Origin of the sequence: Mesorhizobium sp. M0292 (genome assembly GCF_040321695.1) — a bacterium.
Classification (GTDB): Bacteria; Pseudomonadota; Alphaproteobacteria; order Rhizobiales; family Rhizobiaceae; genus Mesorhizobium.
Map to the genome: position 1 here is coordinate 57672 of NZ_JAMYSB010000020.1, position 53741 is coordinate 111412.

At 63.0% G+C, this 53741-nt stretch carries 53 protein-coding genes (1 of these 53 only partly in view); 24 read left to right on the top strand and 29 right to left on the bottom strand.

Features of this window, described 5'->3' with window-relative positions:
• Positions 1-508, top strand: partial view of an ABC transporter ATP-binding protein gene (locus NKI96_RS24890; protein WP_023692023.1) — the 3' end only. The gene continues 596 nt to the left of window position 1, outside the view; only the last 508 of its 1104 coding nucleotides appear in the window; the start codon falls outside the window, past its left edge; its stop codon occupies positions 506-508.
• Positions 508-1593 carry an ABC transporter ATP-binding protein gene (locus tag NKI96_RS24895; protein WP_023669844.1) on the top strand — a complete coding sequence of 362 codons (1086 nt, stop codon included), beginning with the start codon at positions 508-510 and terminating at the stop codon, positions 1591-1593. The genes NKI96_RS24890 and NKI96_RS24895 overlap by 1 nt, the downstream gene beginning before the upstream one ends.
• A 38-nt stretch (positions 1594-1631) precedes the next feature.
• Here NKI96_RS24895 and NKI96_RS24900 read toward each other — a convergent pair whose 3' ends face one another.
• Complete coding sequence (locus NKI96_RS24900; RefSeq protein WP_023692022.1) at positions 1632-2210, bottom strand: TetR/AcrR family transcriptional regulator; 579 nt, start codon at positions 2208-2210, stop codon at positions 1632-1634.
• 95 nt (positions 2211-2305) lie between these two features.
• Here NKI96_RS24900 and NKI96_RS24905 point away from each other — a divergent pair, with 95 nt between their 5' ends.
• Entirely contained in the window at positions 2306-3214 is a 909-nt protein-coding gene (locus NKI96_RS24905; protein ID WP_023804584.1) for an SDR family oxidoreductase, read from the top strand.
• 2 nt (positions 3215-3216) lie between these two features.
• Here NKI96_RS24905 and NKI96_RS24910 read toward each other — a convergent pair whose 3' ends face one another.
• Complete coding sequence (locus NKI96_RS24910) at positions 3217-3564, bottom strand: GFA family protein (RefSeq protein WP_023692020.1); 348 nt, start codon at positions 3562-3564, stop codon at positions 3217-3219.
• 116 nt (positions 3565-3680) lie between these two features.
• Between NKI96_RS24910 and NKI96_RS24915 the strand changes: the two genes are divergently transcribed.
• Positions 3681-4976, top strand: a complete 1296-nt coding sequence (locus NKI96_RS24915) for an amidase (protein WP_352806774.1) — start codon at positions 3681-3683, stop codon at positions 4974-4976.
• Positions 4977-4998: 22 nt separating this feature from the next.
• On the opposite strand, the gene NKI96_RS24920 is transcribed toward NKI96_RS24915, so the two are convergent.
• The 5 genes from NKI96_RS24920 to NKI96_RS24940 all read right to left on the bottom strand — a co-directional run bounded on the left by NKI96_RS24920 (position 4999) and on the right by NKI96_RS24940 (position 9231).
• Complete coding sequence (locus NKI96_RS24920) at positions 4999-5376, bottom strand: hypothetical protein (protein WP_023692018.1); 378 nt, start codon at positions 5374-5376, stop codon at positions 4999-5001.
• A 3-nt stretch (positions 5377-5379) separates the two neighbouring features.
• A complete protein-coding gene (locus NKI96_RS24925; protein WP_023686626.1) occupies positions 5380-6360 on the bottom strand; it encodes an NAD(P)-dependent oxidoreductase in 981 nt (326 codons plus the stop codon).
• A gap of 85 nt (positions 6361-6445) precedes the next feature.
• On the bottom strand, positions 6446-7162 hold the full coding sequence (locus tag NKI96_RS24930) for a FadR/GntR family transcriptional regulator (protein WP_023686625.1): 717 nt from the start codon (positions 7160-7162) through the stop codon (positions 6446-6448).
• 2 nt (positions 7163-7164) lie between these two features.
• Positions 7165-8334 carry a mandelate racemase/muconate lactonizing enzyme family protein gene (locus NKI96_RS24935; protein ID WP_023683009.1) on the bottom strand — a complete coding sequence of 390 codons (1170 nt, stop codon included), beginning with the start codon at positions 8332-8334 and terminating at the stop codon, positions 7165-7167.
• A 9-nt stretch (positions 8335-8343) separates the two neighbouring features.
• On the bottom strand, positions 8344-9231 hold the full coding sequence (locus tag NKI96_RS24940) for a sugar phosphate isomerase/epimerase family protein (protein ID WP_023669836.1): 888 nt from the start codon (positions 9229-9231) through the stop codon (positions 8344-8346).
• Between the two features lie 399 nt (positions 9232-9630).
• On the opposite strand from NKI96_RS24940, the gene NKI96_RS24945 reads away from it, so the two are divergent.
• From NKI96_RS24945 to NKI96_RS24955, 3 genes are all read left to right on the top strand, one after another.
• Positions 9631-10686: a sugar phosphate isomerase/epimerase family protein gene (locus NKI96_RS24945; protein WP_023726430.1), complete on the top strand. Its 1056-nt coding sequence runs from the start codon at positions 9631-9633 to the stop codon at positions 10684-10686.
• An 18-nt stretch (positions 10687-10704) separates the two neighbouring features.
• Positions 10705-11892, top strand: coding sequence for a Gfo/Idh/MocA family protein (locus NKI96_RS24950; RefSeq protein ID WP_352806751.1), 1188 nt, complete (start codon positions 10705-10707; stop codon positions 11890-11892).
• A gap of 125 nt (positions 11893-12017) precedes the next feature.
• On the top strand, positions 12018-12869 hold the full coding sequence (locus NKI96_RS24955; protein ID WP_023737513.1) for a sugar phosphate isomerase/epimerase family protein: 852 nt from the start codon (positions 12018-12020) through the stop codon (positions 12867-12869).
• Positions 12870-12949: 80 nt separating this feature from the next.
• Here the strand turns inward: NKI96_RS24955 and phnE (NKI96_RS24960) are convergent, their stop codons facing one another.
• From phnE (NKI96_RS24960) to NKI96_RS24995, 8 genes are all read right to left on the bottom strand, one after another.
• Complete coding sequence (phnE, locus tag NKI96_RS24960; protein ID WP_352806753.1) at positions 12950-14314, bottom strand: phosphonate ABC transporter, permease protein PhnE; 1365 nt, start codon at positions 14312-14314, stop codon at positions 12950-12952.
• Entirely contained in the window at positions 14315-15271 is a 957-nt protein-coding gene (gene phnE, locus NKI96_RS24965) for a phosphonate ABC transporter, permease protein PhnE (protein WP_023669831.1), read from the bottom strand. It lies immediately after the preceding gene.
• Positions 15272-15327: 56 nt separating this feature from the next.
• The gene (gene phnD / locus NKI96_RS24970) at positions 15328-16236 is read right to left on the bottom strand and encodes a phosphonate ABC transporter substrate-binding protein (protein WP_023669830.1); all 909 of its coding nucleotides are present in this window, start codon (positions 16234-16236) and stop codon (positions 15328-15330) included.
• Between the two features lie 148 nt (positions 16237-16384).
• The gene (gene phnC / locus NKI96_RS24975; RefSeq protein ID WP_023669829.1) at positions 16385-17242 is read right to left on the bottom strand and encodes a phosphonate ABC transporter ATP-binding protein; all 858 of its coding nucleotides are present in this window, start codon (positions 17240-17242) and stop codon (positions 16385-16387) included.
• 129 nt (positions 17243-17371) lie between these two features.
• The gene (locus NKI96_RS24980) at positions 17372-17989 is read right to left on the bottom strand and encodes a DapH/DapD/GlmU-related protein (protein WP_023669828.1); all 618 of its coding nucleotides are present in this window, start codon (positions 17987-17989) and stop codon (positions 17372-17374) included.
• Complete coding sequence (gene phnL / locus NKI96_RS24985; RefSeq protein ID WP_352597407.1) at positions 17986-18693, bottom strand: phosphonate C-P lyase system protein PhnL; 708 nt, start codon at positions 18691-18693, stop codon at positions 17986-17988. The genes NKI96_RS24980 and phnL overlap by 4 nt, the downstream gene beginning before the upstream one ends.
• A gap of 208 nt (positions 18694-18901) precedes the next feature.
• Positions 18902-19678 carry a phosphonate C-P lyase system protein PhnK gene (gene phnK / locus NKI96_RS24990; protein ID WP_023669826.1) on the bottom strand — a complete coding sequence of 259 codons (777 nt, stop codon included), beginning with the start codon at positions 19676-19678 and terminating at the stop codon, positions 18902-18904.
• Positions 19675-20574: an alpha-D-ribose 1-methylphosphonate 5-phosphate C-P-lyase PhnJ gene (locus NKI96_RS24995; protein WP_023726432.1), complete on the bottom strand. Its 900-nt coding sequence runs from the start codon at positions 20572-20574 to the stop codon at positions 19675-19677. Before NKI96_RS24995 ends, phnK begins: the two co-directional genes overlap by 4 nt.
• A gap of 65 nt (positions 20575-20639) precedes the next feature.
• On the opposite strand from NKI96_RS24995, the gene NKI96_RS25000 reads away from it, so the two are divergent.
• Complete coding sequence (locus tag NKI96_RS25000; RefSeq protein ID WP_023699000.1) at positions 20640-20858, top strand: hypothetical protein; 219 nt, start codon at positions 20640-20642, stop codon at positions 20856-20858.
• A 2-nt stretch (positions 20859-20860) separates the two neighbouring features.
• Here NKI96_RS25000 and NKI96_RS25005 read toward each other — a convergent pair whose 3' ends face one another.
• The 3 genes from NKI96_RS25005 to phnG are packed head-to-tail and all read right to left on the bottom strand — an operon-like array spanning position 20861 to position 23046.
• Complete coding sequence (locus NKI96_RS25005; protein WP_023669823.1) at positions 20861-21973, bottom strand: carbon-phosphorus lyase complex subunit; 1113 nt, start codon at positions 21971-21973, stop codon at positions 20861-20863.
• Positions 21974-22585 (bottom strand): phosphonate C-P lyase system protein PhnH, encoded by a 612-nt coding sequence (gene phnH / locus NKI96_RS25010; protein ID WP_352543190.1) that lies wholly within the window; start codon positions 22583-22585, stop codon positions 21974-21976. It abuts the gene before it with no gap.
• Positions 22585-23046, bottom strand: coding sequence for a phosphonate C-P lyase system protein PhnG (gene phnG, locus NKI96_RS25015; protein ID WP_023700148.1), 462 nt, complete (start codon positions 23044-23046; stop codon positions 22585-22587). Before phnG ends, phnH begins: the two co-directional genes overlap by 1 nt.
• 118 nt (positions 23047-23164) lie before the next feature.
• Here phnG and phnF point away from each other — a divergent pair, with 118 nt between their 5' ends.
• Positions 23165-23914, top strand: a complete 750-nt coding sequence (gene phnF / locus NKI96_RS25020; RefSeq protein WP_352463288.1) for a phosphonate metabolism transcriptional regulator PhnF — start codon at positions 23165-23167, stop codon at positions 23912-23914.
• A gap of 98 nt (positions 23915-24012) precedes the next feature.
• Here the strand turns inward: phnF and NKI96_RS25025 are convergent, their stop codons facing one another.
• The 7 genes from NKI96_RS25025 to NKI96_RS25055 form a co-directional block, all read right to left on the bottom strand.
• Positions 24013-25032, bottom strand: a complete 1020-nt coding sequence (locus NKI96_RS25025) for a zinc-binding alcohol dehydrogenase family protein (protein ID WP_352806758.1) — start codon at positions 25030-25032, stop codon at positions 24013-24015.
• Positions 25033-25106: 74 nt separating this feature from the next.
• A complete protein-coding gene (locus NKI96_RS25030; RefSeq protein ID WP_023683015.1) occupies positions 25107-26072 on the bottom strand; it encodes an ABC transporter permease in 966 nt (321 codons plus the stop codon).
• Between the two features lie 23 nt (positions 26073-26095).
• Positions 26096-27619 (bottom strand): sugar ABC transporter ATP-binding protein, encoded by a 1524-nt coding sequence (locus NKI96_RS25035; protein ID WP_031197627.1) that lies wholly within the window; start codon positions 27617-27619, stop codon positions 26096-26098.
• A gap of 147 nt (positions 27620-27766) precedes the next feature.
• Complete coding sequence (locus tag NKI96_RS25040) at positions 27767-28759, bottom strand: ABC transporter substrate-binding protein (protein WP_023669816.1); 993 nt, start codon at positions 28757-28759, stop codon at positions 27767-27769.
• A 12-nt stretch (positions 28760-28771) separates the two neighbouring features.
• A complete protein-coding gene (locus NKI96_RS25045) occupies positions 28772-28987 on the bottom strand; it encodes a hypothetical protein (protein WP_023669815.1) in 216 nt (71 codons plus the stop codon).
• 73 nt (positions 28988-29060) lie between these two features.
• Positions 29061-30059 (bottom strand): aldo/keto reductase, encoded by a 999-nt coding sequence (locus tag NKI96_RS25050; RefSeq protein WP_352806760.1) that lies wholly within the window; start codon positions 30057-30059, stop codon positions 29061-29063.
• A gap of 52 nt (positions 30060-30111) precedes the next feature.
• Positions 30112-31617: a UxaA family hydrolase gene (locus NKI96_RS25055; RefSeq protein WP_023820503.1), complete on the bottom strand. Its 1506-nt coding sequence runs from the start codon at positions 31615-31617 to the stop codon at positions 30112-30114.
• Positions 31618-31874: 257 nt separating this feature from the next.
• Here NKI96_RS25055 and NKI96_RS25060 point away from each other — a divergent pair, with 257 nt between their 5' ends.
• The 5 genes from NKI96_RS25060 (at position 31875) to NKI96_RS25080 (ending at position 36225) form a co-directional block, all read left to right on the top strand.
• Positions 31875-32777 (top strand): GntR family transcriptional regulator, encoded by a 903-nt coding sequence (locus tag NKI96_RS25060; protein ID WP_023700141.1) that lies wholly within the window; start codon positions 31875-31877, stop codon positions 32775-32777.
• Positions 32778-32987: 210 nt separating this feature from the next.
• Entirely contained in the window at positions 32988-33344 is a 357-nt protein-coding gene (locus tag NKI96_RS25065) for a DUF2946 family protein (RefSeq protein ID WP_023728562.1), read from the top strand.
• Positions 33345-33448: 104 nt separating this feature from the next.
• Entirely contained in the window at positions 33449-33988 is a 540-nt protein-coding gene (locus tag NKI96_RS25070; protein ID WP_023704234.1) for a copper chaperone PCu(A)C, read from the top strand.
• A 39-nt stretch (positions 33989-34027) separates the two neighbouring features.
• Positions 34028-34546 (top strand): YcnI family copper-binding membrane protein, encoded by a 519-nt coding sequence (locus tag NKI96_RS25075; protein WP_023700138.1) that lies wholly within the window; start codon positions 34028-34030, stop codon positions 34544-34546.
• A 53-nt stretch (positions 34547-34599) separates the two neighbouring features.
• The gene (locus tag NKI96_RS25080) at positions 34600-36225 is read left to right on the top strand and encodes a copper resistance CopC/CopD family protein (protein ID WP_352806763.1); all 1626 of its coding nucleotides are present in this window, start codon (positions 34600-34602) and stop codon (positions 36223-36225) included.
• A gap of 25 nt (positions 36226-36250) precedes the next feature.
• Here NKI96_RS25080 and NKI96_RS25085 read toward each other — a convergent pair whose 3' ends face one another.
• Positions 36251-36688 (bottom strand): VOC family protein, encoded by a 438-nt coding sequence (locus NKI96_RS25085; RefSeq protein WP_023692002.1) that lies wholly within the window; start codon positions 36686-36688, stop codon positions 36251-36253.
• A 206-nt stretch (positions 36689-36894) separates the two neighbouring features.
• On the opposite strand from NKI96_RS25085, the gene gnd reads away from it, so the two are divergent.
• On the top strand, positions 36895-38322 hold the full coding sequence (gene gnd, locus NKI96_RS25090; RefSeq protein ID WP_352806766.1) for an NADP-dependent phosphogluconate dehydrogenase: 1428 nt from the start codon (positions 36895-36897) through the stop codon (positions 38320-38322).
• 34 nt (positions 38323-38356) lie between these two features.
• Here the strand turns inward: gnd and NKI96_RS25095 are convergent, their stop codons facing one another.
• Positions 38357-39400 carry a LacI family transcriptional regulator gene (locus NKI96_RS25095; protein WP_023824641.1) on the bottom strand — a complete coding sequence of 348 codons (1044 nt, stop codon included), beginning with the start codon at positions 39398-39400 and terminating at the stop codon, positions 38357-38359.
• Between the two features lie 392 nt (positions 39401-39792).
• Between NKI96_RS25095 and NKI96_RS25100 the strand changes: the two genes are divergently transcribed.
• The 7 genes from NKI96_RS25100 to mgrA all read left to right on the top strand — a co-directional run bounded on the left by NKI96_RS25100 (position 39793) and on the right by mgrA (position 47162).
• A complete protein-coding gene (locus tag NKI96_RS25100) occupies positions 39793-41031 on the top strand; it encodes an ABC transporter substrate-binding protein (RefSeq protein WP_023835023.1) in 1239 nt (412 codons plus the stop codon).
• Positions 41032-41112: 81 nt separating this feature from the next.
• Positions 41113-42006 carry a carbohydrate ABC transporter permease gene (locus NKI96_RS25105; protein WP_023683029.1) on the top strand — a complete coding sequence of 298 codons (894 nt, stop codon included), beginning with the start codon at positions 41113-41115 and terminating at the stop codon, positions 42004-42006.
• On the top strand, positions 41999-42934 hold the full coding sequence (locus NKI96_RS25110) for a carbohydrate ABC transporter permease (RefSeq protein ID WP_023669802.1): 936 nt from the start codon (positions 41999-42001) through the stop codon (positions 42932-42934). Before NKI96_RS25105 ends, NKI96_RS25110 begins: the two co-directional genes overlap by 8 nt.
• Positions 42935-42939: 5 nt before the next feature.
• Positions 42940-44040, top strand: coding sequence for an ABC transporter ATP-binding protein (locus NKI96_RS25115; RefSeq protein ID WP_023713446.1), 1101 nt, complete (start codon positions 42940-42942; stop codon positions 44038-44040).
• 117 nt (positions 44041-44157) lie between these two features.
• A complete protein-coding gene (locus NKI96_RS25120; RefSeq protein ID WP_023714133.1) occupies positions 44158-44904 on the top strand; it encodes a sugar phosphate isomerase/epimerase family protein in 747 nt (248 codons plus the stop codon).
• Positions 44905-44915: 11 nt separating this feature from the next.
• Positions 44916-46058 carry a Gfo/Idh/MocA family protein gene (locus NKI96_RS25125; protein WP_352510260.1) on the top strand — a complete coding sequence of 381 codons (1143 nt, stop codon included), beginning with the start codon at positions 44916-44918 and terminating at the stop codon, positions 46056-46058.
• Between the two features lie 57 nt (positions 46059-46115).
• Positions 46116-47162 (top strand): L-glyceraldehyde 3-phosphate reductase, encoded by a 1047-nt coding sequence (mgrA, locus tag NKI96_RS25130; protein WP_023691995.1) that lies wholly within the window; start codon positions 46116-46118, stop codon positions 47160-47162.
• Positions 47163-47242: 80 nt separating this feature from the next.
• On the opposite strand, the gene NKI96_RS25135 is transcribed toward mgrA, so the two are convergent.
• On the bottom strand, positions 47243-48334 hold the full coding sequence (locus NKI96_RS25135) for a S1 family serine peptidase (protein ID WP_352806770.1): 1092 nt from the start codon (positions 48332-48334) through the stop codon (positions 47243-47245).
• Between the two features lie 402 nt (positions 48335-48736).
• On the opposite strand from NKI96_RS25135, the gene NKI96_RS25140 reads away from it, so the two are divergent.
• Positions 48737-49816: a trypsin-like serine peptidase gene (locus NKI96_RS25140; protein ID WP_023733608.1), complete on the top strand. Its 1080-nt coding sequence runs from the start codon at positions 48737-48739 to the stop codon at positions 49814-49816.
• 188 nt (positions 49817-50004) lie between these two features.
• On the top strand, positions 50005-51807 hold the full coding sequence (locus NKI96_RS25145) for an MORN repeat-containing protein (RefSeq protein ID WP_245260787.1): 1803 nt from the start codon (positions 50005-50007) through the stop codon (positions 51805-51807).
• A 29-nt stretch (positions 51808-51836) separates the two neighbouring features.
• Here the strand turns inward: NKI96_RS25145 and amrB are convergent, their stop codons facing one another.
• The gene (gene amrB, locus NKI96_RS25150) at positions 51837-53555 is read right to left on the bottom strand and encodes an AmmeMemoRadiSam system protein B (protein WP_023750077.1); all 1719 of its coding nucleotides are present in this window, start codon (positions 53553-53555) and stop codon (positions 51837-51839) included.
• Positions 53556-53741 lie beyond the last annotated feature (186 nt).

Here is a 53741-nt window from a genome sequence, read left to right on the forward strand (position 1 = left end):
CCTCGCCGACCGCATCGTGATCATGCATGAGGGCGTGCTGCAGCAGGTCGGTTCGCCCGACGAGGTCTATTCGCATCCGGCCAATCTGTTCGTGGCGCAGTTCGTCGGCAGCCCGGTGATGAACGTCGCCGACGCGGCGATCGCCGAGACCGCTTCGGCGGCCTCGGTCACCCTCGGTGGCGCTGCCGCCGGCTTCGAATTCCCGCGCACGCTTTTGTCCAAGCTCAACGGCCATGCCGGCGGCCAGCTTGCGCTCGGCATCCGGCCGGAAGGCGTGCTGGTGCGCCATGAAGCGGCGGAGGGTTTCGTGCCGGTCGAGACACAGATCGTCGAGCCGCTCGGCTCGTTTGACATTGTCGATCTCAAGGTCGGCTCCAAGATGCTGCGCGCGCGCACCAAGAGCGGCTTCGTCGGCGGCCCGGGCGAAAAGGTTTTCGCCAGGATCGATCCGGCGCAGGCACATTTCTTCGACACGGCAAGCGGCAAGTCGCTTGAGGTGAGGCTCTGATGGCTCATATCCAGCTCAAGAATATTTCCAAGAGCTTCGGCAACCACACCGCACTGACCGGGCTCGATCTCGAGATCGCCGATGGCGAGTTCTTCGTGCTGCTCGGCGAGACCGGCGCCGGCAAGACGACGACGCTGCGCATGATCGCGGGTCTGGAAAAGCCGACCGAGGGTCAGGTGTTCATCGACGGCGTCGACGTCGCCGACTGGGGTGCGGCCGAGCGCGACGTGGCGCTGGTGCTTCAGCAATATTCGCTCTATCCGCGCTATACGGTCCGCGAAAATCTCGAATTCCCGCTGAAGCCGAAGATACGTCGGCTGCCGGATGCCGAGATCAAGGACCGTGTTGCACGAGCGGCCAAGACACTGCGGATCGAGCATCTGCTCGACCGCAAGACCGACCGCCTTTCAGGCGGCGAAATGCAGCGCGTCTCTATCGGGCGCGCCATCGTGCGCAAGCCGCGCGTGTTCCTGATGGACGAACCGCTGTCGGCGCTCGACGCCAAACTGCGCGAGGCGCTGCGCACGGAACTGAAGAACCTGCAGATCCAGCTTGGCGCCACCTTTCTGTTCGTCACCCACGACCAGATCGAGGCGATGTCGATGGGCGACAAAGTGGGCGTGCTCAACCATGGCCGCATCATCCAGACCGGCACGCCGCACGAGATCTATAACAATCCGCGCGATACCTATGTGGCGAGCTTCGTCGGCTCGCCGCCGATGAACCTGATCGATGGCAAGCTGGTCAACGGCCGCGCGGTGATGGCGCCGCTGAATTTCGAACTGCCTTTCTCTGGGGGTGCCAAGGCGGGCGGTGCGACCGACGGTCGCCCGCTCGTCTTCGGTATTCGACCTGAGGATGTGTATCTTGAAAGCGGTGCGCCGGTCGAGGCACGCGTCCACGATGTTGAGAACCATGGCGTGGAAAAGATCCTGACTCTGCGGGTCGGCGACACGACGCTACGCGCCACGGTGCCGGCCAGAACCGATGTCCAGATCGAGCAGCCGGTGCGCTTTGCCTGGAATCAGGACAAGGTGGTGCTGTTCGACAAGGGCAGCGGCGTGAGCTTGCGGCACGCCAGCTAATTTAGACTACATCCACTCCCAGCTTGCGCAGCGGCCCATCACGGTTTTCGGGCCGCTGTTTTGGTGATGGCTGCAACGAAGCACTTGAGGCTTTCCTCGACATAGGTGGCCACCTCGATCGTCGGGTCAAAACTCCACCACAGCAGTGAGCCCTGCCAATGCGATGCCATCAGCAGGCCGATGTCGCGCGGGGTGTCGGGCGTTCCGGCCAAGCAAGCCGCAAGGGCCTCGCTCAGGAACGCTTTCCAGGCGGCGCCTCGCGCCCTGAGCACGGGGTCGCGCAGATCCTCGCGCAGGACGAGCAGGCCCTCGGCGTAGGCTTCGATGCCGCCGTAGCCCTGCGACAGCCCCACCAGCAATTCGATCGCGCCGGCCGGCGTTTTGGGAACGGTGGCTGCGAGTTCCCTCGTCTTGGCATCGAGGCCATCCCACGCTTGCAGCAAGGTGCGCTGCTTCAGCTGCGCCTTGTTGCCGAAACGCTGCACCAGTGTTGCGCCAGAGAGGCCGCACGCCTTTGCCAGCCGCTCGAAGGTGAGCGCCTCGGGTCCATGTTCGTGAATCAATCCCAACGCGGCTTCCAGCACCTGCTCGTCGGATTTGGTTTTTGGTCGCGTCACCTTGACATCTCAATATAACCGAATAATCATTTATATATAATGCGAGCGGCGTAAGCCAGATCGGTTTGGTCGATAGATTCGGTTGGGAGACTACCATGACGTTGCAAGGAAAGGTCGCCCTGGTCGCCGGCGCCACGCGTGGTGCCGGGCGGGGGATCGCGGTTGAACTCGGCGCCGCCGGCGCCACCGTCTATGTCACCGGGCGCACCACACGCAGCCAGCAATCCGACTATGCCCGGCCCGAAACCATCGAGGAGACGGCGGAGCTGGTTTGTTCGCATGGCGGCAAGGGCATTGCCGTGCAAGTCGATCATATGGTGACTGATGATGTGCGCAGTCTGGTCGAGCGCATCCGGGCCGAACAGGGTCGGCTCGACATTCTGGTCAACGATATCTGGGGCGGCGAAAAGCTGTTCGAGTGGAATAAGCCGGTCTGGGACCACAATCTGGAAAACGGCCTGCGCCTGTTGCGGCTCGGCATCGACACGCATCTGATCACCGCGCATCATGCGCTGCCGCTGATGATCGAGCGGCCGGGCGGGCTGCTGGTCGAGGTCACTGACGGCACCGCCGAGTACAATGCCGATCACTATCGGCTGTCGCCGTTCTACGATCTCGCCAAGGTCGCGGTGAACCGCATGGCATGGGCACACGCCAAAGATCTTGCTGCGCATGGCGCCACCTCGGTGTCGCTGACGCCCGGATGGCTGCGTTCCGAAATGATGCTGGAGGCGTTTGGCGTCACCGAAGACAATTGGCGCGACGCCACCGCCAACGTGCCGCATTTCGTCATTTCCGAAACGCCGCGCTTTGTCGGCCGCGCGGTCGCGTCGCTTGCGGCGGATCCGGATCGTGCGCGCTGGAACGGCCAGTCGCTGTCCAGCGGTGGGTTGGCGCAGATTTATGGTTTTACCGATCTCGACGGCTCACGCCCGGACGCCTGGCGCTATGTTCCGGAGGTACAGGACGCCGGCAAACCTGCCGATGCCGCGGGTTACCGGTAAGCTTAGACCGAGCGGCCATCGAAGTCGAAAATCGACAGACCGACAGCATCAATATCCGCAACGCAGTTAAGGTTGACGTAGGCGCTGCGTTCGTTGCCCTGACTGACATCCTCGGCGAAGGGATGGATGCCGCAGGTCCGGCAGAAGCGATGCGCCAATACGTGATTGTTGAACGTATAGGTGCCGAGATCATCGCCCCATGCGAGCACCTTCAGGCTGTCATGCGGGATGGCGCATAACAGCACGCCCTTGCGCCTGCACATCGAACAATTGCACCGCACGGCGCCGGTCAGTTCGGCTTTGAATTCGAACGCTACCTTGCCGCAGTGGCAGCTGCCTTTGTACAGCATCAGTCTCTTCCTATCGCTGGCAGGTGCAAAGGCACGCTGTCCGGGTTATTCCTTCCGCTGACTTAGCGGCCCATATGCCTTAAAGACGCTCCACCTTGACGGAATCCGACATCGACATGCAATCAATCCGCGATCGTCTCGAGATCATCCTGTCACGTCTTGCCAATTGCGCGGCAGGCGAGAAGGTGTTCACCAAACTCTATGCCGAGGCGGCGCGCGCAGCGGCCGAGGCCACCGATGCGCGCAAGAAGGCCGGCGTATCGCTCGGGCCGCTCGACGGCGCCATCATCTCGATCAAGGATCTGTTCGATGTCGCCGGTGAATCGACCACGGCCGGTTCGCTGATGTTGAGGGACACCGCGCCCCGTCGGCACGACGCTGCGGTCGTCAACCGTCTGCGCCAGGCCGGCGCCGTCATCATCGGCAAGACCAACATGACCGAATTCGCCTTCACCGCCATCGGCGACAACATGCACTACGGCACACCGGGCAATGCCGCCGACACCAGCCGCATTCCGGGCGGTTCGTCGTCGGGCGCCGCCGTGTCCGTTGGCGAGGGGACGAGCGACATTTCCATCGGCTCCGACACCGGCGGTTCGGTGCGCATCCCGGCATCGCTGAACGGCGTCGTCGGTTTCAAGCCGACGGCGCGGCGCGTGCCGCTGACTGGTGCCTATCCCCTTTCTGCGACGCTGGATTCGATCGGGCCGCTGGCGCTGAGTGTTGCTGCGTGTGCCCTGGCTGACGCCGCGATGACGGGCGAGCAGATGCCGCAACTGCACCTGCCGTTAGCGCTTGCCGGGCTTCGTGTCGGCATTCCGCGCGGCCTGCTTTTCGAAGACACGGAAACGGAGATTGCCGCCGCGTTCGATCGCAGCCTTGCCGGGATCGAGCAGGCAGGCGCGTGGCTCACGGACATTTCGATCGACGACCTCATTGCCGATCTGCGCCTGGCCACCAAACGCGGCTCGATCGCGGCAATGGAAGGTGCTGAAATCCATGCCGACTGGCTGGCGACGGGCGCATCGGTGCCGGTCGATCCCCATGTCAGCGGGCCGCTGTCGCGGGCGGCGGCCATACCGACGCCGGTTTATATCAGGGCAATGCGTCGTCGCGCGGCACTGTGCATAGCCATGGACGAGCGGTTGGGTTCGGTCGATGTGCTGGCTCTGCCGACCACGCCGGTGACAGCGCCGACTATCGTTTCGATGGCCGAGGATACGGCTCTGCGTGAACGCACCGAAGGTCTGCTGCTGCGCAATACCCAGGTCGCCAACCAGTTCGACCTCTGCGCGATCTCGCTGCCGATGCCCGGCATGACGCTGCCGGCCGGACTGATGCTGGTGGCGCGCAATGGCCACGACCACCATCTGCTGCGCATCGCGGCTGAAGTCGAGCGGCTGCTCCGATAGGCAGCGAGCCGTAGGTCGGCAGTCAACGTGCCGCGCAGCGCTTGCGCTCGCTTTTCTTGGAGGAGCGTTCGATTTTGGTAACGACCAGCATCGGCGGATCGTTGGGCTGGCCGCGATGCTGGATCGATCCTCGGACGACGAGTTTTCCAGCATAAAGCTTGTCGGAGAGGTCAGGTGCCGATCTGTCCAGCGGCGGCAATTCCGTAGTGTTGAGCTCCACGCCTTTAACGACATTGCCGGTGGTCAGATCCAGCGCATTGCCTGACGGGCAGGGCGCCATCATGCAGACGATCCCATTGCTGCAATAGACATAATCGCTGCTTTGTGCCGCCGCGAGCGAAGGTAAGGCCACGATCGACGACACTGCGAGAACCAGAGATGCGAAGCGAAAACCGGACATGGTTCACGCGTCCGCCGGGAACCGTCTGCGGTAATGCTCGACCACGTCGGGATTGCGCAGATTGACAGGCAGCCGGTTGGCCAGCACCAGCAAGGTCTCGCCGGCCGCGCCCACGCCCATGCGCATCATCGATTGCTCGGTAATCCCCGCCATATGCGGGGTGACGATAACATTGTCGAAACCGAAATAGGGATGGTTTGCCGGCAGCGGCTGCGTGGCAAAGACGTCGAGTGCGGCGCCGCCGATCCGGTCTTGGCGCAAGGCCTCGATCAGCGCCTCGTCGTCGATCACCGGTCCGCGCGAAATGTTGATCAAAAGCGCGTCCGGCTTCATGCGGGCAATGCGTTCGCGGCTGATCAGGCCGCGCGTTTCCGGCGTCAGCGGGCAGCAGAGCACGATGATGTCGCTCTGTTCGATCAGCGCATCGATCGACAGGAAGCCGATCCTGTCGGGTGCCGGCTGCATGCTGCGGGTCGTCGCCACGACGTCGAGGCCGAAGCCGTGCGCGGCGATATGGGCGACCGCCTGACCGATGGCGCCGAAGCCGATGATGCCGATGGTCTTGCCGGCAAGCTCGCTGGCATGGCTGGCGTGGTCGCGGCCGGCATTCCAGCCCTTGGCGCGCAAGTCGCGGTCGACCGAACGGAAGCGCCGAAGCAGGGCAAGGGCCGCGAACATCACATATTCGGCGACCGAACGCGCATTGACCGCCGGCACGTTGGCGACCAGCACGCCGGCCGCGGCCGCGGCCTCCATGGGCACCATGTCGAGCCCGGCACCGTGGCGGACCGCTGCTCTGAGTTTCGTGGCGTTTTCGAACAGCGACGGCGGCAGCGGTGCGCGAACGATGATGACGTCGGCATGCTTCGCCTCGGCGGTCAGCGTTGCCGCATCGAGCGCTGAGGCGACGACGAGTTCGCCGGCGCCCGCCAGCATGGCGGAGGCACGCGGGTGCAGCGTGTGCGTCGACAGGATTCTGGGCATGGGGCTCTCGCTAGTCGCAATTCTCAAAGGAAAGCGCCGCGCGCTTTTCCCAGAAAAACCGTTTCACACCTTTCCTGGAATTGCACTAGACCTTCTCAAGTGCCAGGCTTTGCGCTTGCGCCTCCCGGCCCTCGATGATCCCCTTCCAGTAGCTTTCCGCGCCTTGCAGATGGGCGCTCATCAGCGCCTGGGCGAGATTGCCGTCGCGACGCAGCAGCGCCTCGTAGATCTGGATATGCTCGGCATGCGAGCGCACTGAGCGCTCGGGATCGTTGAAGTAGATCGGCAGCCGCTGCTCGCCCATCAGGTAATAGACGCTGCAGATATTGTGGAAGACGCCGTTCTTGGTCGCCCGCACGATTTCGAGGTGGAATTCGCGGTCTTCCTTGGCGAGGCCTTCGCCGGCGGCGATGCACTCCTCCGAGGCTTTCAGGATCTCCCGCAGGCGTTCGAAATTCTCTTCGGTGGCACGCGAACAGGCAAGTTCGGCGGCCTTGATCTCGTGGATCTTGCGCAGTTCGACGGTCTCGTAGATCTGCACCGGATCGAGCGGCAGGCCCGCGCGGGCGAAAAGAGCCAAGGCTTCTACACTGGCCTGCCTGGTGTCGACATAGATGCCGGATTTGGCGCGGCGCTCGACGATGCGCATGGCCTCCAGAATGGCCAGCGCTTCGCGGATCTGGCCGCGGCTGACGACGAAATGCTCCGCCAGTTCGCGCTCCGAAGGCGTGCGGCCGGTCTCCTTGTCCGAATGGGCGAAGAGATAGGCGGCGAGCTCGGCGAGAAGGTTCTTTTCTTTCATCGTCAACCGCGTTGCGCGTGCGCCTCCAGGAACCGCTCCGAAATGGTGAATCCCAGACCCGGCTTTTCAGGGATCGCTATCATACCGTCCCTTGCTTCGACAGTCTCTTCGATAAGATCGTGGATCATCGGGTTGGCGCCGAGCGAATATTCGACGGTAAAACTGGCAGGCGAGGCCGCACAAACATGCAGGCCGGCGAAGAAGCATGGCGCGCCGGCCCACAGATGCGGGGCAAAGCGCAGATTGAAGGCACTGGCGATGGTGCCGATCTTCATCGCCTCGCTGATACCGCCGCAAAAGGCCGGATCCGGCTGGAAGATGTCGGCGGATTTCAGCACCGCGAGATCGCGGAAGGCGTAGCGCGTCGCTTCGCTTTCGCCGGTGGCGATCGGGATCGAACCCGAGGCGCGCACCTCGGCCATACCAGCCTTGTCGTCGGCGATAACAGGCTCCTCGAACCAGGCGAGGTCGAGATCGCTGGCCAGGCTGATGAAGCGCTTGGCCTCGGCCACCGTATAGGTGCCGTGCGCGTCGACCATCAACTCGACGTCAGGACCGAGCGCCTGCCGTGCGGCGCGGACGCGGGCGGCGGAAATGTGCGGGGCGCCGTCCATGGCGCCGACGCGCATCTTCAGCGCCTTGAAGCCGCCTTTGGCGATGTAGGATTTGAGCTGCTCGCCGATAGCGTCGGCGGCAGCCCAGCCGCCGGAGGCGTAGGCCGGCATGCGGTCGAGCTTGCGGCCGCCGATGAGCCGCCACACCGGCTGTCCCAACGACTTGCCCAGAATATCCCAGAGCGCGATATCGACGGCGCTGATTGCCGCAATGCTCATGCCGCGCCGCGCCAGCTGCGGCATGGCATGGCCGGCGCGCGCGGCACTGTCATGGCGCACGCCGTTGTAGAGCATCTCCCAGATCATGCCGATGTCGGCGGGGTCGCGGCCGATCAGCTGCGGCCCGACCTCGTGATTCAGCATGTAGACCAGCGCACCATAGCTGCCGGCGCTGCCGGCGGCGTTCTTGCCCTCGCCCCAGCCGATCAGCCCGTCGTCAGTCTCAATGCGCAGGATGGCGGCGTCGAACGTCGTCACCTGGCCAAAGTCGCTGCGATGCTGCTTCGCGGCCTCAATCGGCACGCGGACCCACCACGCCTGGACCGTTTTGATGCGCATCCCGATCGGCTACTTGATCAGCGGCAGCAGCGTTTCGGCCGTGATGCGCATCTGGTCGGTGTAGAATTTCTCCGTCAGCACGCTGGAGCCGTGATCCTGGATGAACTTCAGCTGTTCGGGAGAAATGTCGACCGGATTCCGGTCGACCATGTCGGGATAGGGCGCGGCGGGTGTGCGGTCGACGGGCGCGACGAATTCGTTGGTCAGCGCGCCGTCATAGCCGACTTCCTTCAGCGTCTGCACGATCCGTGGCCAATCGATCTGGCCAAGGCCGGCGGCAAAGCGGTTGTTGTCGGCGACGTGGAAGTCGAACAGCCGTTTGCCGACCTGACGGATCGCGTCATGGACGTTAAATTCTTCCATATGGATGTGATAGGCGTCGAGGCAGACGCCGCATTCGGGGCTGACCGCATCGGCCAGGGCCAACGCCTGCGCGCCGCGGTTGAACAGATAGGTCTCGAAGCGGTTGAGCGGCTCGACCGCGATCTTGACGCCGACCTTCTTGGCATGGGTGAAGCATTCGCGGGTGGCGTCGACCACCCACTTCCATTCCTCTTCCTCGGTGCCGTCCGGCACCACTTTGCCGACGGTCGCGGGCACCAGCGTTATGATCTCGCCATCAAGTTCGCTGACCATGGTCAGCACGTCCTTGACGTACTGCACCGAGCGTTCGCGCTGGCCCTGGTCCCTGGCGGCAAGGTTGCGTTCGCCCAGCATCAGCGTCACCGACCCCCAGCAGCGGATGCCGTATTCTTTCAGCAGCGCGCGGGTCTCCTTGGTCTTGTATTGCTCGGGCTCGCCGGAAATCTCGATCGACTCGTAGCCGAATTTCTTGATGCGCTTCAGCGTCACCTCCAACGGTTCCGCGCGCATCCAGTTGTGCGTCGAAAGATGCATGGTCTATCCTTCCCAGAATTCGTCTGTGCCAGTTCGCCTGCGACGCGCCCCACAAGGCGCGTCGCGTGTTTCCTCCCCAAGGCGCTCCAGCGTTTTTGCGCAACTGGTTCGACCAATTGGGCCCTAATGGAGGTCTACAGCAATTTTTGTCGCGCGGCAAGAACCGCCGCCATGCGATATCGACATCTGTGTACCGTATTGATTATGCTGGTATATATCGCCAAAAATGGAATGCCCTGGCAGCTTTGCGCGTGAGTCAAATGGCTTGACCCATTTTCGGTATTTGGTAATACCAGAATGCCGATACGAGAATGCACATCACGAGAGACCAAAGAGGCTGGCCCTGCTTTCATCAGACGCTATGCTTGGTCCTTGGAAAAATGAATTGGGAGGATGCCGATGCCGTCGACAATGAAGGGTCCGGGGCTGTTTCTGGCGCAGTTCGCGGGGGATACCGCGCCGTTCAATTCGCTGGCCTCGATCACCAAATGGGCGGCCGGTCTCGGTTACAAGGGCGTGCAGATCCCGACCTGGGATGCACGCCTGTTCGACCTCAAAAAGGCGGCATCTTCCAAGACCTATTGCGACGAGGTGAAAGGCATCTGCGCGGATGCCGGCGTCGAGATCACCGAACTGTCGACGCATCTTCAAGGGCAGCTGGTGGCGGTGCACCCGGCCTATGATGCCCAGTTCGACGGCTTTGCACCGCCTGCGGTGCACAACAACCCCAAGGCCAGGCAGAAATGGGCGGTCGAACAGATGGAGTTCGGCGCCAAGGCCTCGAAGAATCTTGGCCTGAAAGCCTCGGTGACGTTTTCCGGCGCCCTAGCTTTCCCGTACCTCTATCCCTGGCCACAGCGGCCGGCCGGGCTGATCGAGGAGGCCTTCGCCGAGCTCGGCACACGCTGGAAGCCGATCCTGGACGTCTATGACGAAAACGGCGTCGATGTCGGCTACGAGATCCATCCTGGCGAGGACATCTTCGACGGCGCAACCTTCGAGATGTTCCTAGATGCGGTTGGCGGTCACAAGCGCTGCAACATCAACTACGACCCGTCGCATTTCCTTTTGCAGCAGCTCGACTATCTCGAATTCATCGACATCTATCACGAGCGGATCAAGGCCTTCCATGCCAAGGATGCCGAGTTCAATCCGACGGGGCGGCAAGGCGTCTATTCCGGCTATCAGAGCTGGACCAATCGCGCGGGGCGATTCCGCTCGCTTGGCGACGGGCAGGTCGATTTCGGCGGCATCTTCTCCAAGCTTACCCAGTATGGCTACGATTCCTGGGCGGTGCTGGAGTGGGAGTGTTGCCTCAAGCATCCGGAGGACGGCGCGGCCGAAGGCGCGCCCTTCATCCAGCACCACATTATCCGGGTGACGGAAAAGGCCTTTGATGATTTCGCCGGCGGCACCACCGACAAGAAGATGCTGCGCGCCATGATGGGTATTTGACACAAGCAGGAGAAAGACATGGTCGGCGCATCGAAGTCGGAAGCGGGGGGCGGCCCGATCCGCTATGGTATGGTCGGCGGCGGCCAAGGCGCCTTCATCGGCGCGGTGCACCGGATCGCGGCGCGCATGGACAATGACTTCGTGCTGGTGGCCGGCGCCCTGTCGGCCAATCCCGAGCGCGCCAAGGCTTCCGCCGCCGAACTCGGTCTCGACCCGGCGCGCAGCTACGCCTCCTATGCCGAGATGGCCAAGGCCGAGGCCAAGCGCCCGGACGGCATCGAGGCGGTGGCGATCGTCACCCCCAACAATGTGCACGTGCCGGCGGCCAAGGTCTTCCTCGAGGCGGGCATCCACGTCATCTGCGACAAGCCGCTGGCGACGACTTTGGCCGAGGCCAAGAAGCTCGCGGCCGTGGTTGAAAAGACCGGCAAGGTGTTCGTGCTGACGCACAATTACACTGCCTATCCGATGATCCGGCAGGCGCGCGAGATGGTGGCCAAGGGGCAGCTTGGCGACATCCGCATCGTTCAGTCCGAGTACCCGCAGGACTGGCTGACCGAGGATCTTGCCGCCACCGGCCAGAAGCAGGCGGCGTGGCGCTCCGACCCCAAGCAGGCGGGCGCGGGCGGCGCGCTCGGCGACATCGGCACGCATGCCTACAATCTGGCGCGCTTCGTCTCGGGTCTGGAGCTCGATTCCCTGTCGGCCGATCTCGACGCTTTCGTGCCGGGGCGACTGCTCGACGACAATGTCAATGTCATGCTGCGCTTCAAGCCGGTCGGCAAGGTGCATCCGGCCAAGGGCATGATCTGGGCAAGCCAGGTGGCGCCCGGCCACGAGAACGGGCTGAAGCTGCGCATCTATGGCTCGAAAGGCGGGCTGGAATGGGTTCAGGCCGATCCGAACTATCTCTGGTACACGCCGTTCGGCCAGCCCAAGCAGCTGCTCACCCGCAACGGCGCCGGCGCGCTGCCAGTTGCGGGACGCGTCAGCCGCGTTCCGTCTGGCCATCCGGAAGGCTATCTCGAAGGCTTCGCCAACATCTACCAGGAGGCGGCGCGGGCGATCCGCGCGGCATGCAAGAAGGGCGGCAGACCGGGCAAGGACGTGGTGTTCCCGACCATCCAGGACGGCGTCGAAGGTATGGCGTTCATCGAGGCCTGCGTGAAGTCATCGAAGAAGAACGGGGCGTGGACGAAACTTTAGGGAACGCCGGCGCCAAGTCTCTTCTCCCTTCGGGGAGAAGGTGGCCGCGAAGCGGCCGAATGAGGGCGCATGGTGCGAGGTGCGAAAGAAACCAGCGCGCGCCGTCAAATGGGGAGGGGCTGTCGATGAAAATCGGCATGTGCATGTTTTTGTGGACGACTTCCGTGTCTAAGAAACACGAGCCGTTGCTGCGCGACATCAAGGCGACCGGCTTCGACGGCGTCGAGATACCGATCTTCTCAGGCACGCCAGAGGACTACAAGAAGCTTGGCGATTTGCTCGACCGCATCGGGTTGGAGCGCACGGCTGTTACGGCGATGGGCGACCCGGCGATGAATCTGATTTCGCCGGATGCCGCGACCCGCAAGGCCGGCATCGGCTACATGAAATGGGCGATCGATTGCGCCCAGGCGCTCGGCGCGAGTACGCTGAGCGGGCCGCTGCATTCGACGCTCGGCGCCTTCTCCGGCAGCGGGCCGACCGCTGCCGAGAAGAAGCGCTCGATCGCCTCGCAGCGCGCCATTGGCGATCATGCCGGCAAGCGGAACGTTACCATCGGGTTGGAGGCGCTCAACCGTTTCGAGTGCTATCTGCTGAACACGATGGCCGATCTGTCCGAGCACGTCGATGCCATCGACCGGCCGCACATCAAGGCGATGTACGACACCTTCCACGCCAATATCGAGGAAGCCGACCCGATCGGCGCCTATACGAAGCACCGCAGGAATGTCGTGCACATCCACATTTCGGAGAACGATCGCGGCGTGCCGGGACGCGGGAACATTCCGTGGAAAGAGACTTTCGCGGCCATCCGCAAGAGCGGCTATGACGACTGGCTGACGATCGAGGCGTTTGGCAGGTCGCTGAAGGATCTGGCGGCGGCGACCAAGGTGTGGCGGGATTTTTCCGAGACGCCGGAAGCGGTTTATCGCGAGGGATACAGGCATATCAGGGATGGGTGGAAGCGGGCGGCTTAGCCGCGCCGCCCAAGGAGTGCTGCGTTCCTTCACACCCCCCACTGTCCGGCAGGACAGAGGGGGGTGCTGTCCCTCGCACGTCACCCCTCCTCGGCCTGCATCCTGTTGTAATCATGGATGGTCCGGCTGAGCCGGCGCCTCAGGAAATTCGAGATGTTGTCGAACACAAACACGACGAGCAGGATCAGCAGCACCATGTAGAAGACGTTGGCCCAGTTGGAATTGGTGCGCATGGCTTCCCAGAGTTTCAGGCCGATGCCGCCAGCGCCGACGGCGCCGATGATGGTGGCGCCTCTTGTGTTGGATTCCCACTGGTAGAGCGTCTGGCTGATGAAGACCGGGATCACTTCCGGCATGACCCCATAGCGCTGCACCAGCAGGCCGTTGGCGCCGGTCGACTTGATGCCCTCGCGCGGTTTGTCGTCGATGTTTTCCAGGCTTTCCGAATAGATTTTGCCGAGCGTGCCTATTTCGGTGAAGAAGATCGCGGCGCTGCCGGCGAGCGGTCCCGGGCCGAAGGCGCGGGTGAAGAACAGCGCCCAGATCAGCATGTCGACCGATCGCATGAAATCGAAGAAGCGCTTGAGCACCTGGCCGAACAATCCGCTCGGCGTGATGTTGCGGGCGGCGAAGAAGGCGAGCGGGAAGGCGACGAGGCCGCCGAGCAACGTGCCGAGAAAGGCCATGACGATGGTCTGCAGCAGTTTCGTCCAGACGTCGCCATGCTGCCACTGCGCATTGTTCCAGATGTTGTCGCCGGCGAGCGCGAGGTTCGAGGTGCCAGGCTTAAGTTCCGGTCCGGACCAGATCAGCGAGATCACTTCACTGGCCGATTTGCCGAAGAAGGGCGAGCGCGTGTCGAAGACGAAATTTGCCCAGCCGAGGAAGCGCTTGCGGACCTTGACGCGATCGACGGTGACGCGCACTTCGCCGACAAAGCCCATCCTGGCGACGATCTCGTCGTCATGCGCGGTGATCCAGCCAGGCACCGGACCTGTAATTACCGGCTTACCGCTGGTCAGCGCCACCGGCACCATCTCGCCATTGGCGACGATCGTCGCTTTGGTCTTGTCGAAGGTGACGGACCTGGCCGCGCCATCGATCAGGACGGTGAAGGTGCCATCCGGGTTCTTGACAACCCAGTCGGGATCTGGGTTCTCGCCGAGTGCTGAAAACCGCGGGTATTTCGGCGTGATTTCAGGCTGGTCGAGGCGGAATTCAGGCTGCAGATCGTAGCTGATCCATTGCGTCAGGAAGAGCGGCAGGCGCTCCCAATGCGAGTCGCGCACCTGCGGCAGGTTGAAAAACCACAAGGCGTAAACGAGGTAGAGCAGGATGCCGCCGAACAGGAACAGCGGCGCGAATCGCTTGTAGGCCGGCCGCCGAAAGATTTGCGGATAGCGTTCCTCGATCGACTGGACCTGATCAGTGGTCAAAGCGGTCATTTAAGCGCTCATCAGAAAAGCTTGCTCGCCGACCAGCTTGCGGCGCAGCCAGGCGGAGAACTGGTCGACGATGAAGATCGTCGTGAACAACAGCAGCACCAACGCCACCGTCTTGGCGCCGAAACCGCGCGATATCGAGAGCTTCAGTTCCTCGCCGATACCGCCGCCGCCGACGGCGCCGATAATGGTCGAGGCCCGCACGTTGATCTCGACGCGCAGCAATGTGTAGGACATGAAATTGGGCAGCACCTGCGGCAGGTCGGCGAAGCGCACGCGCTCGAACCAGTTGCCGCCGACCGCTCTCAGGCCCTCTTCGGCGCGCATGTCGATGTTCTCGTTGATTTCATAGAACAGCTTGCCGAGCGCGCCGATCGAATGCAGGCCGATGGCGATGATGGCTGCGATCGGCCCGGTCGAGACAATGGCGGCGAACAGGCCGGCAATGACGATTTCGGGAAAGGCGCGCAGCAATTCCATGAAGCGCTTGACGACGAGCCGCAGCGCCGGATGCGGCGTCAGGTTGCGCGCGGCGATGAAGGAAAACGGCACGGCGAAGATGAAACCGATGAAAGTCGAGACCAGCGCCACGTTGAGTGTGGTCAGCATCAGCTCGAAATATTCGGGGATGTAGAAGCCGCCCCAGACATAGACGCGGCCGAGCGGGAAGTTGAACTCCTGGGTGCCGGTGTCATGCGGCGAGGCGATGTCGAACAGCGCCCGCCAGACGTCGTTCCAGTCCTTCGGGATCAGCCAGCTGAGGAAGTCGAATATATGCGGCAGCCGGTCCCAGAAGTGACCGGCATTGGCCTCGTCGGCGAACCACATGCTCGACAGCGTCGCCGCCAGCAGCAGGCCGATGCCGAGGATGGTATAAAGCCGCCGCAACGATATCTGGCGCTGCCAGGCGTTGGCTACCTGCAGGGTCGCGTTGGAGCGGGCTGTTGCTGAGATGGTCATGATCGGGACATGCAAAAAAGGCGGCGTTTTTCACGTCGCCCTTTCTGATTTTGCCGTCAGCCGCCGATGGCTGCCTTACGGGCTTCGACGATGACGTTGTAGAAGTCAGGCTTGACCGGGACGTAACCGGTGAAGTCGCCGCCTTCGACGCCTTCGAAACAGGCCTTGTCCTTCTTCGGCAGGTCGGTGAAGAAGGCGGCAAGCTTGGCGGTCATGTCGTCGCCGAGCGCGGTGCGCACGACCAGCGGGCCGTTCGGGATCAGGCCCGAGCGCCAGACTTCGACGAAGTCGTTGGGGTCGACGGCGCCCTTGGCGGTGACTTTGTGGAAGGTGCCGGAGGTGTAGCCGTTCTTGAAGTCGCCGATGCCGGAGGAATCGTCAACCGCAACGTCGACCTTGCCGTCGCGAACGGCGAGGATGTTGTTTTCATGGCCGCCATTGAACTGGGTCGAGGCGAAGTAGGCGTCGTTCGAGGCGCCGGTGTCCTTCGGGATCTGGGTCAGCGGGATCAGGTAGCCCGAGGTCGAGTCCGGATCGGCGTAGCCGAGCTTCTTGCCCTTGGCCGACTTGATGTCGGTAATGCCCGAAGACTTCAGCGCCAGGCCGATGGAATAATAGCCGGTGGCGCCGTCGGTCTGCTGGGTGGTGAGGATCGGGGTGACCGCCTTCGGGTCCTTGATGTAGACGCTGGCGTAGCCGGAAGCGCCGAGTTCGGCGAAGTCGAGCGTGCCGCCGAGCAGGCCCTGGATGACGCCGTCATAGTCGGCGGCGGGGAACAGCGAGACCTTTTCGAAGCCGAATTCGGTCTTCAGGTGATCGGCCAGGCACTGATAGTTGCGCAGGCGGTCGGTTTCGTTCTCTCCGCCGAGGATGCCGACGCGGAATTCCTTGAGGTCGGCCGCATGCGCGGCGCTGGTTGCCATGGCGAGCGCCGAAACGGCGCCGAATACCATCTTCCTGAACATTTGATGTCTCTCCTGTAAGTTCCGGCCCCGCGCCGGCAGCGTTCTTGATTTTTGCAAGTGCCCTTGACGCGGGCGGTCGATCCAGTGCGGCTCAGTTTTGGTCCATGATCTTTTCCGAAAACCGGTATCCACTTTTCGGGATCATGGATCAGTACCCGGGGAATGCGGGCTCGAGCGGGCTGGCGGATGCGGCGATCTTTTGCTTGTAGGCGATGCTGGTCGAGGTGATGGCCTCGGAGATATCGACGCCGTTGCCGTCGGCGCCATAGACCAGGCGCACGGCCTCGCGGTTGAGCGCTTCCGGCGGACCGTCGAAGACGATCTTGCCGGCAGCCATGCCGATGATGCGGTTGCAATAGGTGCGGGCGGTGTCCAGCGTGTGCAGATTGGTGACGACGGTGATGCCTTCGCGCAGGTTGATGTCCTGCAGCGAGTCCATCACCACCTTGGCGTTGAGCGGGTCGAGCGAAGCGATCGGCTCATCGGCGAGCAGCACCTTGGGCTGCTGCATCATGGCGCGGGCAATGGCGACGCGCTGCTGCTGGCCGCCAGACAGCGTGCCGGCTGGCTGCAGTGCGGTGCGGGCGATGTCGAGGCGCTCGAGTGCTGCAATCGCCTCAGCGCATTCGGCGCGGGTAAACATGCCGAGCAGGTTGGAAAAGGTCGAGCGATGATTGAGACGGCCGAGCAGCACATTGGTCAGCACATCGAGGCGCGGCACCAGGTTGAACTGCTGGAAGATCATGGCGCAGTCGCGCTGCCAGCGTCGCAGCGGCGAGCCACGCAGCCGCGAGACCTCGGCACCGTCAAAAAAAATCGATCCCTGGCTGGGGTCGATGAGACGGTTGATCATGCGAAGGAGGGTGGATTTGCCGGCGCCGGAACGACCGATGATGCCGACCATCTGGCCCTGCGGGATCGACAGGTCGATGGCGCTGACGGCGGTGTTCTTGCCAAATCGGCGCGAGACGCCGCGGATTTCGAGCGTGGCAGGGGTCGATAACATCGAAGAGTTCCAGACCTGAATTGATCGTCTGGTTCTCGCCTAGCGCAGCGACATGAACCTGCCATGTCATCACGATGTCAGTTTTGTTACGCTCCACAGCCGTGCGGCAAGTGGGGTGATCGCACCCGATCAGGCGCCGTATTTCTCGAGGAACGCGTCTGCCTCGAGTACGCGAAAATCGTCGAGCGCGGCGCGCAGCCTGGCGTGGTCCCAGTCCCACCAGGCGAGCGCCTGGTAGCGTTCGGCCGTGCGGCGATCGAAACGCTCGCGGATCGGCTTGGCTGGCACCCCGCCAACGATGGTGTAGGGCGCGACATCCTTCGACACCACAGCGCCGGCGCCTACGGCAGCACCATCGCCGACGGTGACGCCGGGCAGGATGGTCGAGCCGTGGCCGAGCCAGGTGTCGTGGCCGATGGAGACGCGTTTGGCGCGGCGCTGGGCGAAGAATTCTGTTTCGTGCTCGGCGTCGTCCCAATAGTCGGAGGCGCGATAGGTGAAGTGATGCAGCGTCGGCCGCCAGGTCGGGTGGTTTGTGGCGTTGATGCGCACGGCGGCGGCTATGTTGGAGAACTTGCCGATGGTCGCGCACCAGACGACGCAGTCCTGCATGATGTAGGAATAGTCGCCGAGGATGCTTTCGGACACGCGGCTGCGGTCGGCGATCTCTGTCCAGCGCCCCAATGTCGAGTTCTCGACCTGCGCCGTGGCGTGGACCAACGGCGCTTCCGATAGTTTCCTGCTCATGCAGCGATTTTTCCGGCGGCGAAAGAGGTCACGTCGATGATGCGATCGGCGACGGCGTCACGCACATCCGGGTCATGGAAGATGCCGAGCAAGGCGACACCGCCTGCCTTCTTGGCGGCGATCAACGCAACCACAACGTCGCGGTTTTTCGAATCGAGCGAAGCTGTCGGCTCGTCGAGCAGCAAGACCGGATGCTCGGTGATGAAGCCGCGCGCGATATTGACGCGCTGCTGCTCACCGCCCGAGAAAGTCGCCGGCGGCAGCGCCCAGAGCTTTTCCGGCAAATTGAGCTGCCCCAGCAAGGTGCGTGCTTTTTTCCGCGCGCTCTCGCGGTCCTCGCCGCGTTCGACCAGCGGCTCGGCGACCACGTCGAGCGCGGAGACGCGCGGCACGGTGCGCAGGAACTGGCTGACATAGCCGATCGTCTGGCGGCGCACGGAAAGCACCGTGCGCGGGCTGGCGATGGCGAGATCGATCAGGCCGCCCTCATGCTGAAGGATGATCTGGCCTTCATCGACGGCATAATTGCCATAGAGCATTTTCAGCATCGAGCTTTTGCCGGCGCCGGAAGGTCCGCCGAGCACGGCGCATTCACCGGCCCGGATCGAGAATGAGACGCCGGCGACAACCGGCAATCTGATGCCGTCGCGCAGATGCATGGTGAAGCTTTTGGCGACGCCGGAAACAACGAGGGGCGTCGGCATCAGAAGGTTCTCCAATCGTTGTTCGTCCGCGGGCCAACACCCCCCTCTGCCTTGCCAGGCATCTCCCCCTCAAGGGGGGAGATTGGCTGTCGCGTTCGACTTCGCCATTCTTCTGCATCGTAGAAGGGGCGGGACATAAAAGCTGCTGATCTCCCCCCTTGAGGGGGAGATGGCCGGCAGGCCAGAGGGGGGTGCCTTGGCGCCATCTTCACACCTGTAGAATCGAGGAAACAAGCAATTGCGTGTAAGGCGCGCGGGGATCGTCGAGCACGCGATCCGTCAGGCCGCTTTCGACGACACGGCCGTCTTTCATCACCATCATACGCTGCGACAGAAGCCGGGCGACGGCGAGATCGTGGGTGACGACGATGGCCGCCAGGCCGAGATCGGTGACCAACCCGCGCAGCAAATCGAGCAGGCGCGCCTGCACCGAGACGTCGAGGCCGCCGGTCGGCTCGTCCATGAACACCAGCCTCGGTCCGGTGACGAGGTTGCGGGCGATTTGCAGGCGCTGGCGCATGCCGCCGGAAAAGGCGCGCGGCTCGTCGTCGATGCGGTCCTCGTCGATCTCGACGCGCGACAGCCAGTCGACGGCAGTGGCGCGGATCTTGCCGTAATGGCGGTCACCGACCGCCATTAGCCGCTCGCCGACATTGGCGCCGGCAGACACCGTCATGCGCAAGCCGTCGGCGGGGTTCTGATGAACAAAGCCCCAGTCGGTGCGCATCAGGAAGCGGCACTCGGCCTCGCTCATACGGTAGAGTTCGCGGAACTGGCCGTCGCGCATGCGGTAGCTGGCGGTGCCAGAAGATGGTAGCAGCCGCGTCGACAGGCAGTTGAGCAGCGTCGTCTTGCCGGAGCCGGATTCGCCGACGACGGCCAGAACCTCACCCGGCCACAGGTCGAAGGTGACATTCTCGCAGCCGACGCGCGAGCCGTAGAATTTGGACAGTTCGGAGACGCGCAGCAGTGGGTCGCCGGTCATTCTGCTGGCCTCATCTTTCCTGCGGTAACATGGCTTTCAGCCGCAAGGTGGCCGCGATGTCCTTCGGCGCGCCGCTTCTCGCAATGGTCGGTGTCGGAGCAGACGAACATGTGGTCGCCATGGTCGTCGAGGATGACCTCGTCGAGATAGACATTTTCCGCCGCGCACAGCGCACAGGGCAGGTCGAAGGTCTGGACCTCGAAGGGATGATCCTCGAAGTCGAGGCTGACGACATCGGTGAAGGGCGGCACGGCATAGATGCGCTTTTCGCGCCCGGCTCCGAACAGCTGCAGGGCCGGCGAACGGTGCATTTTGGGGTTGTCGAATTTCGGCGTCGGCGAGGGGTCCATGACATAGCGGCCCTCGACCTTGACCGGATAGGCATAGGTGGTGGCGATGCGGCCGTGTTTGGCAATGTCCTCGTAGAGCTTCACATGCATCAGGCCGTATTCCTCGAGCGCATGCATTTTGCGCGTTTCGGTTTCGCGCGGCTCGAGGAAGCGCAACGGCTCGGGTATCGGCACTTGGTAGACTAGAACTTGGCCGGCGCTCAGCGGGTGTTCCGGGACGCGGTGGCGGGTCTGGATGATGGTGGCGCTGGCGGTATCGGTCGTCACCGCGACGTTGGCTACCTTCTTGAAGAAGGCGCGGATCGAGACGGCATTGGTGGTGTCGTCGGCGCCCTGGTCGATGACTTTCAGCACATCGTCCGGCCCGATAATCGAGGCGGTGACCTGCACGCCGCCAGTGCCCCAGCCATAGGGCATCGGCATTTCGCGCGAAGCGAAGGGAACCTGATAGCCAGGGATGGCGATGCCCTTGAGGATCGCCCGGCGGATCATCCTTTTGGTCTGCTCGTCGAGATAGGCGAAGTTGTAGGTGGCGATGTCGGTCATGGCGATCAAATCCACTCCCTGCTATTGCATTGACGCCCAGAAAACGGAAATAAAGGCGAAGTCGAATGACTCAGACCGGTTGGATCCAGATTGCAATTCTGCTTCTGGCGTTTGTCTGCGTGGTCGGTTTTGTACCTCGGCGCTTGTTTCTGCCTGCTTCCAGAGATGGCGCGCATGTCACAGGCGGAAACGGCAGCTACGTCGGCGGGCATAGCAGCCATTCCCATGACGGCGGCAACGGGGATGGCGGCAACGGGGGTGGCGGCAATGGCGGGGGCGATTAGGCTCATTCGGCAGCCTCCCGCTTCTCTTCCACCTTTGCAGGGTTCTCTCGAGCTTCGTATTCGGCGCGCATGCGGCGCACCAAATCGAGCTCGGCCTGGAAGTCGACATAGTGCGGCAGCTTCAAATGCTCCACGAAGCCGGTCGCCTGAACATTGTCGGAGTGCGAGATGACGAACTCCTCGTCCTGCGCGGCGGCGACGACATCTTCGCCGAGTTCCGTTGCGCGCAGCGCGCGGTCGCACAGCGCCATGGCCATCGCCTTGCGCTCGCTTTGGCCGAAGACCAGTCCGTAGCCGCGGGTGAATTGCGGCGGCGCCTTGGCCGAGCCCTTGAACTGGTTGACCATCTGGCATTCGGTGACGCGGACCTTGCCGAGCAGCACGGCGAAGGGCAGTTCCGGCACGTCGAGTTCCAGCTCGACCTCGCCGATACGCACCTCGCCGACAAAGGGGTGGTTGCGGGCATAGCCGCGCTGGGTGGAATAGCCGAGCGCCAGCAGAAACCCTTCATCGCCGCGTGACAGCGCCTGCAGGCGGATGTCGCGCGCCATCGGAAACTCAAGCGGCTCGCGGGTGATGTCGCCGGGGACATGGTCCTGCGGCATGTCGCCATCCGGCTCAATCAGCCCTTCGCGGGCGAGGATCGTCGAAACGCGCGGCATGGCCTGCGTTTCCGTCTCGCGCTGGAGCGGTTCGGCGACATCGGCGCCGGCGGCGAGTTCCGGGTCGAGCAGGCGGTGGGTGTAGTCGAAGGTAGGCCCAAGCAGCTGGCCGCCGGGCAAATCCTTGTAGGTCGCCGACACGCGCCGCTCGACCAGCATGGCGCCGGTGTCGATGGCGTTGGTGTAGCCGAAGCGCGGCAGTGTGGTGCGGTAGGCGCGCACCAGGAAGATCGCCTCGATCATGTCGCCGCGCGCCTGGACTATGGCGAGCGCCGCCAGTTCCCGGTCGTAGAGCGATCCTTCGCTCATCACCCGGTCGACGCCGAGCGCCAGCTGTTCCACGATCTGGTCGAGGCGCAGCGCCGGCACCGAACGGTCGCCGCGACGGCGGTCCGCAAGCAGGCTGTGGGCATTGGCGATTGCGACTTCGCCGCCTTTTACCGCGACATACATTTATGCCTCCATCGTATTGATGCGCGTCGTGCGCGGCAGGCAGGCGATACCGTTGGGCGCCGCCAGGAGGATGTCGACGCCGCGCGGAAAGCGCTGGCTGTTCTGCTTCCACTGTTCGACGAAATGACGCGGCATCTGTGCCGGCGCGATCGCGGCAGAGACTTCGATGCCAGGACCTTCGAGCAACAGCGGCGCGCCCGAGACGAGATTGCTGACCTGCAGGATCAGTGTCGTCGAGCGGTCGGGATAGTCCTGCGTGCCTTGCGAAAAGCCGTCGAGAGCAGCCATCTCGGCCGGGTTGGCGATCAAGGCGAAATGCGCATCGGCCGGCGTGTTGGCAAGTGGCGCGCCGGTGTGGAAACCGAGCCAGGATTTGACTGCCGCGGACGCCTGCAAGGCAGGGTCGAGCCAGAGCGGGGTGTCGTTGTCGCATAGCGAAAGCGCGATGGCGCCGGCGGTTGCCGACAGCGGCGCCGGCGGCCGGGCGAAGGCCGGCAGAGGCTGCACGCTGCCCGGCCGCGCCATGGCGTCCATGATTGCGCGGAAGACGGTCTGGGCGTTGAACACCGGATCGGCGAAACCGCCGTCGATCGATTGAGCTGCGATGTCCATCAGTCTTCTCCGCGCACCATGGTGAAGAAATCCACTTTCGTTGCCGCCGTCTCGGCGCGGCGCTTTTCGCGCGCTTCGCCTTGGGCGGCACGCAGCGGCGCCACCAGCGCGGTTTCGACCGTCCTCCGCTGCGCCGGGTCCTGCCAGAGCGCGTCGGCGATTGCGGCCAGCCTGGCCTTCTTCCTGTCGCGGCCAAGCATGTAGCTGTGGCCGACCTGTCCGGAAGGGAGCCGAACTGTGGCGCGGGTGACCGTCGCTTCACCGACATTGAAGGGTGCGCCGCCGCCGCCGATGCGACCACGCACGGTGACCAGACCGGTTTCCGGGCCACGCAGAAGCTCGGCCTCGGAGGTCAGGCCGGCCTCGTTCCAGAGCCGGGCGATGTCGTCGCCGTTAGCCTGCGCCAGCGTTGCCATGACGTCTTTGCGCTCGGCCTGTTCCCGCGCTTCCTGTCCTCGCATTGGGTTACTCCCTGACCAAATAAAATTTGTCTAGTGATATAGACAACTATACAAATTATACCTATTATCTAACCCGTGTCCATGACGGGTGGATGACAGGGGGTGGAGCGGGGGGGAAATGGTGGCTCAAAAGAGCGCGAGCAGCATTGAACGCCGCAGTGGCGTCTCGCTCTGGCGGCAGATCGCCGACCAGATCCTGCATTCGATTGCGTCCGGCGATTTCGCCGAGAATGCCGCGCTGCCGCCGGAGATGGCGCTGGCCGAACGCTACGGCGTCAACCGCCACACGGTGCGCAGCGCCATATCGGCCCTGGTACAGGACGGTGTGCTGCGGGCCGAGCAGGGACGCGGCACTTTCGTGTTGTCGCGCAAGCGGCTGTCCTATCCGATCGGCGCGCGCACGCGTTTTTCGACGGGCCTGCAGGGACAGACTTCGGAACGGCATATCGTGCTGCTCACGTCCGTAGTTGAATCGGCCAGCCAGCGCGTCGCCGACGGCCTCGGCCTTGCCAGGGGCACCGAGGTGATCCGGCTGGAGACGCGCGGCGAAGCCGATGGACGGCCGGTGTCCCGCGCCGCCAGCTGGTACGAAGCAAAGCGCTTCGCCGGCATCGATGCCGTGATGGCGGAGACCGGTTCGATAACCGCCTCGCTCCGGCGTTTCGGCATCGACGATTATCTCCGGCAATCGACGGTTCTGTCGGCGCGTCACGCCGACGCCGCCGACCTTGCCGATCTCGATTTGCAGCCCGGCGCCATCGTGCTGGTCGCGGTCGCCGTCAACGTCACACCGGACGGCCAGCCGATCCAGTTCGCCGAAACACGGTTTCCGGCGGAGCGGGTGGAGCTGAAACTGTCGGCGCTGTAGCGGGGCGCGCCTATTTTTCACCGGCCTGGCGTTTTGAGGACGGAGTGGGAGTCAACCTGCGCGGGTCGTCATCATTCGGGCCGGGACCACCTGCGATGTTATGCCCCAACCTCGATCACAGCCTTGATCAGCCCCGATTTCTCATGCGCCCAGCGCGCGAGATCACGCGGTGTGCCGGTTAGCGTGGTGCGGTGGGTGACGAGTTTTGCCAGCGGCACGGCGCCGTTGCGGATCGAGGCGGCGACGTGGTCGAAATCGACTTTCAGCGCGTTGCGGCTGCCGATCAATGTCATTTCGCGCTTGTGGAATTCCGGGTCGGAAAAGACGATGTCATCCTTGACGACGCTGACCAGCACGAGCGTGCCGCCATGCGCGACATGGGCGAAGGCCGACTGCACCGAGGCGGTGTTGCCGGTGGCGTCGAAGACGATGTCGAACCCTTCGCCGCCGGTTGCCTCGCGCACCAGTTCGGCTGCCGCTTTTTGTGAGCCGTCGAGCGTGGCGAAGCCGAGTTCGCCTTTTGCAAAATCCAGCCGCTCCGTGCTCATGTCGAGCAGGCTGACATCGAGCCCGGCGATGCGCGCAAACAGCGCTGCGCCAAGGCCGATCGGCCCGGCGCCGATGACCAGCGTGCGGGCGCCTGGTTCGGCGCGAGCGCGCCGCACGCCATGCGCGCCGATGGCGAGGAATTCCACCGCCGCCGCATCGGCCAGCGACAAGCCGTTTGCCGGATAAAGATTCTGCGCCGGCACCAGGATCTGCTCGGCCATGGCGCCGTCGCGATGGACGCCAAGCACTTCGATCCTGACGCAGCAATTCGGCTTGCCGTGCCGGCAGGCGATGCATTTTCCGCAAGCGAGATAGGGATTGATGATGACGGGCTCGCCCACGGCAAGGTCGACATCTTCGCCGGTCTCGACGACGGTGCCCGACACTTCATGGCCCATGATGCGGGGATAGGCAAGGAACGGGTGCTTGCCTTCGAAGATGTGGTAGTCGGTGCCGCAGATGCCGACATGGCTGACGGCGACCAGCGCCCAGCCGGCAGGCGGCGCTCCTGGCGCCGGCCGGTCTTCCAGGACAAGCTCGCCGGGCGAGCGGCAGACAACAGCTTTCATTCGGCAATTCCAGTGTTTCTCAAAAAAGGCGCCGGTCCGTTGTTAAGCAGGCCGGCGCAGAAGGTCAGGGAGAATTACTTGCCGCGACGGCGCAGCCCGTCGAAATAGACGATGATTATGATCAGCGCGCCGGTGATGATGCGCTGCCAGAACGAGTTGACGTTGAGCAGATTGGCGCCGTTGTTGATGGTGGCCAGGATGAAGGCGCCGAGCAGTGGGCCATGCACCGAGCCGACGGCGCCGAACAGCGAGGTGCCGCCGATCACCGATGAGGCGATCGCCTGCAACTCCCAACCTTCGGCCTGGGTCGGGTTGCCGATGCCGATGCGCGCCGCCAGCAGCACGCCGACGAAGGCCGCGCATAGGCCCGACAGCGTGTAGGCCATGTAGATGGTGCGCTGGACATTGACGCCCGAGAGGCGCGAGGCCTCGGCATTGGATCCCACAGAGAAGAGATAGCGGCCCCAGCGGCTGTGGTGCAGGAAGATGTAGGCCGGGATACCGACCAGGATCACCATCCAGAACAGATTGGGGATGCCGACAAAGGAACTGCGCGAGAACGCGGTGAAGCTGTCGCTGTTGATGTTGATCGAGTTGCCGTTGGTCATCAACAGGCCGATGCCGCGCAACGAGGTCAGCGTCGCCAGCGTGATGATGAAGGGCGGCAGGCCCATCTTGACGATGCCGAAGCCATGGAACAGGCCGATGGCAACACCGACCAGCAGCGTCACCAGAATGGCGACCCAGATCGGGAAGCCGGCATTAATCATCATGGCGACAATGACGGTGGCGAAGCCGACCACGGCGCCGACCGAGAGGTCAATGCCGCCGGTGATGATGACGAAGGTCTGGCCGACCGCCATGATGGCGATCATCGAGCCCTGCCGCAAAAGATTGGCGATGTTGTTGGAGGAGGCGAAGCTCGGCGTCGCCACCGACAGCACGATCCAGAGCAGAACCAGCAACGCCAGAAGCGTCAGCCCGAACAGGACGTTGTAGTTCCGTTTCGGTTTTTCGATCGCGACGGTTTCGATGCTCATGGTTCCTCCCGTTTCTTGTTTTGTCAGCCGATCGCCTGCGTCAGCACGTCTTCGTGGCTGGCGGCGCGAAAGCCATGGCTGGCGACCAGTTTGCCGCGCCGGAACACGTGCAGCGTATCGGCGAGCTCATAAACCTCGGGCAGATAGGACGAGATCAGGATGATGCCGGCGCCCTTGGACAACAGTTCCCCGAACAGGCGGTAGATCTCGGCCTTGGTACCGACATCGACGCCGACCGTAGGCTCGTCGAAGATGAACAGCTTAGCGCCGTGCGCCAGCCATTTGCCGATGACGATCTTCTGCTGGTTGCCGCCGGACAGGCTGGAGGCCAGGGCGCCGCGTGTTTGCGTTTTGATGCGGAGGCCGGCGATCTGGCGATCGGCTTCAGCCTTTTCCTTCGTGTTCGAAATCAGCAGGTTGTTGGAGATGCGCTTGTAGATCGGCAGGTTGAGGTTGAGGCCGACCGGCAGGTTCAGGCACAGGCCCTGGTCGCGGCGGCTTTCCGGCGCCAGCGCCATGCCGAGCTTGATCGCGTCGTGCTCGGAATTGATCAGCACCGGTTTGCCTTGCCAGCGGATCTGGCCGGCCGACTTCTTGTGGCGGCCATAAAGCGTGGTGACAAACTCGCTGCGGCCGGCGCCGATCAGGCCATAGAGCCCGACGATCTCGCCGGCACGCACTGTCATCGAGACGTCTTCGAAGCCCTTGCCCGACAGGTTTTTCGCTTCAACGATCACGGCACCGGGGGTGAAATGCTCCTTGTGGTAGACTTGCTCGATCGAGCGATTGATCATCATCTTGACCAGCTCGGCGTCATTGGTCTCGGCAATGTTGCGGGTGCCGACCAGCGTGCCGTCGCGCAGCACCGAGACGCGATCGGCGAGTTCGAACACCTCTTCCATGCGATGGCTGATGTAGATGATGGTGACGCCTTCGCCCTTGAGCCTGCGGATCAGCGTGAACAGCTGGTCGGCTTCCTTGCGGGTGAGATAGGCGGTCGGCTCGTCGAAAATCAGGAACTTGGTGCCGCGCACGGTGGCGCGGGCGGCGGCGATCAGCTGCTGCTGGCCGATGGTGAGGTCACCCAGCATGACATGCGCCGGCAGATCGAAGCCGAGACCGTCGATGATCTTCTGCGCTTCCTTCACCATGGCGCGCTGCTGCAGGATGCCGAAGCGCGAATTCTCCTCGCCGAGGAACATGTTGGCGGCGACGGTGAGATGGCGGCAGAGCACGACCTCCTGATGCACGGCGTTGATGCCCAGCGCCATCGCCTCGTGTGGGGTTGCCAGCGCTGCCGGCTTGCCCTCCCAGATGACATCGCCGGAGGTGCGCGGCATGACGCCGGTCAGAAGCTTGATCAAGGTGGATTTGCCGGCGCCGTTCTCGCCGACGATGGCGTGGATCTCACCTGCCTTGAAGGCAAGGTGAACGGGCTTCAGCGCATGCGTGCCGGGATAGCGTTTTTCCAGCCCGTGCAGTTCGAGGATCGTCCTGCCGGGCGCTAGCGTTGGGGCCGGGTGCAGTTCCTGCGCCGTGGGCGTCATGACAATCCTCCCAGATTGGCCTTACGATTGGCACGTTGCGATGCAGTCAAGCCGCATCGTCGAGGTGATTCAAGCCTGTGGATATTCAAGCTTGTATCCGGTGTTTCCGGGGCGCGAGGCCCCGGAAAGGATTTTTGGTTGACGGGCTCAGAGCTTCGGGTTGAGCAGGGCGTCGATCTTGGGGTCTTTCATGTTGGCCTTGGTCACCAGGTTGGCGCCGGTGTCCACATTGGCCTCGACCTTCTCGCCCTTCGAGGCGGCGAGCGCGGTCTTGATGCCGTCATAGCCCATCCGGTACGGATCCTGGACGACGAGCGCGGAAATGACGCCGTCATTGAGGAACTTGATCAGCTTCTCGTCGCTGTCGAAGCCGACCAGCGCCAGCTTGCCGCCAAGGTTATTCTCGGCGACAGCCTGACCGACGCCCTGCGCCATGATCAGGTTGGACGCGAAGATGCCCTTGAGGTTCGGGTTGGCGGTGATCAGGTCGGTGGCGATGTTGAGACCGGTCGTCGCCTGGCCGTCGGCATATTTGTCCGCGACGAGCTTGAGCCCCGGATATTTCGCGGCCAGCTGCTCGGTGAAGCCCTGCTTGCGCTGCTCCAGCGAACCGGCGCCCGGGGCGTTGGTGATCAGGGCGACGTCGCCCTCGATCTTGCCGCCATTGGCTTCGCCGATGGCTGCTGCAAGACCGTCAGCGGCGACGCGTCCGCCCTGCACATTGTCGGTGGTCAGGAACGAGGTGAACGCCTTGGAGTCGGCGCCGGAGTCGATGCCGATGACCTTGACCTTGCTGGCCGCTTCATCGATCGGCTTGCCGAGCGCCTTGAATTCGGTCGGCGCGATGACGATCGCGGCCGGGTTGCCGGCGACGGCATTCTCGAGGATCGAGACCTGGCCGTTGACGTCGGTTTCAGCCTGGGCGCCGAGTTCGGGTACGTTGACGCCGAGATCCTTGCCGGCCTTGCGGGCGCCGGCCAGGACGATCTGCCAGTAGAAGGACGTGGTGTCCTTGACGATGATCGGAATGGTCACGTCCGCCGCCGAAGCCGGCGCCGTGTGCAGCGTGCCGGCAAGCATCGAGGCGGCAGCTAGTGCCATCAGTGAGCGGCGGTTGAGAATGCTGGTCACGAATTTCATTAGGAATCCTCCCTAGATCGCCCGGTGAAGGTTACGGAAGCTCCATTTGGATAGGCGCGGCCCAAACAGAACTTTATCAATAAAAAACAGTTGCCGCTTTTTGATAGTGCATCGGTCCGGCCGACGCAAGCGGTGTTTCATATCGGCCTGCGCATGGCTTGGCGGGGAAACCTCCCTGCCGATCCTCAGTGCCACGTCCAGACGCTCCCGATCCTCCTTGATCATCATGGAATATTAATTCCACCGTCGAGTCAATATGGAATATTCATTCCTTCTTGAGAACCGTGATTGTGGCGTTTCGTCAGCCGAGCTCCTGCACGATGGTGTAGGGAGCGTAGCGGGCGAATTCCGCTTGCGGCACCTGGACGTCGAACAGGTCGAGGTTGCGCGTCAGGTTGGCGGGCTTGGCCGTTCCGGTCAGCACGCTGGCCACGACAGGCTCCTGCAGCGGAAACTGCAATGCAGCCGCCGCCAGCGGATATCCGCCCTCATCAGCGATTTTCTCCATCGCGCCGACACGCTCGAGTATGTCCTGCGTCGCCGGCAGATAGTCGAAATGCGCGCCGTGCACCGGTCCGGTCGCCAGGATGCCGGAGTTGAAGACGCCGCCGATGATCAGCGAAGTCTGTCGCTCACGACACAGCGGCAGCAACTCGGCTTCAGCCGAGCGGTCGAGCAGCGAATAGCGGCTGGCCAGCAGGATGCAGTCGAGCGGTGCTTCGCGCAGCACGTCGAGGCAGATCTGCACCTCGTTGACGCCGAGCCCATAGGCGGAAATTACACCCGACGTTTTAAGCTCGTCCAGCGCCTTCAAGCCGCCGTCCATCAGCTGGCGAAAGTGCAGCTTCGTCTTCTCGACGCCATGTGTGTAGGTGCCGATGTCGTGCACAAACAGGATGTCTATCCGGTTCAGCCCGAGCCGGGCATAGGAGAACTCGACCGAGCGCATGATGCCGTCATACGAGTAGTCGTAGTCGAGCGCGAAAGGCAGCGGGTCGACATAGGAATGATCGGGAACCTGGTCTTCCGGCACCGGGCGGAACAGGCGGCCGACCTTGGTCGACAGCACATAGGAATCCCTCGGCTTGTAGCGCAGGAAATCGCCGGTCCGCCGCTCCGACAGGCCGAAGCCATAGAAGGGCGCGGTGTCGAAATAGCGCAGGCCGGCATCCCAGGCTGTCTGCAGCGTCTCCATCGCCGATTCGCGCGGACAGGCCCGGTAGAGCCCGCCGATCGCCGCTCCGCCGAAGCTTATCTCGGTGACCTCGAGCGCAGTCGTGCCGATGCGGCGTTTGTCCATCCAAAGCCTCCCCTTGTGGGCAGTCGTTGCAGCCCGCTTTTTTCGTCGGTGGTTAGAGCGTCGCGCCGAGGTGCCACGGCACGAACTCGTTGTCGCCGTAGCCGAACGCCTCGCTCTTGGTCTTGCGGCCCGATGCCGTCTCGACGATGAGTTCGAAGAGTTCCCGGCCCATGCCGGCGATGGTCTTCTCACCCGAAGCGATGACACCGCAATTGACGTCCATGTCCTCTTCCATCTGGTGGTACATGGTCGAGTTGGTGGCGACCTTGATCGACGGCGTCGGCCGGCAGCCGAAGCAGGAGCCGCGGCCGGTGGTGAAGACGATGATGTTGGCGCCGCCCGCCACCTGACCGGTCGCCGAGACCGGGTCGTAACCGGGCGTGTCCATGAACACCAGGCCACTGCCGGTGACCTTTTCGGCATAACCGAAGACGCCGTTGAGCGGAGTCTGGCCGCCTTTGGCCACGGCGCCCAGCGACTTTTCCAGGATGGTGGTCAGGCCACCGCGCTTGTTGCCGGGCGAGGGGTTGTTGTCGATCGAGGCGCCGTGCTTGGCGACATGGTCCTCCCACCATTTGACGAAACCGTCGAGCTTCTTGGCGATCTCCGGCGTTGCCGCGCGATAGGCGAGCAGATGTTCGGCGCCATAGATCTCCGTCGTCTCCGACAGGATGCCGATGCCGCCGACGCCGGCCAGGATGTCGACCGCCGCTCCCAGCGCGGGATTGGCGGTGATGCCCGACATGCCGTCGGAACCGCCGCATTGCAGGCCGACGACGATCTCCGAGACCGGGATCGGCTCGCGCTGATACTGGCCGACTTCCTCGGCGATTTCGGCGAGCACGCCCATCGCCTTTGCGACCGATTTGCGCGAACCGCCGGCGTCCTGGATGTTGAAATGGCGTTTTCCCGCCGCCGCACCCTTCTGGCCGTAAAGGGTGAGCTGGTTGACCTCGCAGCCGAGGCCGACCATCAACGCGCCGCCGAAATTCGGATGGCGGGTGTAACCGGCGAGCGTGCGGTGCAGCACCATCATGCCGTCGCCGGTGCTGCTCATGCCGCAGCCCTGGCCATGGACGATCGGGACGAAGCCGTCGATCCCCGGATATTTCGGCAACAGCACGCGGTTGGCCTCGTCGGCAATGGCGTGGCAGACGGTGGCCGAGCAATTGACGCTGGCGATGATGCCGATGAAGTTGCGGGTGCCGGCACGGCCATCGGCGCGACGATAGCCCATGAATGTCCGGGCGCGGTCAGCTTCGGTGGCGTGCTCGGCCTCGCTCGGCGGCACCACCGGCAGGCGGCCGGATTCAAAAACCAGATTGTGCGAATGGACGTGGTCGCCGGGCGCGATGTCCTGGGTGGCGCGGCCGATGGCCTGGGCATACTTGACCACCGCCTCGCCGGCGGCGATAGGCTTGATCGCCACCTTGTGGCCGGGCTCGATCAAGGCCGTGGCGAGGGCGCCGCCGGGCAGAGGGGTGCCGATCTCGATGCGGCCATTGGCGACCGCGACATTGTCGGCGGGGGACAGAAGAATGCTGTTCGAGGCGTTCACGGGCAGTTTCCTGGGTCTGTTCCTGGGGATGCGCGGATTGACACGCGTCTGTTTACATATAATGTCTTTTATCGTGAAAAAACATTTGTGCGTCAATTGTTTTTTCAGGAGGAGACCATGCGTCCGACGGATGCTTGGCTTGTGGGGAGCGGCGTCTGACACGCAGAGCGTTTTGCTTTGCCGGGTCAGCGCCAGGACATATGTGATATCGCGCTTCAAGCCAGCCACAGCAAGCGCCGGCGCGCAACGGGGCAGGGATGTCGAAGAGCAACAACGTCTACAAGGACGCTTACAACAGGGGTCTGCGGCTGCTCGATGAGACGCAGAGCCTGCCGTCGGAGCCGGAACTGGGCACTTTGCTCGGCGTCAGCCGGACCACCGTGCGCACCATTCTGGCGCGCATGGAAGAGACCGGGCTGATCGCGTGGAACAAACGCAGCAAGACAGTGCTCAGGACGCCGAAGCCGGATGATTTCTTCCCCGAGGAGGAGACAGACACACTGGCCCAGATCATCGAGCGGTCGTTTATGCGCAGGTTGCTGGCCGGCGGTGCAGAGGCCGGCATGCAGATCAACGAGCTCGAACTGGCGCGCGAGATCGGCGTCGGCACCACCAGCGTGCGCGAGTTCCTGATCCGCTTCTCCCGCTTCGGCCTGATCGAGAAGCGGCGCAACAGCCACTGGGTGCTGAAAGGATTTACCCGTGCCTTTGCGCTCGAACTCACTGAAATCCGCGAAATGTTCGAGATACGCTCGGCGGCGGCCTTTGCCGCCTTGCCTGGGGATAGTCCGGTCTGGGCGGATCTCGACCGGCTGGAAGACGAGCACCGGCTTCTGGCCAGCGAAATCGCCATCCGCTTCAACGAATTCTCTGAGCTAGACGAGCGCTTCCACCGGCTGATCCACCGGGCGTCGCACAACCGCTTCATCGTCGATTTCTACGACGTCATCGCCATGATCTTTCACTACCACTACCAGTGGAACAAGGCGCAGGAGCGCGAACGCAACGAAGTCGCGGTTGGCGAGCATCTCGCCTACATCGCGGCGCTGAAATCGCGCGATCTCGGCAAGGTCGACGCCGCCTGCCGCAAGCATCTGAAGTCGGCACGCCACACGCTGTTGACGTCGATCCCGGAAATCGGCGGCCGCCCGGCTTCCTGAGCGCGACGTCCGAAGGGACGTTATGCGCACAAGATCTCTGCCTCATGCGTTATCCCAAACCGCTGCGCACTTTTGTGCGACATGGATCGAACGCGCCGCGTTGCCGCAGCGATGATTTGGCGATTTTCCGCCGACATGCCGCGTGCTAGATATCCACGCGTTGCTGCGTGAAGAGGCAGGTCTTTGGACTTCCGGCGTAAGAGATGGAGCATGACGGCCGCCTTTGTCGCGGCCTGTGTGCTGCTGCTCCAGTCGACGCTCGGCGTGTTTGCCTTCGGCATTGCGCCGGATGCCTCGCAACTCGACGCTTTCGGCAATGTCATCTGCAGCCATGAGGGAGCGGTCAAGCTTCCCGGCGGCGATCCGCACCAGCAGCATATGCCGGCGTGCTGCATGCTCGGCTGCAGCATGGCCTCCGTCGCCTATGCGCCGCCGGCAGGCGTCGGCCTGGCGCCGGTCAGCCAGTACTTGGAAACAGTCGCTTTTGCCCCGCCGGCAGTCAGGCATCCCGACGTCACGCGCGAGCGCTCTCCGGCCAATCCGCGCGCGCCGCCGCTTGCGGGCTGAAAACCGCCGCTCGCTTTGCGTAACCTGCGCAGGCGATAATCATCCAATGACAAACACGTTCGCAGCCCGACAACGGCGCGACCTTATATTCATGGAGCCTACCCATGTTCCGTTTTCTTCGTGCCGGCGCGTTGCACCGCAGCACCCGTTTATTCAGCACTATCGAGCAGCGTCTCGGCAGCGCCCTGTTCGCCTTTGCACTGTTGTTCGTCGGCTCCCATTCCGTCCTTGCGCATGAATTCAAGGCCGGTGACATCGAGATCGAGCATCCCTGGTCGCGCGCCACGCCGGCCGGCGCCAAGGTTGCCGGCGGCTATTTCACCATCGTCAACAAGGGCAGCGCGCCAGACCGGCTGCTATCGATTTCCTCCGACATTTCGGGCAAGGCCGAACTGCATGAAATGGGGGTGAAGGATGGCGTCATGACCATGCGTCCGGTCAGTGGTGGCCTGGATATCCCGGCGGGCGGCAAGGTCACGCTGGGTCCCGGCGCCTATCACGTGATGTTCATGGATCTGAAGCAGCCCCCTAAAGAAGGCCAGATGTTTGCCGCTACGCTGACTTTCGAGAGGGCCGGAACCGTGACCGTCGAGTTTGCCGTGCAAGCCATAGGCAGCGCGCCACCCCTGGAAGACAACGACTGACCAATTATTGCCAATCAATTTTTTCGAGAGGGACCCATCATGAACAAGCATCATTTGCCGGCCGCTGCATTCCTCGTCCTGGGGACAAGTGCCGCCTTCGCCCATATCACGCTCGAAACACAGGAGGTTGCGGTCGGTTCGACCTACAAGGCCGTGCTGCGCGTGCCGCATGGCTGCGAAGGCAAGGCGACGATTGCCGTGCGCGTGCAGATCCCGGAAGGGGTGATCGGTGTGAAGCCGATGCCCAAGCCCGGCTGGACGCTGCAGGTCAAGAAAGGCAAGTACGAGAAATCCTACCAGCTCTATGGCGAGGCGGTGACCTCGGGCGTCAAGGAAGTCGACTGGAGCGGCGGCAGCCTGCCGGATGAATTTTATGACGAGTTCGTCTTCCGCGGCACGTTGGCCGCCGATCTGCCGGCCGGGCAAAAACTCTATTTTCCGGTGGTGCAGGAATGCGATGGCGCCACCACGCGTTGGATAGAGATTCCGGCGGCTGGTCAGGATGAGGATGCGCTGGAAGATCCGGCGCCCGGCCTCAACCTGCTGCCGAAGAAATGATGCATTGGCGGCGCGCTGCTTCGAAGCGGCGCGCCACTGTTTTGGTGGATGGCATGACCGTGGCCTGTTTCCAGCGGATAGAACGGACAGTCGGCAGGTGTTTCGGCCTGCTGGCTGCGATCCTGCTGCTTGCCGTCCTTGCCACGCCAAACCAGGCCTTTGCCCATGCGGCGCTGATCAAGGCCGAGCCTGCCGACGGCGCGGTTCTGGAGCGAGCGCCGACGCAATTTTCGCTGACCTTCAGCGAGCCTGTGTCGCCGCTGGTGCTGACCTTGGTGCGGCCCGACGGTACGCCTGTCGCTTTGACCTCGTTTCGGTTGAGCGACCAAACGGTTGAGATCGACAATCCACAAAAGCTCGGGCCGGGCACCCATGTCTTGAGCTGGCGGGTGATTTCCGCCGATGGCCATCCGGTCGGCGGCTCGGTGCTGTTTTCCGTTGGCGCGCCAAGTGCGGCGCCGGCGGTGGGGGAAGCTGTCGATATAGATTTGCGGTCAGCGATCTGGACCGGCAAGGTTCTTCTCTACATCGGGCTTTTCCTCGGCATTGGCGGCGCCTTCGCGCTGACATGGCTGGCGCAAGGCCAGCGCTCAGGCCAGCGCTTCGTCATTGCCGCCATCCTGTGCGGGCTGGTCGCAGCACCCCTGTCGCTCGGGTTCCAGGGGCTGGACGCGCTGGGCGCGCCACTCGCCCGGCTGGCGCAACCGGTGGTCTGGCGGACGGCGCTTGGCACCAGCTTCGGCTGGACGGTGCTGATTTCGCTGGCGGCGCTCGGGCTTGGCCTGCTGTCGTTGGTCGGATCGCGTGCTGGCGCCAGGCCGTTGGCGCTCGCCGGGCTGGCCGGTGTGGGTGCAGCCCTTGCCGCCAGCGGCCATGCCAGTGCAGCCGAACCGCAATGGCTGACGCGGCCTATGGTGTTCCTGCATGGCGCCGGCATCGCTTTCTGGGCTGGAGCATTGCTGCCGCTCGGCCTGGCGTTGAGCAGCCAATCGGTGGAAGCCGGGGCGTTCCTGCGGCGGTTTTCGCGCGCGATCATGCCCGTGGTGGTAGTGCTTGCCGCCGCCGGTGTGGTGCTCGCCATCATCCAGGTGCAGACACCGGCGGCACTGGTCAATACCGCCTATGGCCGGCTGCTGCTGATCAAGCTGGCGCTGCTGGTGTTTCTGTTCACGCTGGCGGCGGTCAATCGATGGCGGCTCACCGCCTTGGCCGAGGCCGGAGCGACGGAAGTGCGGCGACGGCTTAGCCGCTCGATCTCAGTCGAAATGCTGATCGTGCTCCTGATCTTCGGCGTTGCCGCCGGCTGGCGCTTCACGCCGCCGCCACGGGCCCTGGCAATCGCCGCGGCACAACCGACGTCGACCCATATCCACACTATGAAGGCGATGGCCGACATCGACATCACGCCCGGCCATACCGGGGAGGTCACCGCCTCCATCGTCATCATGGATGGCGATTTCGGCCCGCTCGACGCCAAGGAAGTGACGCTGGTGCTGTCCAAGCCCGATTCGGGGATCGAGCCGATCAAGCGTCCGGCGACCAAGCCAGGCGACGGCACCTGGCGCGTCGATAATCTCGTCATTCCGATTCCAGGCCGCTGGACGGCGCGGCTCGATATTCTGGTTTCGGATTTCGAAGTGGTAAAGATCGAAGCGCCGATCGATATCCGCGCCGAGTGATATTCAGCCCGCCTGCGAAGGGCGCTCAGCCGAGTTCCTGGGCTAACCCGATAAGATGCCCTTCCGGCCCGCGGATGTAGCAGAGCCGATACACGTCCTGGTAACGGACGACTTCACCGGCCAGCTGCGCGCCACGCTTGCGGAGCCTTTCAAGCGTGTCGTCGATGTCGTCCACGGTAAACATGACGCGCAGGTAGCCCAGGGCATTGACCGGGGCGTTGCGGTGATCGGCGACGACCGTCGGCGTGAGGAAGCGGGAGAGCTCGAGCCGGCTATGGCCATCCGGTGTGCGCATCATGGCAATCTCGACGTGCTGATCGCCGAGCCCGGTGACACGTCCGGCCCACTCGCCTTCGATCGTCGCCCGCCCTTCCAGTTCGAGGCCGAGCTCGCGAAAGAAGGCAATCGTCTCGTCGAGGTCATCGACGACGATTCCGACATTGTCCATCCGTTTGACTGCCATAAGTTCAACCTAACGTCATATGTTCGATCGGCAAGGCGTCGCCTGGTCACCAACTGGCCCTTCCTGACTCGGTCTGACACAACGCAGACGCAACACAATTCGGCGAGGCGGTTGACGTGGCGCGAAAGGCCCGTCAATCATCTCGCCGAAAAATGGGCATCCCGAAAAACGCGGCCTCAACAAAATCCGAAAGCAGGGAAGAAACGATGGAAAAAGCCGAAATAGGCCTGATCGGCCTTGGCACAATGGGCTCCAACCTCGCGCTCAACATTGCCGAGCACGGGCACCGCATCGCCGTCTTCAACCGCACCAAGGCGCGCACCGATGCCTTCCTCGAAGGCGCCGGTTCGCTCAGGGACATGGTGGTGCCCTGCTACAGCCTGGGGGAACTGGCAGCTGCGATCAAGCCGCCGCGCCCGGTCATCATCATGGTGCTGGCCGGCAAGCCGGTCGACGAACAGATCGAAGCGCTGCGCGGCGTGTTGTCTGACAACGATATCGTCATCGATGCCGGCAACGCCAATTTCCGCGATACGATGCGGCGCTTTTCGGAACTGTCGGGCTCAGGTCTCACCTTCATAGGCATGGGCGTATCCGGCGGCGAGGAAGGCGCGCGCCATGGACCGTCGATCATGGTCGGCGGCACCGAAGACTCCTGGAAGCGCGTCGAACGCGTGCTGACCGCGATCTCGGCTAAGTTCAAGGATGAACCGTGCGCTGCCTGGCTTGGCACAGACGGCGCCGGGCATTTCGTGAAAACCATCCACAACGGCATCGAATATGCCGACATGCAGATGATCGCCGAGATCTACGGCATCCTGCGTGACGGTCTCGGCATGGGGCCGAAGGAGATCGGCAAGGTCTTCGAGGACTGGAACAAGGGCCGGCTCGATTCGTATCTGATCGAGATCACCGCCAAGGTGCTGGCCGCCGACGATGCAAAGACCGGCAAGCCGGTGGTCGACATCATCCTCGACCGTGCCGGCCAGAAGGGCACCGGCAAATGGTCTGTCATCGAGGCGCAGCAGCTCGGCATTCCGGCGACGGCCATCGAGGCGGCGGTGGCGGCCCGCGTGCTGTCCTCGATCAAGGATGAGCGGCAGGCGGCCGAAAAAGCCTATGGCAATATCGGCGTCATCAAGATCTCCGGCGACAAGGCGGCACTTCTGAAAGACCTGGAGCTGGCGCTGCTCGCCGGCAAGATCGCCGCCTATGCACAAGGTTTCGCGGTGATGAGCGCCGCCTCGAAGGAGTTCAACTGGAACTTGCCGATGCCGACCATCGCCAAGATCTGGCGTGCCGGCTGTATCATCCGCTCGCAGATGCTCGACACCATGGCGGAAGCCTTCGGCTCGGGCGGCGCGTCCACCAACCTTTTGATGGCGCCGGCTTTCACCACCATGATGCAGGAGGCGCATCCGTCGCTCCGGCGCATCGTCGCAAGAGCGTCGGAGGCCGGTTCGCCCGTGCCGGCGCTGGCGTCGGCGCTTGCCTATTTCGACAGCTACCGCCAGGGCCGCGGCACCTCGAACCTGATCCAGGCGCAGCGCGATTTCTTCGGCGCGCATGGTTTCGAGCGCATCGGCGAGCAGGGGGCTTTCCATGGCCCATGGGGCAGCGGCGCTGCCGGCTAGGGTCAGGTGAGGCGGACCTCTCAGGTCGTGCCAGTCAGCCCTGATACGCGACGACGTCGCCTGGCTTGACTACAGTCTGCAAAGAGCCAGGTGCCGCGCCGCCTATCCAGCCCAGCACGGCGCGGGCAAGCTCGGTGCCGGCGAGGCGGAAGTCTTCGTTGACGATCAGCAACTCCCGGCGGAACAGATGCAGCAGTTCCGACGATTGCTTGGACACGACATCGACGTCGCGGCCGAGTTTCAGGCCGGCATCCTCGATGCCGGCGACGATTGCCAGCGTCGCTGCGGCGGCGCTGCTGACGAAACCGTCCGGCCTGACGTCGCGGCGCATCAACTGCGCGGTCCGCGTCCTGATCTGATCGATCGACTGGTCGATCGAAACGGCGTTGAACGGCACTTCGCTGGCGTCGACCTCGCTCAGTGCGTCGGCAAAGCCATTGACCGTGTGGTCGTAATAGGTGAGCCCGACCGGCGGCGCTACCAGCGCCAGCCGGCGCCGGCCGACGCCGGCCAGATGGCGCACCGCTTCGGCGGCGAAGGCGTAATTGTCGAAGTCGTGATAGGGGTGGACAAGCCCCATGTCGGTGCGGCCATGCGTGGCAAAGGGTATGCCGCGCTCCAGCATGTAGCGGGCGCGCGGATCGTTGGGCTGCGTGCGTGAGATGATGACGCCATCGGCCGAGCCGGACTCGACCAGATATTTTACCGGGTCCAGCGGATCCTGCGAGCGCGAGTAGGGCGTGACGATCAGGTGATAGGGTGTGTCGGCAATGACCTCCGAGACGCCGTAGATGATGTCCGAGACAAAGCTCATGATCTCGCGCTCGGTATTGAGCACGAGGCTGATAACATTGGTCTTGCCGGTCCGCAGGCGCACGCCGGCGCGGTTCGGCCGGTAGCCGATCTGCCTCGCGACGAGTTGAACCCGCCGCCTGGTCTCGGCGCCGATCTCGGGTGCATCCTTGAGCGCGCGCGAGACGGTGGTGACGCCGAGCCCGGTCATGAAGGCAAGCGTCTTCAGCGTCGGCCGCTCATGCGCCGACGCCTCGTCGTCCTTGTCCGTCTGGTCCCTGTCCATTCGTCCCGCCCCGTCAGGCGCATAGCAGCCGCCGGACCAGCCGACAATCGCTTCGATGACGATGTGGCACGGTTCTTCGCAGTCAGGCCTCAATATACTGAAACGTTACAGATTTCCAACATCGCAGCGCGTGGGCCTCTCAAGCCATGGTTTTGGCAGGGTTTTGGCGGCCAGAAACGTTGCGCGACCATCAGGTTCGAGACGGTTTTCTTGCGCTGCAGCATGATTTTGCAGCGCAGCACCCGGTTTTGCGCGGAGTTTGCCGGTTTGCACGCACTGAATTTGTTCGCGCCTCGAAAAAACATTCGAGCGCGTTTATCTCAGGGGTTGCACGCACCGCATAATTGCCGTATCGAAAATCTGTAACGTTTCAGATTCTGGGAGGAACCGAAATGCGCTATAGACTTTTGACCGCTGCCCTTGCCGCGACGGCCGCGCTTCAGCTTGCCGGCCCGGCGGCCGCCACCGACCTGGAAGTCACCCATTGGTGGACGTCGGGCGGCGAGGCGGCGGCGGTTGCGGAATTCGCCAAGGCATTCGACGCCACCGGCAATCACTGGGTCGACGGCGCCATTGCCGGATCCGGCGGCACGGCACGGCCGATCATGATCAGCCGCATCACCGGCGGCGATCCGATGGGCGCCACCCAGTTCAATCACGGCCGGCAGGCCGAAGAACTGGTGCAGGCCGGCCTGATGCGCGACCTCACCGATGTCGCCACCAAGGGCAAGTGGACGGAAATCGTGCGGCCGAAGAGCCTGCTCGACAGCTGCACCATCGACGGCAAGATCTATTGCGTGCCGGTCAATATCCACTCCTGGCAGTGGTTGTGGCTGTCGAACGAAGCCTTCGAGAAGGCCGGCGTGCCGCTGCCGAAGGACTGGAATGAATTCGTGGCGACAGCGCCCGCCCTGGAAAAGGCGGGCATCATCCCGCTCGCTGTCGGCGGACAGGCCTGGCAATCTTCCGGCGCCTTCGACGTGCTGCTGGCGGCGGTCGGCGGCACCGACGCGTTCCTTAAGGTCTACAAGGACAAGGATGCCAAGTTCGCCGCCGGGCCCGAGATCGCCAAGGTCTTCAAGGCCGCCGACGATGCCCGCAAGATGGCGAAGAACACCAATGTGCAGGACTGGAACCAGGCAACCAATCTCGTCATCACCGGCAAGGCCGGTGGCCAGATCATGGGTGACTGGGCGCAAGGCGAGTTCCAGGTTGCCGGCAAGGTCGCCGGCAAGGACTATGCCTGCTTGCCGGGCCTCGGTCTGAACGAAGTGATCGCCACCGGCGGCGACGCCTTCTATTTCCCGCTGCTCAAGGATGCCGACAAGTCCAAGGCGCAGGAGGTGTTGGCAGAGACGCTGCTCGACCCTAAGACTCAGGTCGCCTTCAATCTCAAGAAGGGCTCGCTGCCGGTGCGCGGTGACGTCGATCTCAATGCGGCGAACGACTGCATGAAGAAGGGTCTGGCCATCCTCGCCAAGGGCGCCGTCATCCCGTGGACGGACCAACTGCTTTCGCAGGATACCCAGAAGCAGAAGGAAGATCTCTTCGCCGAATTCTTCGCCAAGCCGGACCTGACCATCGAAGACGCGCAGAAGCGCTTCGCCGACCTCATCGCTTCGGCAGACTGACGTTGGAGGCAATACACCTCGCTCCCGGCCTTGCGAAAGCAGGGCCGGGATCGCACCGCCCTTACCCAGCCGGCTGACGAGATGAGCAAGAGCGAACGCCCCAACCCGCTGTTCCGCAACATCAATGCGAAGGTCGCCTCGATCCCGATGATCCTCACCGCGTCGGTGGTTTTCGTCGGCGGCACCGTCTGGACGGTGTTCTATTCCTTTACCAATTCGAAGCTGCTGCCACGGCTGAATTTCGCCGGGCTCGACCAGTATTACCGGCTGTGGGCGACGCCGCGCTGGCTGATCTCGATCGAGAACCTTTTGATCTACGGCGCGATCTCGCTCGTGTTCTCACTGGTCATCGGCTTCCTGCTTGCAGCGCTTCTCGACCAGAAGATCCGTTTCGAGGACACGTTCCGCACCATCTTCCTCTATCCGTTCGCGCTTTCCTTCATCGTCACCGGCCTGGTCTGGCAGTGGCTGCTCAATCCGGATTTCGGCATCCAGCATGTGGTGCGGGACCTCGGCTGGACGAGCTTCAACTTCGACCCGCTCTACAATTCCAGCATCGTCATCTACGGCATTTCGATTGCGGCGCTGTGGCAAGGCACCGGGCTCATTATGTGCCTGATGCTGGCGGGCCTGCGCGGCATCGACGAGGACATCTGGAAGGCAGCGCGGGTAGACGGGATCCCGATGTGGAAGACCTATCTGTTCATCGTCATCCCGATGATGCGGCCGGTTTTCATCACCACGCTGGTCATCATCGCGTCGGGCATCGTCAAGGTCTACGACCTCGTTGTCGCCCAGACCAGCGGCGGCCCCGGAATCGCCTCCGAAGTGCCGGCCAAATATGTCTATGACTACATGTTCTTCGCACAGAATCTTGGCCAGGGCTTTGCCGCCTCGACCATGATGCTGCTCTCGGTGGTGATCGTCGTCGTGCCGTGGGCCTACCTTGAATTTGGAGGCAGGAAGCGTGGCTGACCCGGCCGTCCCTTTGCCCGCCAGCGCGGGTGCCGCCGAGCGCGAAGCCTCCGGGCCGCGCGGGCCGAAGCCGCGGCATGTCTTCTCGCGCCGCAATATCTTCCTCTATGGCACGCTGATCGTGGTGGCGGTCTACTATCTGCTGCCGCTCTACGTGATGGTCGTAACCTCGCTCAAGGGCATGCCCGAGATACGGATGGGCAATATCTTCTCGCCGCCGCTCGAAATCACGTTCGAACCGTGGGTGAAGGCGTGGGCGACCGCCTGCACCGGCCTGAATTGCGACGGGCTTTCGCGCGGCTTCTGGAATTCGGTGCGCATCACCGTGCCGTCGGTGCTGCTGTCGATCGCGATCGCCTCGGTGAACGGCTATGCGCTCGCCAACTGGCGCTTCAAGGGCGCCGACACATTCTTCGTCATCCTGATCGTCGGCGCCTTCATCCCCTATCAGGTGATGATCTATCCGATCGTCATCATCCTGCGCGAGATCGGCCTCTACGGCAGCCTCAGCGGCCTGGTGATCGTCCATTCCATCTTCGGCATGCCGATCCTCACGCTTTTGTTCCGCAACTATTTTGCCTCGATGCCGGAAGAGCTGTTCAGGGCGGCACGGGTCGACGGCGCCGGCTTCTGGGGCATCTTCCTGCGGATCATGGCGCCGATGTCGCTGCCGATCTTCGTCGTCGCCATCATCCTGCAGGTGACCGGCATCTGGAACGACTTCCTGTTCGGCGTCGTCTACACCCGCCCCGACACCTATCCGATGACGGTGCAGCTCAACAACATCGTCAATTCGGTGCAAGGCGTGAAGGAGTACAACGTCAACATGGCCGCCACCATCCTGACCGGCCTTGTGCCACTCATCGTCTACTTCATTTCCGGCAAGCTTTTCGTGCGCGGCATCGCCGCCGGTGCGGTGAAAGGGTGATGGCGATGACGGCAGCCAACGGCACCAGCGTTTCGATCCAGGACCTGTCCCTGAATTTCGGCTCTGTATCGGTGCTGCAGACCCTCAATCTCGAGGTCGCAGAGGGCGAGTTCATCGTGCTGCTCGGTCCCTCGGGCTGCGGCAAGTCGACCTTGCTCAACTGCATCGCCGGGCTGCTCGATATTTCCGAAGGCCGCATCTTCATCAAGGGCAAGAACGTCACCTGGGAGGAGCCCAAGGATCGCGGCATCGGCATGGTGTTCCAGTCCTATGCGCTTTATCCGCAAATGACGGTGGAGAAGAACCTGTCGTTCGGCCTGCGCGTTGCCGGCGTGCCCAGGGATGAGATCGCCAAGCGCATCGCACGCGCCGCCGAGATCCTGCAGATCGAGCCGCTTTTGCAGCGCAAGCCCGCGGCCTTGTCCGGCGGCCAACGCCAGCGCGTGGCGATCGGGCGGGCGCTGGTGCGCGACGTCGATGTCTTCCTGTTCGACGAGCCACTATCCAATCTCGACGCCAAGCTGCGCTCGGAACTGCGCGTCGAAATCAAGCTTCTGCATCGCAAGCTGCAGAACACCATGATCTACGTCACCCACGACCAGATCGAGGCGATGACGCTGGCCGACCGTATCGCGGTCATGCGCGGCGGCGTCATCCAGCAGCTCGACGCGCCGCAGACGATCTACAACCGGCCGGTCAACCGTTTTGTCGCGGGCTTCCTCGGCTCGCCGGCGATGAATTTCCTCGAAGGGGAGCTGGAAGCCGGTGCTGCTCCGGCGTTCAGGACCGACGGTGTTTCGGTGCCGCTCGACCGCTATACCTTTGACGGCACGGAGCGCCCGGCCGGCGCTTGCGTGCTGGGCATCCGGCCTGAACACATCGCTTTCGGTGACGCTGCAAAGTCGATGCCGTTTTCCGCCGGCGGTTCGGTCGAGATCGTGGAGCCGATGGGTTCCGACACGCTGGTGTGGACGAAGCTTGCCGGCCGCAACCTCTCCTTCCGCGTCGAGGCGGAACGGACGCTGCGCAGCGGCGATCCGATCCAGTTCGGTTTCGATCCGGCGCGCGCCTCGCTGTTCGACGCTGCGACCGGCAATCGCCTGTGACCCTCTAGAATCATCCGCAAACCATCCTCCCAAGAACGATCCCCCTAAAACGATCTCGCGAAAACGATCCCCCGAAAACATCCCCAAGCCTTAACCACCCAAGAACGGACAGAGACGATGAACTGGTCATTCCAACTCTACAGCGCCCGCAATTTCCAGCCGTGGGACGGCATCCTGAAAATGCTCGGCAAGCTCGGCTACAAGGAAGTCGAAGGTTTCGGCGGCGTCTATGACGACCCCAAGGCGTTCCGCGCCGAACTCGACAAGAACGGGCTTGCGATGCCGACCGGACATTTCTCGATCGATGCGCTGGAGAATGATTTCGACGGCGTACGCAAAACAGCCGACGCACTCGGCATCACGCTCGTCATCTGTCCCTATCTGCTGGCCGAGCAGCGGCCGGCCGACGCTGCCGGCTGGCGCGGCTTTGGCGAGCGTCTGGCCAAGGTCGGCGAGACCGCAAAAAAAGCCGGCTACGGCTTTGCCTGGCACAACCATGATTTCGAGTTCAAGACACTCGCCGACGGCTCGGTGCCGCAGGATCACATCCTGTCGGCTGCGCCCGACATCGGCTGGGAGATGGACGTCGCCTGGGTAGTCCGCGGCGGCGTTGATCCGCTGCCGTGGATCGAAAAGCACGGCAAGCGCATCAGCGCCGTCCATGTCAAGGACATGGCCAAGTCAGGCGAAGGCCTTGACGAGGACGGCTGGGCGGATGTCGGCCACGGCACCATCGACTGGGCCGGCCTGATCAAGACACTTCGGGCGAAGAGCGCGGCCAAATATTACGTCATGGAACAGGACAACCCCAACGATATCGAGCGCTTCGCCAGCCGCTCGCTCGCATCCGTCAAGGCTTACTAGGAACAATCATCATGGCAAAGAAACTGGGTATCGGCGTCATCGGCTGCGGCAACATCTCGAAAGCGTATTTCTCGCTGGCGCCGCTGTTTCGCGGCATTGAGATGCGCGCCTGCGCCGACATCAACATGGACGCGGCCAAGGCACGGGCGAAGGAGTTCAAGCTGCGCGCCGAGACCGTCGAAGAACTGCTCAAGGATGACGAGATCGACATCATCGTCAACCTCACCATCCCGGCGGTGCACTACGGGGTGTCGAAGCAGATCCTCGATGCCGGCAAGCACGTCTATTCGGAAAAGCCGTTCGTGCTGTCGGTCAAGGAAGGCCTCGACCTCAAGAGCCGGGCCGAGAAGAAAGGGCTGCGCATCGGTTCGGCTCCGGACACTTTCCTCGGCGGCGCGCACCAGCTGGTGCGCAACCTCATCGACACCGGCGCGCTCGGCAAGATCACCAGCGGCACCTGTCATGTGATGGGCCACGGCATGGAGCACTGGCACCCCAATCCCGATTTCTTCTTCCAGCCGGGCGCCGGGCCGGTGCTCGACATCGGGCCTTATTATATCACCAACCTGATCCAGCTGATCGGGCCGGTGAAGCAGGTGGCGGCCTTCGCGACGACGCCTGCCAAGGAACGCACGATCTCGTCGAAACCGCGCGCGGGCGAAAAAATCCCGGTCAACACGCCGACGACGATCCACGGCCTGCTGGAGTTCGAGAACGGCGCCGTGGTCACGCTCAACACCAGCTGGGACGTCTGGGCGCATGGTCATGCGCCGATGGAACTCTATGGCGAAACGGGCACGGTGTTCGTGCCGGATCCGAATTTCTTCGGTGGCGACGTGCGCATAACCAAGGCGGCAAAACCGGTGAAGAAACTGCCGAAATGGCAGCATCCGTTCGGCGTGCCCAACGAAATGCACGGCCAGGGCATGATGGCCAACTACCGCACCGCAGGCCTTGCCGACATGGCGCTGGCGATCGCCGAGGGCCGGCCGCATCGTTGCTCGATGGAGCTCGCGCTGCATGCCGTCGACGTCATGACCGGCCTGTTGCGGTCGGGCGAGACCGGCAAGTTCGTCGCCATGCAGACCAGCTGCGAGCGGCCGGCTGCACTCGGCGTCAAGGACGCAAAAGGACTGTTGGCGAAGCAGAAATGAGGTAGAAGGGTGGCGGCGCGCTCGCGCCGACACCCATACAATCCAGGATCTGTACCCATGCGCTGGCAGCCGGCTGAACACCGCTATGAGAAAATGCTCTACAACAGATGTGGGCGATCCGGCCTGAAACTGCCGGCGATCTCGCTCGGCCTGTGGCACAATTTCGGCAACGACACGCCGCACAAGACCAAGCAGGCGATCGCGCGCAAGGCCTTCGATCTCGGCATCACCCATTTCGATCTCGCCAACAATTACGGTCCGCCGCCGGGCTCGGCCGAGATCGCCTTCGGCGAGATATTGCGCACCGACTTCGCCGGCTATCGGGACGAGCTGATCATCTCGACCAAGGCGGGCTATGAGATGTGGGCAGGGCCTTATGGCGAATGGGGCAGCCGCAAATATGTGCTGGCGAGCCTCGACCAGAGCCTGAAGCGGATGGGGCTCGACTATGTCGACATCTTCTATTCGCACCGCTTCGATCCGGATACGCCGCTTGAGGAAACGATGGGCGCTCTCGACCATGCGGTGCGTTCCGGCAAGGCGCTCTATGCCGGCATTTCGTCCTACAATTCGCAGCGCACGCGCGAGGCGGCCGACATATTGAAGCAGCTCGGCACGCCTTGCATCATCCATCAGCCGAGCTATTCGATGCTCAACCGCTGGGTCGAAGAGGACGGACTGCTCGATACGCTGGAAGGGCTCGGTGTCGGATCGATCGTGTTCTCGCCGCTGGCGCAAGGCATGCTGACCGACAAATATCTCGGCGGCATCCCCGAGGGCAGCCGCGCCAGCCAAGGCAAGTCGTTGCGGCCCGCCTTCATCAACGACAAGACAATCGCCAACATCCAGGCGCTGAACGCGATCGCCGGCAAGCGTGGCCAGACGCTGGCGCAGATGGCGCTAGCCTGGGTGCTGCGCAAGGGCCGGGTGACCTCGGCGCTGATCGGCGCCAGCCGGCCTGAACAGGTCGAGGACTGCGTCGGCGCGCTCAAGGTGCTCGACTTCAGCGATGCCGAGCTCGCCGAAATCGACACTTACGCACGCGAGTCCGACATCAATCTGTGGGCGGCTTCGGCGGAGCGCAAGGGACCGCCACGGAAGTAAGCGGAACAGCCGGCACCGGACATGAATCAAAACGGCGGGAAAGATCCCGCCGTTTTGCGCTTATCAAGCTTCGGGCTCGTTCAGGGCTTCTTGGCCGTGCCGAGACCGGCCTTGGGCGCCGCCGCGGCTGCCGGAGCCGGGGTCTTCATCTTGGCTTCGATCCAACCGGTATAGTTGGCCAATCGCGTGTAGATGCCATAGGCATTCTTGTGGCCGCAAGCGGCGGTGCCGTCGGACGGACCTTCGCCCCAGGAGACGACGCCGACCTGGACCGGACCGCTGGCGCCGGTCATGAACAGCGGACCGCCGCTGTCGCCGTTGCAGGCGTCGCGTTCGCCGCTGTCGGTGCCGGCGCAGATCATGTTCTTGGTCAGCGGATCCGACATATCGGCGGCGATCGCATTGGCGGCGGCATCGATGCCCTTTTCCGAATAACGCATCCGGTGGGAGAGATCGCCAAGTGTCGCCTTCAGGTCATGCGCATAGATCGACTTGATGCCGCTGTTGCAGGCTGCACTCGGCTCGAGATCGAGATCGGCCACCATCAGGGCGGTCGGGAAGGTGCCGTCCTGCATCTTGCCCCAGCCGATGACCGTGGTCTTGCCGCTGTCTGGCGTCGGCTCATTGGTGATCTTGATGACCGGCGCATCGGCGGGCTCCGCCAGCCGGAGCAGGCCCAGATCATTGTCCAGCGTCTGTTCGCTGTAGCCCTCGTTGACGATGACCTCGACCACCTTGTAGCGCTTGCCTTCGGTAAGATCGGTGGCGCCGGTCAGCACGGTCACCGTGTCGGGCGAAATCGGCCGGCCCTTGTCGTTGAGGCAGTGCGCCGCCGTCAGCACCCATTGCGGCGCGATCAGGCTGCCGCCGCAGAATTGCGCGTTTGGCTGCGAGGCCGGGCTGGGGTCCAGCCGGGCGCTGGTCAGCAGCGCCACCTGGAACGGATAGGCCCCTTTGTCGGCTTCCTTGCCGCCATAGACGCGGTCGGCGCCGTCGGGGTTCTCGGCCTTGGCCTTGTCCCGGGCTTCGGCAACGCGCTGCATCGGCGAGACCGCCGCTTCCGGCCTGACGGCGTCGTCGGCTGCATAGAGTGTGTTGACGGCGGGGAAAGCGGCCGCGATGCCCAGCAGCGATGCAGCAGCAAGCGGCCTGAACCGATGGATAATGTTCACCTTGAAACCCTCCTGAGATGAAAATTGCCGAGCCATGCCGCCATGACGCATAACCAACAGAAGCGGTACCGGTACCTCGATCGCCTTCCGCCAGAACGAACGACGTCCGCGCGGCCATAAAACCGAAATACCACTTTTGCTAATCGTGCCCCATCGGGCAGAGCCCACCCAAACCCTATAGCCCCCCACGGCCTACGTGGAAGCGATTTGTCATTGCCAATGTTGGATTATTTTAGGCAGTATATCGACGCGGGTGCGTTTGGCGGAGGGCTTTAACGAGGCCGCCCGGACCGATGATCCGATACGGGCGGGTAACCAAACTAATTTTTTAACTCCACCACGATCTCGACAATATTTCTGTATTTTGCTCCACTCCTTGCTGACTTTTGGGAGAGTCTCACCATGACGAAACTGACAAGCACTATCATTGCGTCCGCACTGCTATCCACCGCACTGTGGACGATGCCTGCCTTCGCCGCCGATCCCGGCTCAGCGAATGCCGGCAATGGCGAAAGCATGCGCGATCTCGGAACGGGCGACTACCAGCCCGGCCGGGCAAAGCCGATCGCTCCGCCGAAACTGACCGAAGATGAAGCCAGCCGGGCAGCGCCGCTGACCGACGAGGGCACGGCGGTCAAATCCTATGGCATCGTCGGACGTTCCGCCGATGGAAAGGACATCAAGATCGATGCAGGCGAGACGCTGAAGGACCTTGTCATCAAGGAATTGAACGCGCCCGCCAACACACCGAACGCCGACAAGACCGGACTGACGGGCGGCGACGAAGCCGGCCGCCAGGTGTTCGGGGCCGACGACCGCGAGCAGATCAAGAACACCAAGACCTACCCGTTCACCGCGATCGGCTATATCGAAGGCAAAGCCAAGAGCGGTTACGGCAGCTGTTCGGGGACTTTGATCGGTCCGCGCACGGTGCTCACCGCCGCGCATTGTCTCTACAGCAATGAAGACAAGGCTTGGCTCGACGACGTCATCTTCGTGCCGTCGCTCAACGGCAACACCGCCGACGATGCACCGTTTGGCGCTTTCAGCTATGAGAGCGTCTACATCCTGCAGGGCTTCATCGACAATTATCAGGGTTACTACGGCTCGGTCATTCCGTGGGACCTCGGCATCATCACGCTGAAGCAGGATGTCGGCACCAATCTCGGCTGGCTGGGTTATGCCAACTATGAGAACCTCGGCGATTTCACCGCCAACATCGTTGGCTACCCCGGCGACAAGCCGATGGGTACGATGTGGAAGGCGACCTGCGAAGTGAAAGCCGAAAACATCGGCGCGGAGTATTTCCAGTACGACTGCGACACCTATCCGGGGTCGAGCGGCAGCTCGGTCTACGCCTATGACAATGGCGCCAAGCAGCGCGTCGTCACCGGCGTGAACGTGGCCGAAAGCCCCAACGCCAACACAGCGGTGCGCCTGAACGCTGCCAACGTGGCGTGGATCAACAGCCTGTACAAATAAGGCCCGATCTTTCGCCGGCAAACAGCGGCGAGAAACAGCATTAGCAAACCGGCGGCGGGACGTTCCTGCCGCCGGTTTTTTTGTATCGGAACACCTCTCTTGCACTGTGTTACAGCGGTGCTTACGCTAGGCGATCCAAGGGGTTGGGTAAGATGGCGCGGGCAAGAATGATCTTCGGAGTCAAAGCGATGGCGGCTGCATCCATGCTGGCCGCACTGACATGCTTTTCCGCTATGGCCGATCAAGGCGGTGCCACACCCGATGGCGCCTGGGCCGAGCGGGTGCAAATCCTCTATAAAAGCGAAACACGTTCGGTGCTGCGCAAGAATGTACGGGTCTGGGATTCCCACCCGGAATTGGGTCTTGATTTCACCTGGGAGCCGGCAGCCGGCGTGTCGCCGGACCGCACCGTCGCAGCCGACGGCACCGTCAACGGCAAGGGCAGGCTGGTCTGGCGCGTACGCGGGTCGGCGAGCTATGACCCCAAGACGATCTATTCCAGCTATTTCGGCGAGATCAGGAATGGCCGCCCCGAAGGACAAGGCCGGCTGGAGCTGCGTTCAGGCGAGATTCTCGACGGCCGTTGGGTCGCCGGCCAGCTCTACGGCCATGCGATCCATGTCGATGCCGACGGCAATCGCTATGAAGGGCAATTCAGGGCCGGTGTGCCGAATGGCGAGGGCAGGCTGGAGACGAAGACAGGCGAGATATTCGTCGGCTCTTTTGCCGATGGGCTGAAGGACGGCAAGGGCCGCACCCGGCTGTCCGGCGGCACCGTCTACTGGTCGCAATGGGCGATGGGCAAGGAGATCGGCGGTGCGCGCCCCGACGTGCTGGCCGATGCCAGAGTGGGCGGGTTGCTCAAGGCGCAGACCGGCGGCGGTTCCGCCGACAAGGTCGAGATCGGCATTGCCGTCGACCAGCGCATGACGCAGCAGGCCGACATGCAGTACCAGCATCTGGTGCGCGACGAAGACATCGCGATCTATCCGGTGTCGGACCAGTACAACGATGCCTGGAACGGCACCGGAGAGATTCGTACCGGCAATGTCTATGAAGGCATGGACTGGGAGACGGCGCCGGCCTTCGCCGAAGTCGACCTCAAGACCACCGACCGGTCGAGGGTCAAGATCGACAGCCTGGAAATGAAGGTGGCCGCGAGCGAGGCCTACCGCAAGCCGATGCTGTCGATCAGCGAGCACTATGGCTGCGTCGGCTTCCGCCCCGACTTCTCGATCGTCAACAATGGCTGGGGCGACGTGAAAGACATGAAGATGTCGATCCAGTTCACCAGGACCGACGAGGAGGACAACGCGACCGGCGAGCCGAGCCGCATGTTCACGAAGGACATCGGCACTTTCGGCGATGGCGTCGACGTCTCGATCAAGGACGTGCTGACTGAAGCCGGCGTCGACACAACCACGCTCGAGACCGAGCGCTTCACCTGCCCGTCAAGGGACAGCCTGGATGTCTGCCGCGCCCAGGTGGCCAACAAGGTCAAGTTCGGCGACGTTGCCGATTACATCAGCGGCAGCGTCGAGAAAATGAGCGTGACCGGGATTGGCAAGCTCGATTATTCCTGGGCGGACGATCAGGGCGCTGTCTACCAGCAGAGCGAGCCGTTTCGCGTCATCGTCTCGCTGGTCAGCATCGAGGTCCCAGAATCGCTCGCCGAATGCGGCGATGGCGGCGGCGCGTCGCCCGAAGCGCTGCGCTACCAGAACATCGAATTTCCGATCGGCAAGACCGATTACAGCATCCCCATGCCGGTGCGCGGCAACAAGAATCTCAGCGCCTACACGGCACGGCTGAAAATGTGGTCGTCAATGTCGTCGATCCATCGCTTCAGCATCGCCGCCCATTTCGCCGATGGCAGCACACGCGAGAGCAAGCCGGCCACGTTCTTCTATTTCAGGCCGAAGCAGTCGCTGTTCGAAACCAGCACCAAGCCGGCGGTCTGCTATCTGCCGGAAGATCTGCAAGGCTGTTGAGGTCCTGTCACGTCCTTTCGGGAATCGCGTCATTTCGAGCCCATCTCGAAAAAATTGGGCAGCGGGATCAGCCGGGCAAAGATCGTGCCCTGGCTGAACACCCTGAGTTCCAGCATCGACCCGGACGATCGTTCGGCTTTCTGGTCGAACAGGAAATTGCCGAGCGAATAGATCTCCGCAACATCGCCGCCGCCGAGCGGCAGGATCGCCTCGCTCGATACATGCGGATGACCGCCGACGATTGCCGTGACACCGCGCAGCCGCATCTGGTCGGCAAGCATCTCCTCGCGCGGCGACGGCTCCGTCTTGTACTCGCGGCCCCAATGGACGAAGGCAATCACCGGCCGCTCGGCATTGTCGTGCAGCAGCCGGTCGAGCAAAGCAGGCGTCAGAAGGTCGGTGTTCCTGGAGCCGTTGGTATCGATGTCGGTCAGCCCGACCAGGTCGAGATCGGCAAGCGCCAGCGTCTCGCCCTGCCCGAAATGGGCGATGCCGGCCGCATCGAGTGCGGCCAGCGTCTCGGCATAGCCTGACGGGCCGAGGTCGTAGGCGTGATTGTTGGCGAGGCTGACAGCGGCGACATGCAATTTCTTGAGCATGTCGATGGCGAGGTCTGCGGGCATGGCCAGCGTCATGTCGTCGATCGCTTCAGGGACGTTGGGCAGGATCACGCCTTCGAGATTGACGATCAGCGGCCGCGAGCGGGTCAGGGCCAGCACGCTTTCGACGATCTTCTCGGCAACACCGTCGCGGACCAGGATCTTCTTCATGGCGCGGCCGAAATTCACGTCGCCCGCGAAATAGTAGAGCTTGTCGTCGGGACGGGCAGGATTGTTGAAGCCGGGGCCGAAGGCGCCGAACAGCGCCACGACATAGCTGGTGGTGCGCTCGACATAGTCGCTTGAATGCGCCTGCGAGTTCTCGTTGGCGACGACCAGCGGCGCAGCACCGAACAGTTCGCGCTGCAGCCTGGTCTGGATATAGAGCGCACCGACCGAATCGGCGTGATCCGGCTGGCGCAGCGCCGCGATGCCGTCGAGCGAACCGGCGGCGAGCATGTTCAGCGTCTGCTGGTCGAAACGCCTGGCTTCGTGCTGCGGCAGATAGTGGGAGAAATCGGTGGATTCGACGATCAGCGTGTCCTTGTCGACGATCGCTTTCAGCGCCTGCGCCAGCCGGTCCCAGTCGGCTCGCTTGGCTTTGACCGACATCGCCACCGGCACGATTTCAGCTTCGGGGAAATAGTGATGCAGGAAAGGCAGCATCGCCTGCACGCCATGCTCCCTGGCGAATAGGCAGGAGTCTTCGACCATGTCGCTGTTCGCTTCCAGAAGGTGCACGGCTTCCGTGTCGGCCTGGACTGGACCGAGCACTGTTTCAAAACCGCGCGGCGTCGTGGCGAAGAGTTTCTGCGTCTCGTGGAAATGGTCCGGCGACAGGATGACGATGCGCTTGTAGCGGAAGCCGGACGCGGCGTGGAAACCGAGTGCGACGAGATCTGCGACGAGCAGGTGGTGGGGGACTGTGATGCCGGTGAGGCGTTGGTTGGACGGCTCGATTCTGGCGACGGCGGCGATGGCGTCGGTGAAGAGTGTGGGGTCGGAGTAGAAGGACGGGAAGTTTGTGTCGCCGGGCGGGCAGGTGATGGGGGCGGCAGACGCTTGAAGCACTGAGAGGATAAGCAAGGCGGTGGCAAAGACCAGAATGCTGGTCCGTGCCCAGGCACCCCCCGCTGTCCTGCCGGACATCTCCCCCGCAAGGGGGGAGATTGGATGTCGCCTCGACTTTCGCCAATCATCAACCTTGAAAATAGATCTCCAGCAATGAAGAGACTGATCTCCCCCCTTGCGGGACTGTTGCAAAATTGGGTGGATGTGATTCCCTGTTTTTGAAACGGGGATTTTGCGATGACGACAAAGCCGAGCGGTCAGTTC

Bases quoted from the DNA above. Each gene is read 5' to 3' on its own strand.
- NKI96_RS25125 (WP_352510260.1), top strand. From the start codon at position 44,916: ATGGCAAAGAAACTGGGTATCGGCGTCATCGGCTGCGGCAACATCTCG.
- NKI96_RS25105 (WP_023683029.1), top strand. From the start codon at position 41,113: ATGAGCAAGAGCGAACGCCCCAACCCGCTGTTCCGCAACATCAATGCG.
- NKI96_RS24930 (WP_023686625.1), bottom strand. From the start codon at position 7,162: ATGAAAGAAAAGAACCTTCTCGCCGAGCTCGCCGCCTATCTCTTCGCC.
- phnH (WP_352543190.1), bottom strand. From the start codon at position 22,585: ATGGACATCGCAGCTCAATCGATCGACGGCGGTTTCGCCGATCCGGTG.
- phnK (WP_023669826.1), bottom strand. From the start codon at position 19,678: ATGACCGGCGACCCACTGCTGCGCGTCTCCGAACTGTCCAAATTCTAC.
- NKI96_RS25100 (WP_023835023.1), top strand. From the start codon at position 39,793: ATGCGCTATAGACTTTTGACCGCTGCCCTTGCCGCGACGGCCGCGCTT.
- NKI96_RS25045 (WP_023669815.1), bottom strand. From the start codon at position 28,987: ATGATGATCAAGGAGGATCGGGAGCGTCTGGACGTGGCACTGAGGATC.
- NKI96_RS25030 (WP_023683015.1), bottom strand. From the start codon at position 26,072: ATGAGCATCGAAACCGTCGCGATCGAAAAACCGAAACGGAACTACAAC.
- amrB (WP_023750077.1), bottom strand. From the start codon at position 53,555: ATGTCCGGCAGGACAGCGGGGGGTGCCTGGGCACGGACCAGCATTCTG.
- NKI96_RS25080 (WP_352806763.1), top strand. From the start codon at position 34,600: ATGACCGTGGCCTGTTTCCAGCGGATAGAACGGACAGTCGGCAGGTGT.
- NKI96_RS25085 (WP_023692002.1), bottom strand. From the start codon at position 36,688: ATGGCAGTCAAACGGATGGACAATGTCGGAATCGTCGTCGATGACCTC.
- phnD (WP_023669830.1), bottom strand. From the start codon at position 16,236: ATGTTCAGGAAGATGGTATTCGGCGCCGTTTCGGCGCTCGCCATGGCA.
- phnF (WP_352463288.1), top strand. From the start codon at position 23,165: ATGGTGGCTCAAAAGAGCGCGAGCAGCATTGAACGCCGCAGTGGCGTC.
- NKI96_RS25025 (WP_352806758.1), bottom strand. From the start codon at position 25,032: ATGAAAGCTGTTGTCTGCCGCTCGCCCGGCGAGCTTGTCCTGGAAGAC.
- NKI96_RS25120 (WP_023714133.1), top strand. From the start codon at position 44,158: ATGAACTGGTCATTCCAACTCTACAGCGCCCGCAATTTCCAGCCGTGG.
- NKI96_RS24955 (WP_023737513.1), top strand. From the start codon at position 12,018: ATGAAAATCGGCATGTGCATGTTTTTGTGGACGACTTCCGTGTCTAAG.
- NKI96_RS25065 (WP_023728562.1), top strand. From the start codon at position 32,988: ATGACGGCCGCCTTTGTCGCGGCCTGTGTGCTGCTGCTCCAGTCGACG.
- NKI96_RS24920 (WP_023692018.1), bottom strand. From the start codon at position 5,376: ATGTCCGGTTTTCGCTTCGCATCTCTGGTTCTCGCAGTGTCGTCGATC.
- NKI96_RS25095 (WP_023824641.1), bottom strand. From the start codon at position 39,400: ATGGACAGGGACCAGACGGACAAGGACGACGAGGCGTCGGCGCATGAG.
- NKI96_RS25040 (WP_023669816.1), bottom strand. From the start codon at position 28,759: ATGAAATTCGTGACCAGCATTCTCAACCGCCGCTCACTGATGGCACTA.
- NKI96_RS24980 (WP_023669828.1), bottom strand. From the start codon at position 17,989: ATGAGCAGGAAACTATCGGAAGCGCCGTTGGTCCACGCCACGGCGCAG.
- phnL (WP_352597407.1), bottom strand. From the start codon at position 18,693: ATGCCGACGCCCCTCGTTGTTTCCGGCGTCGCCAAAAGCTTCACCATG.
- NKI96_RS25000 (WP_023699000.1), top strand. From the start codon at position 20,640: ATGACTCAGACCGGTTGGATCCAGATTGCAATTCTGCTTCTGGCGTTT.
- NKI96_RS24950 (WP_352806751.1), top strand. From the start codon at position 10,705: ATGGTCGGCGCATCGAAGTCGGAAGCGGGGGGCGGCCCGATCCGCTAT.
- NKI96_RS25070 (WP_023704234.1), top strand. From the start codon at position 33,449: ATGTTCCGTTTTCTTCGTGCCGGCGCGTTGCACCGCAGCACCCGTTTA.
- NKI96_RS24910 (WP_023692020.1), bottom strand. From the start codon at position 3,564: ATGCTGTACAAAGGCAGCTGCCACTGCGGCAAGGTAGCGTTCGAATTC.
- NKI96_RS24895 (WP_023669844.1), top strand. From the start codon at position 508: ATGGCTCATATCCAGCTCAAGAATATTTCCAAGAGCTTCGGCAACCAC.
- NKI96_RS25050 (WP_352806760.1), bottom strand. From the start codon at position 30,059: ATGGACAAACGCCGCATCGGCACGACTGCGCTCGAGGTCACCGAGATA.
- NKI96_RS25035 (WP_031197627.1), bottom strand. From the start codon at position 27,619: ATGACGCCCACGGCGCAGGAACTGCACCCGGCCCCAACGCTAGCGCCC.
- NKI96_RS24995 (WP_023726432.1), bottom strand. From the start codon at position 20,574: ATGACCGACATCGCCACCTACAACTTCGCCTATCTCGACGAGCAGACC.
- phnE (WP_352806753.1), bottom strand. From the start codon at position 14,314: ATGACCGCTTTGACCACTGATCAGGTCCAGTCGATCGAGGAACGCTAT.
- NKI96_RS24925 (WP_023686626.1), bottom strand. From the start codon at position 6,360: ATGCCCAGAATCCTGTCGACGCACACGCTGCACCCGCGTGCCTCCGCC.
- gnd (WP_352806766.1), top strand. From the start codon at position 36,895: ATGGAAAAAGCCGAAATAGGCCTGATCGGCCTTGGCACAATGGGCTCC.
- phnC (WP_023669829.1), bottom strand. From the start codon at position 17,242: ATGTTATCGACCCCTGCCACGCTCGAAATCCGCGGCGTCTCGCGCCGA.
- NKI96_RS25145 (WP_245260787.1), top strand. From the start codon at position 50,005: ATGGCGGCTGCATCCATGCTGGCCGCACTGACATGCTTTTCCGCTATG.
- NKI96_RS25060 (WP_023700141.1), top strand. From the start codon at position 31,875: ATGTCGAAGAGCAACAACGTCTACAAGGACGCTTACAACAGGGGTCTG.
- phnG (WP_023700148.1), bottom strand. From the start codon at position 23,046: ATGCGAGGACAGGAAGCGCGGGAACAGGCCGAGCGCAAAGACGTCATG.
- phnE (WP_023669831.1), bottom strand. From the start codon at position 15,271: ATGACCATCTCAGCAACAGCCCGCTCCAACGCGACCCTGCAGGTAGCC.
- NKI96_RS24915 (WP_352806774.1), top strand. From the start codon at position 3,681: ATGCAATCAATCCGCGATCGTCTCGAGATCATCCTGTCACGTCTTGCC.
- mgrA (WP_023691995.1), top strand. From the start codon at position 46,116: ATGCGCTGGCAGCCGGCTGAACACCGCTATGAGAAAATGCTCTACAAC.
- NKI96_RS24945 (WP_023726430.1), top strand. From the start codon at position 9,631: ATGCCGTCGACAATGAAGGGTCCGGGGCTGTTTCTGGCGCAGTTCGCG.
- NKI96_RS25140 (WP_023733608.1), top strand. From the start codon at position 48,737: ATGACGAAACTGACAAGCACTATCATTGCGTCCGCACTGCTATCCACC.
- NKI96_RS24940 (WP_023669836.1), bottom strand. From the start codon at position 9,231: ATGCATCTTTCGACGCACAACTGGATGCGCGCGGAACCGTTGGAGGTG.
- NKI96_RS25075 (WP_023700138.1), top strand. From the start codon at position 34,028: ATGAACAAGCATCATTTGCCGGCCGCTGCATTCCTCGTCCTGGGGACA.
- NKI96_RS24935 (WP_023683009.1), bottom strand. From the start codon at position 8,334: ATGCGCATCAAAACGGTCCAGGCGTGGTGGGTCCGCGTGCCGATTGAG.
- NKI96_RS25115 (WP_023713446.1), top strand. From the start codon at position 42,940: ATGACGGCAGCCAACGGCACCAGCGTTTCGATCCAGGACCTGTCCCTG.
- NKI96_RS25005 (WP_023669823.1), bottom strand. From the start codon at position 21,973: ATGTATGTCGCGGTAAAAGGCGGCGAAGTCGCAATCGCCAATGCCCAC.
- NKI96_RS24905 (WP_023804584.1), top strand. From the start codon at position 2,306: ATGACGTTGCAAGGAAAGGTCGCCCTGGTCGCCGGCGCCACGCGTGGT.